Here is a 53915-nt window from a genome sequence, read left to right as displayed (position 1 = left end):
GCGCCGCAGAACCGGCCGGTAGAGCGTCTTCAGGAAATACGGTCCGTAGCGTCCGGTCTCGATCCCCACTTCATCGACCAGAATCGCATCCTCGATGCGCTCGGCGAGACTGTCCCCCTTGCTCATGGATCAGTCTCCGCGCCCCGCAGGGCAGGCCCGAGCGGCGACAATCTTCGGATCGAAGCAGCGAAACACCGACACCTTCCCTGTTGTTCTATCTATTGAATATTCGACAATGTCCCCGAAACTGCCACGAGAAGGATTGATCGCGCGTTAACAGGCCCATGAAGGCGGTGCCAGCCTTGCGATTCCCCGCGCAATACGCCAATAAGGCCCCTGTGCTCGCCGTGCCGAGAAAACGAAAATTCCCATAGGAGCGATCCTGCCATGGCCTTCCTTGCCGATGCCCTTTCACGTGTGAAACCTTCCGCCACCATCGCCGTGACCCAGAAGGCGCGCGAGCTGAAGGAGCAGGGCCGCGACGTCATCGGCCTGGGCGCGGGCGAACCCGATTTCGACACGCCGGAGAACATCAAGAAAGCAGCGATCGACGCCATCAATCGCGGGGAGACCAAGTATCCGCCTGTCTCCGGCATCCAGCCCCTGCGCGAGGCGGTCGCCGCCAAGTTCAAGCGAGAGAACAATCTCGACTACGACTGGAAACAGGCGATCGTCGGCACCGGGGGCAAGCAGATCCTCTTCAACGCCTTCATGGCCACGCTCAACCCCGGCGACGAGGTGGTCATCCCTACCCCTTACTGGGTCAGCTACCCGGAGATGGTGGCGATCTGCGGCGGCGAGACAGTTCTTGCCGAAACCCGACTGGAGGACGGCTTCAAGCTGCGGCCGGAAGCGCTGGAGAAGGCGATCACGCCCAGAACCAAATGGCTCATCATGAACTCGCCGTCCAATCCCTCGGGCGCGGCTTATACGGGCGGGGAATTGAAGGCGCTGGCGGAGGTGCTCCTGCGGCATCCCCATGTCTGGGTGCTGACCGACGATATGTACGAGCACCTGACCTACGGCGATTTCACCTTCCGCACCATCGCCGAGGTGGAGCCGCGCCTTTATGAGCGCACGCTGACGATGAACGGCGTTTCCAAGGCCTACGCCATGACCGGCTGGCGGATCGGCTATGCGGCGGGTCCCATCGAGCTCATCAAGGCGATGGATACCATCCAGGGCCAGCAGACCTCGGGTGCCGCGACCATCAGCCAATGGGCCGCGCTGGAAGCGCTCACCGGACCGCAGGACTTCATCCCGCGCAACCAGAAAATCTTCCAGGGTCGCCGCGATCTCGTGGTCTCGATGCTCAACCAGGCGAACGGTATCGACTGCCCGGTGCCCGAGGGCGCCTTCTACGTCTATCCCTCCTGTGCCGGCACGATCGGCAGGAAGGCGCCGTCCGGCAAGGTGATCGAGAGCGACGCCGATTTCGTAACCGAGCTCCTGGAGGCGGAGGGCGTGGCCGTGGTGCATGGCTCGGCCTTTGGCCTGGGGCCGAACTTCCGCATCTCCTACGCGACGTCCGAGGCGCAGCTGGAAGAAGCCTGCAAACGCATCCAGCGCTTCACCGCCGAATTAAAGTAGCCGCTGACCGCAGACGGATGCATCAGGCGCGCCCGCCTTCGCGCGTCATCCCGGCCAAGGGAGCGCAAGCGACCGCGAGCCGGGATCCATTCCGGAACGGTTTGCGCCGGGCCAAAGCATCACGGAATGAACCCCGGATAGCCCCGCTGACGCGCTGGCCTACGGAACGACAGGCGGTGGGCCGGATCCGGCGTTCGATCCGGCCGTCGGCCGAGATGCCTTGCGCTGGTGTATGGTCGCACCGTCGCTGGTGCATTCTTAAGTCGCTGCCGGGTTTTTGGGTGCGGCGCAGCATTCGTTCACCTGACTTAAAGGATTGCCCGTTTCTTCTTATCCGGGGTTCATAGGGATATTGGGGCGGTGGCGATGAAGATTCTTTCCACGATAAGAAGCCACGGGGGTCCGGTCTACGCCGCGATCCAGGGGCTCTTGCTGACGGCAGCCGGTGCGGCTTCTCTGTCGACGGCCCTTGCGTGGCAGGACATCGCAGCGCCGTGGCTGATGCCGGCCGCCGCGGCCGCATCGGCCGCAGGGAGCGGCCTGCTCGCCTATCTGCGCCGAGCAATCACCCACCGCCTAGACCAAGCGGAAACGGCCGAAGCGAAGATGCAGAAGCTCATCGATACGGACCTGATGACCGGGACCATGATGCGCCACGTGTTTCTCGAGGCGCTCAATGAAAGTGTCGGGACGCTGACGCGCCACCGCAAGGTCACCCTGCTTCTCGTCGATCTCGATCATTTCAAGCGACTGAACGACAGCTTCGGCCACCATTTCGGAGACAAGGCGCTGACGCATTTCGCCGAATGCATGCGCGCCAGCTTCCCGGATTGCGATGTCGGCCGTCTCGGCGGCGACGAGTTCGGCATCATCATGCCCGGCAACGAGTTGAAACGGGCCGAAAGGCGCGCGCGACACCTGATCGAGAAGCTGGGCGCCGGCGTCGTTCACGAAGGGTCGGTGATCCCGCTGAGCGCATCGATCGGCATCGCCGCGGCCCCCCAGCACGCCACCACCGCCAAGGAATTGATGATCCTCGCCGACCTGGCCCTTTACGAAAGCAAGAGCGGCGGCCGCAGCAAGGCCACGCCCTTCGACGGAGAAATGCTCTCGGAGAAGCGCCACCGGCGCTACGTCGAACGTGAATTGCGGGCGGCGATCTATTTGAACGAGCTCGAGCTGCACTACCAGCCCGTAACCGACGCCGCCCGCTCCGCCATGGCGGTGGAGGGGCTGGTGCGCTGGCGCCATCCCTTGCGCGGCATGATCTCGCCGGCCGACTTCATTCCGATCGCCGAGCGATCGAGCCTCATCGACCAACTTGGCGAATGGGTCTTCCGCCGCGCTTGCAAGGATGCGCCGAGCATGCCGGACCGGCGCATCAGCATCAATGTCTCCGGCGAGCAGCTCAAGCGCGACGAGGTCGTCTCCATGATGCGTCGCGTCCTTCATGAAACGGGATGCAGCGCTGAGCGCTTCGTGCTTGAAATCACCGAAACCGTGGCGACGGCGGCCAGTCCGGAGATCATCGGCCGCATCGAGGCGTTGCGCGAAATGGGGTTCAGGATCGCTCTCGACGACTTCGGCACGGGCCATTGCGGCTTCAACTATATCAAGGCGCTGCCGATCGACTGCATCAAGATCGACCGCAGCTATATCCGCAATCTCGGCAGCGACGGCATCGCCCAGGTCTTCGTTTCCGCGCTCGCCCAGATCGCCCGCATCCAGGGCCTGACCATCGTGGCCGAGGGGATCGAGACCGAAGCGGAGTTCGAGTTCGCGCGAGCGGCCGGATGCACACGCTTCCAGGGCTTTCTGTTCGGAAGGCCCGAACGCTTCATCTTGTCCGGCGATGAGAAAGAGGCGCTTCTGGTCGCTTGACCCACGCACCGGGTCCGGCGGCTTTTCCCTCGGCCCTACGCCTTCCCCCTTGCCCGGCAGCCAAACCCGTGTGACGATACCGTGACGGCGGACGACCGGAGGTCTTCGCCGGCGCGACGGCCGCCCCAGGCCGGCCGCCGCTCGTGGGAGGACGCGTGAGAGGAGGTCGGCAAATGGGAGCACGCGCAGGAGAAAGGCACACCGGGCCGAAGTGCATCGCCATCCTCGGCCCCTTGGAAAGCGGCAAGACCACACTTTTCAATGCGATCCTGGCCCGGGCGACCGAAACGGATCCAGCCGCCGGCCATGGCTCCGCCCGGACGGCCGCCATGAGTGTGGAGGCCACCTTCGCCACCACGACCTTCATGGGCGAAAGCATCACCTTCGTCGACTGTCCGGGCTCGGTCGAATTCGTCGCCGAAGCCGAGCCGGTGCTCGCCGCGGCCGATGCGGCGATCGTGGTAGTCGAGGCCGACGACAAGAAGCTTTCCGCCCTGCAGATCATCCTGCGCCGGCTGGACGCGATCGGGCTGCCGCGCGTTCTCTTCCTCAACAAGATCGACAAGAGCAGCGCCGGGGTGCGCGAGACGCTAAAGTCGCTGCAGCCCGTCAGCCAGGCGCCACTGCTCCTGCGCCAGATTCCGTTGCGCAAGGACAGCATCGTGGTCGGCTCCATCGATCTGGCGCTGGAGCGCGCCTATGTCTACCGCGAGCACGCGCCAAGCGAGATCGCGCCCATACCGGACGACGAGAAGGCGCGCGAGGTCGAAGCCCGTTTCTCCATGCTGGAGACCCTGGCCGATCACGACGACGCGCTGATGGAACAGCTTCTTGAGGAAATCGAGCCGCCGCGCGATGCCGTTTTCGACGACCTGACTGCGGATCTGCGCGCGGGCGCCGTCACGCCCGTCCTGATCGGCGCCGCCGAGAAGGGCAACGGCGTGCTGCGCCTGTTGAAGACCATTCGCCATGACGTGCCGGGCGTCGCCACCACGCGCGAGCGCCTGGGACTCGAGAGCACCGGCGACACCGTCCTCCAGGTGATGAAGACGATCCATGCCGGCCACGGGGGCAAGCTCTCCATCGTACGGGTCCTTACGGGCGGTATATCGGACGGCATGGAGATCCCGGGGGCGGGCCGCGTTTCCGGCCTTTACGCGCTGACGGAACGCGAGCAGGCGAAGCGCGCATCCGCCGCCGAGGGGGAGACGGTGGCGCTCGGAAAGCTCGACGGCGCCAATACGGGCGATACGCTGACGGCCGGCAAAACGGCGGCGCACCAGCTTGCCGTGCTTTCCGCTCCCTATCCGGTGTTCGCCATGGCACTCGCCCCGCGCGAGCGCAAGGACGAGGTCAAGCTCACCACGGCATTGCAGAAGCTCATTCAGGAGGATCCCGCGCTCGTTCTGCGGCAGAACCAGGACACGGGCGAAACGGTGCTGTGCGGACAGGGGGAGATGCATCTGCGCCTGGCCAAGGAACGCCTGGAAGGCAAGTATCAGCTTTCGGTCGAAGCGCGTGCTCCCACGATTCCCTATCGGGAAACGATCAGGAAGCCCGTTACCCAGCGCGGCCGCCACAAGAAGCAGTCGGGCGGCCATGGCCAGTTCGGCGATGTCGTCCTGGAGATCCGCCCCCTGCCCCGCGGCAGCGGCTTTGAATTCACTGAAACCATTACCGGGGGAGTGGTGCCCAAGCAGTATATCCCGTCGGTGGAAACGGGCGTGCGCGAGGCGCTGAAAAAGGGGCCGCTCGGCTTTCCGGTCGTGGACATCGCCGTGAACCTGGCGGACGGCTCCTACCACTCCGTCGACTCCTCCGACATGGCCTTCCAGATGGCCGCACGCCTTGCCATGCGCGAGGGGCTGACGGGGGCAAGCCCGGTGCTTCTGGAACCTTTCCTCAAGGTGGAGGTCGACACGCCCTCGGACGCGACGGCGCGCGTCACCGCGATCCTGTCGCAAAGGCGCGGCCAGATCCTGGGTTTCGACACGCGCACCGATTGCCCCGGATGGGACCGGGTGGAAGCCATGATGCCCGAAGCCGAGATCGGCAGCCTGATCATCGAATTGCGCTCGGCCACAGTCGGTGCCGCGACCTACCGCGCCGCCTTCGACCACATGGCGGAACTGACGGGGCGTCTGGCGGAGGATGTCCTGAACGGCAAAGGCACGGGCAAGGCCGCCTGAGGCAATAGACAAGGCCCCAATAAAAAAGAGCCGGATCGAAAGATCCGGCTCAAGTATTGGAAGTGCCTGTTAAGGCGAAACCTCCAGAGGGGAACACTCACGGAAGCTAATGGGAGGAGAACGCCTCCGAGAGTGACCATGATATGAGCATCCATTGCTCAAATAACAACCAGGGCTTTTTGCATTCCAGCCATGCATTTTTGCATGAAGCTTGCGGGATTCAGTCGTCCGGGTGATCCGGCCAGTTCACCAGACCGGCCCGCGGCTGCGGTCTTAATCGCCCTTTTCAGAACGACCAGGTGCGCGATTTCGAGATGAGGAAATCCCTGAAAACCTGGAGTTTTGCCTGGTTCTTCATCGTGTCCGGATAACAGAAATAGGTGTCGAAGGACGGCACCGCCGTTTCCGGCAGAAGCTGCACCAGGCCGCTTTCGCCGCCGACCACGTAGTCGGGCAGCATGGCGATGCCCGCCGCCCGCTGCACGGCAAGCTTGATGGACAGGATGTTGTTGATCTGCAGCGGCACCTGCCGTTTCACGCCATCCGGCCGGCCAGCCGTTTCCAGCCAGTTCATGTCGCTCAGATGCGGCGGCACCGCCTCCCCGAAGGTGACGATCCGATGGCGATCGAGATCATCGATCGAGCTCGGCTTGCCATAGCGGTTGATATAGGCCGGCGAGGCGTAGAGGTGGAAATGCACCGTAAACAGCTTGCGCTGGATAAGGTCAGGTTGCTGCGGCTGGCGCATGCGTATGGCGCAGTCGGCCTGGCGCATGGTCAGATCCAGCTCCTCGTTGTCGAGGATGAGCTGAAGCTGGATATCGGGATAAAGCTCGCCGAACTCGGGCAGCCGTTCCGTGAGCCAGCCGGTGCCCAGCCCCACCGTGGTGGAAACCCTGAGAACGCCCGAAGGCCGGTCCTTCGTCTCCGACAGCCGCACCTTGACGCTCTCGAGCTTCATAAGCACGTCGTGCGCGGTGCGATAGAGGATTTCACCCTGCTCGGTCAGCACCAGGCCGCGCGCGTGCCGGTGGAAAAGCGGCACGCCGACTTCCTGCTCCAGCGCGCTCACCTGGCGTGAAATCGCTGACTGCGAAAGATGCAGCGTTTCCGCCGCATGAGTGAACGACCCCGCCGCCGCGGCGGCGTGAAACACACGTAGCTTGTCCCAGTCCAACGCCGAATTCCCCTCTTGATTTTTGGGGCGTTAAACGAAAAATCCGCCTTTATTCCGCCGCCTCGCGGCGCGTTTCCATTTCCGCCAGGTATTTCTCCGCCTCGAGCGCCGCCATGCAGCCGAGCCCCGCGGCCGTCACGGCCTGGCGATAGATATCGTCGGTGACGTCGCCGGCGGCGAAGACACCTGGCATGTCGGTGCGGGTGGAGTTCGGTTCGGTCCACAGATACCCGTTCGGCTTCTGCTTCAACTGCCCTTCGAACAATTCCACCGCCGGCGCATGGCCGATCGCCACGAACACCCCGTCGATGGACATTTCCCGGGTCTCGCCCGTCTTCACGTTCTGCACCCGAATTCCTGTGACGGAGGGCGGCAAGGGCGGCTTGGGCGTCTCGCCGGTGATCTCGTCCAGCACCGTGTCCCACATCACCTCGACATTGTCCTTCTGGAACAGGCGCTCCTGCAGGATGCGCTCGGCACGGAACTCGCCGCGCCGGTGGATGACGGTGACCTTGCGTGCCAGATTGGCCAGATAGAGCGCCTCCTCCACGGCGGTGTTGCCGCCGCCGATGACCACGACATCCTTGCCGCGATAGAAGAAGCCGTCGCAGGTGGCGCAGGCCGACACGCCGAAGCCCATGAAGGTCTGCTCGGAGGGCAGGCCGAGCCACTTGGCCTTGGCGCCGGTGGCGATGATCAGCGCGTCTGAGGTGTAGACCGTGCCCGAATCGCCGGTGAGCCGGAAGGGACGCTGCTTTAGATCGGCTTCGACGATCAGATCGCTGACGATCTCCGATCCGACGTTCTCCGCCTGCGCGCGCATCTGTTCCATCAGCCACGGACCCTGGATTGGATCGGCGAAGCCGGGATAGTTCTCGACGTCCGTCGTGATCATCAACTGCCCGCCCTGCTCCAGCCCGGCCACGAGCATCGGCTTCAGCATGGCGCGCGCGGCATAGATCGCGGCCGTGTATCCGGCCGGTCCCGAACCGACGATGAGAACCGGCGCATGGCGGGTGGTCATGGCTGCAAGTCCTTTCCAAAAGCCTCGAAGCCCGCCCGGAATGCCGCGCGAGCGTTACCGATCTAATTATTCCACACCCTCTGGCGCAAGGCGAAGAACGGTTTTCCAACAGCTATAGATTGTCGCGCGACATTCGTTCCCCAACGGCCCTATCGATAAAATCCCCGCACAAACCGGCAAGATGCTTGGCTATACGGGTCGCATAGCATAGGTTTTATTTCACGAACGCGACAGATTCATGCGCAAACGGAACGGGATCGCCTGATGCCGCTGAAGGCAGACTTGGACGCCATCGACTGGAAAATCCTCCGCGAACTGCAGGATGAAGGCCGCATCACCAATGTCGAACTGTCGCAGCGGGTGGGCATCTCCGCCCCGCCCTGCCTCCGGCGCGTCAAGCGGCTGGAGGAAAACGGCATCATCAAGGGCTACCGCGCGATCCTGAACAGCCCGGCGCTCGGCTATGACGTCGTCGCCTTCTGCCTGATCGGCCTGCACCACCAATCGGAGGTGGAACTCAAGACCTTCGCCGAGCGCACGCGCAACTGGCCGATCGTGCGGCGCGCCTGGATGGTCTCCGGCGATTCCGACTTTCTGCTCCATTGCGTGGCCACCGACCTTGCCACCTTCCAGAACTTCGTCATCGAGGAGGTCACCTCCGCACCCAATGTCGACACCGTGCGCACGGCGCTGACGATCCGCCAGGTGAAGGACGAAGGGTTGGTGGCGATCGACAGATGAGGCTCGCACGTGCTGTTCTTTCGGCAACACTCCCTCTCCTGTCGGATACGTGTATGATCCATATTTCCGCCCACCCGCCTGACGGATAGCCGCGATGAAAGCCTACGTCATCAATCTCGATCGCGATCGTGATCGCATGGCGCATGTCATCCGCCAGGGCGAACAACTCGGGATACCTTGGGTGCGCGTTGCGGCGGTGGACAAGTTGGATCAGCGCATCGCCGACAGAGCCGCCAAGGGGCGCCCCGGCCTGCTCGGCTTCACCATCTCGGCCGGCGCCATCGCCTGCTTCGAGAGCCACCGCAAGGCCTGGCGGCTGATCGTCGAATCCGAAGAACCGTACGGCGCGGTGTTCGAGGACGACGTTGTGTGTTCGCCCGATCTGCCGCGCTTCTTGTCTTCCGGCGACTGGATCCCGGCCGACGGCGACATCGTCAAGCTGGAAACCTTTCTCGCTCGCGCCACCGTTACCGCACGGCCGGCGGCATCCATCGCGGAACGAAAGATCGTCCGCCTGTATGGCCGGCATCTGGGTGCATGCGCCTACGTCATTTCACGAAAGGCTGCTGAACGGCTCTTGGCGGCCTCGGAGGCCTTTGCCGATCCGGTGGACGAATTCCTGTTCAACGTCCAGTCTCTGCAATTTCCGCGCCTCGTCCTCTATCAGGTTGATCCGGCGCCCTGCATCCAGGGAATGCTTCTCGGGCTCGACGGAGAGGAGGCGCATCTTAAAAGCAGCAACGACAGAAATCCCGAGCCGGAAAAGCGCCGGGTTGGCGGGGGCATGAGACGGTACCTTGCGCGCAAGGGTACACGGCTCTGGGAGAAAGGCTTGCTCCTTGTCGGGGGCAGGGAGCGGCGGGCGATCGCGTTCAGGTGAAGGTGACGAACACCCATTTCCTGTCGCTCACGGCGGCGCTCAATGGCCGCCAGAAAAGGCCGCCGAGCTGGACGAACGGGCGTTTCACCTCCCGCCAGGCCTTTGCCGTCCCGCGCGGCTTGTCCTCCACGCGTTCGCCGTGTAGGTCGCTGCCGAGCCCGAGTGCGACCTCCGGCTCCCTGACGACGAAATCCTGCACGCAGACGGCCGGCAAGAGCTGGTAGATCACGAGTGACGCCGCCGAGGGAAGCGCCGGGTCGAAGATGAACTGATCGACCGGGCTGTCGAAGCGCGCGCTCATGCGCAACAGCTTCTCCGCCCCCTTGCGCGTCACGATGTAGCCGCCCGCTCCCGCGTGCCTGCTTCGCAACCGGTGGAGTCGGCGGTCGCCGACGGCGCCTGCCGGCGCCTTATCGACGCGCGCACGCTGGAGCTTGGTCTCGATCTTCACGACATCGGCATCCTCCGGCACCCAGTCGCCATCCGCCAGAAGGGCTGACGCGCCGGCCCCCACGTGCAGATCGTCCTCGAAGACGGCGGCGTGGGGAAGTCCTTCCTCCAAGATCCGCCGCCAGCATTCCCGATGGCTGAGAAAGCATGCCGTCTCGCCCGCCCGCAGCGCGCGCGCACCCCGCCAGCGCTCGATCTCCGCCTGAGAAAGACGTGTGCCATCCACCGCGGGAACGCGCGTGAACGAAAGACCGAGTTCCTCGAAGAGGCTCGTCATGCGCCGCAGGCGTTCGGGCTGGCGGTCGAGATTGATGAGGAAGAGCTTCATCCGTCGTTCTGCCCGGGCCGCCCACTTTTCTGCTGCGGTATGGGGCAGGGACACGCCCTGCCCCACGTGCCGGTCGATCTCAGATCGGCTTCCAGTCCGGATCGATCTTGGAGGCCTCTGCCTTCCAGAGATCGCCATAGTCGACGTCCTGCCAGTCCTTGAACCACGGCCCGCCATTGGTGAAATGAATGGCGCTCGGCGTGCCGGTGGCCGGTTTTTCGCTCCAGCCTTCCAGCCAATTCCAGGTTTCCGGAATGCCGCCGATCTCCTCGTCCTTGGCCCACTGCATGCGGTGCAGATACGCGCCCGACTCGCGGTTGATGACGTCCGGGGTGAGCGTCCTGGTCGACGGGTGCTCGCAATTGAAGAGCATGAAGGACGACCAGTTCTTGCGCGGATAGGCGGTCTGAACCTTGCCGTCCATCTTGGTGGTCGCCTTCGGCGTATAGTCGTGCTTGACGCACAGGACCGCCTTGGAGGGGTCCCGGTATTCCAGGAGCTTGGCGACGTCGTCCAGGAACAGGAAATCGCAGTCGCAGAAAAGCGCCCAGCCCTTGTAGTCGGCAAGCCACGGCGTGAAGAAGCGCGAATAGGTGAATTCAGTGGAGGCGAGCGGATCGATCTCCCGCGTATAGGCTCCCTTGTCCACGAGGTCGGCAAGCTTGATGGCATGCACCTCGACCGGGATGCTGGCCCGCTCGATCAGGGTCTGTCGTGCGACGTCATAGGCAATCGGCTCGCGCGAATCCCAGCCGATGTAGATGTCGAGCTTATTTTCCATGGACAAGTCCTTCCGTTTCGTTTTCTCGCTTCCCGCCTTCATCCTCCGTCAGCCAGATGCGCATGTTGCGCTCCCTGGCCTTCTTCTCGACCCATGCGCGCTCGTCGGCCCATGTATGGCGGTGCCAGCCCTGCCAGCCGAACCCGGCGATCTCCACCTCCCACCGGTCGGCCGGAAGCCGCTCGAGCGCATAGCGGATACCCATATAACCGGTGCTCGGGAATGTGCGCCTTTCCAGCATGGTCGCGGCATCGGCCCCCAGTTCGAGGCAACTCTCCTCGTAGAAGGCGGGCGGGAGAACGGTGACCATCTTGCCCGCCGCGCCGTACATCATCAAGGATGCCCAGGTCCATTCCGCCCGCCGTCCCTTGAGCCGGGAAAAGAATTTCGGCTGAAGGCCGTATTTTTCGACGGCGATCGGATGCATCACCAGGAAGACCATTTCGGCCGCCTGGACGATCGGCGAGGTTGGATAGTCGCGATTCTTGAGCCGCCGCTGCATCGGCTTGCCGGTGTTGCACACGAAGAGCCAGTTCGTCTTCGTGCCGCTCATGCCGATCGACGCCTTCGGTTCGTTGAACCGGACCACATGATCGCTCGCATCGACACGTTCCGACATGTCATGGGGCAATGGGCCGTTGCCGACGATGAACAATCGCTTTTTCGCCATAGACTCAGTTCTCGCGGCTGGCCGTTGCTTCCGGGGGGCTGTTTAGAACATTGTACAGCCTCACCGCAAACCGATAGCGCGCGCGGTGAAGTTCGCGCGCAAGAATCTCGGGGATGGGCTTTGATTTCCCCTGCACCGTCGTCCCTCCAAGCTCGCCCGCCACTTCGCGGATGGCGACCGGCATCGCCGTCAGGACGGGCAGGCCGTGCAGCCACTGCATCTGGATGCTCGTGTCGACCGGACGGTCGAAACGCTCGGTGAAGGCCAGAAGCGCGCGCGCGGCATCACGGCCGACCAGTTGCGCCTGCATGCCGAGCCGAGGCGGGCGCGGCGCGACAATGCACGCGGCGGCCGCGCGCGCGACCAGCTTTCCACGCTCCCCCCGCGCCTTCTTCGGGAAGCGCACGATTTCGCCCCGGTCGAGGCGCGACAGGGCCAGGTCGAGCACCGCCGAAAACCCGTTGCCAAGCTCCACGTCGTCCTCGACGATCAGTCCCGCATCGAGTTCACGGACGACGATCTCCTGCCACGCCTTTCGGTGCGAGAGGAAACAGGCGATTTCGGAAAGGCGCAACGCGAACGGATAGCGCGGCCTATGGAGCCCCGGACGGTAGACTTGGGCAATCTGCGCTTCCGACAGCGCCTGCCCGTCGACAGCATCGACCACCGTCGCCGGCATGGGCAATGTCGCCTTCAGCCGCGCCACCTGCGGGGCACGGCCGTGCGCGCGTTTGAGATGGATGATGAAAGCGTCGGTCTTCATGGGCTGGTGGCCGTCCACAAGTCTTCGTAGACCGCGCGCAGCGTATCCGCCTCCCGGGCCAGCGCGAACGCCTTGCAGACATGCGCCCGCGCCTCCTTCCCCTGGGCGGCGGTCGTTCGGGGGTCGGCCAGATACGCCTCGATCGCCCCGGTGAGTGCTGCCTGATCGCCGGCCGGCACCACCTGTCCCGTCCTGCCCGGCTCGATCATCTCCGCGTAGGCGCCGGCATCGCTCGCCACGACGGCCGTCTGCGAGGCCATCGCCTCGAGCGGCGTCAGCCCGAACCCCTCGTTGCGCGAGGGCGCGACGTAGAGGGACAGGCGACGGTACCACGGCCGCACATCCGGCACCTCGCCGAGAAACAGGATGCGCTCGGCAAGACCCGCCTCCTCTATGCGGCGGCGCAAATCCTCCGCAAAGCCGCGATGCTCGGCCGTCACCCGACCGAGGATGACAGCCGTCCATTCCGGATGGCGCGGCAGGAGGTCGATCATGGCGCCAACGAAGAGGTCGGTGCCCTTCTGGTGTCGGACGCGCCCGAAACAACCGATGCCGTAACGTCCCGGCAGTTCGGCCGCTTCCCACCGGTCCTCGGCGGTGCGCGGCGGATGAAAGCGCTCCGTATCCACACCGTGCATGACCACCCGGTGCGGCACCTCGAGGAACGAACCGGAGCGCGCGCTGGTGGCGACCACCGCATCCATGCGCCGGATCAGCCATTTCGTATAGGCCCTGTGGCGGCGCTGCGCGGCGGAGGTGAAAACGAGCTTCAAGGGCGCGCGCAGAATGTGCTTCAGCACCACGCCGGCCAGCATCTCCGTGTTGCGCCGGGCATGCCAGATGCGAAAGGGTTTTCCCTCCGGCCTGAAGAAGAGGGCAGGAAGCTGCCACCAGCGCATTTTCGGCAGCTTCCGCGGCAGGCCCGGCCCCAGCGTGGCGATGCCGAGTGCGTTGGCCTGCTGGGGGATCAGCTGCACCACTGTGCTGGTGACTCCGGACAGGCGGCGCTTGAAATTGGGCGCCACCACCTCCACCCGGCGCATGTCGAGCGGCCCTGCCGCGCGCGGCATGCTCAGCCGTACTGGACGCGCAGGACTTCGTAGCCGCGCGCGCCGCCCGGCGCGTTGACCTCGACCGAATCGCCCACGCCCTTGCCAATCAGCGCGCGCGCGATCGGCGAGGAGATGGAGATGCGGCCGGACTTCACGTCCGCCTCCTGATCGCCGACGATCTGGTAGGTCTTCTCCTCGTCGGTATCCTCGTCCACGAGGACAACCGTGGCGCCGAATTTCACGGTGTCGCCGGACAGCTTCTTGACGTCGATCACCTCGGCGCGCGCAATGAGGTCTTCCAACTCGCTGATGCGGCCCTCGTTCAGGCTCTGAGCCTCCTTGGCCGCATGGTATTCGGCGTTCTCGGAAAGGTCCCCGTGGGCGCGCGCCTCGGCGATCGCCTCGATGATGCGCGGACGTTCTTCCTGCTGGCGCCAGCGCAGCTCTTCCTTAAGCGAATCATACCCGCCCAGGGTCATCGGGACCTTGTTCATGTCGTATCACCTTCCTGACTTTCATGCACCGCGCCGGGGCCTCGCCCGGCCGCAACGGCACACAAAAAGAAAACGGTCCGAAAGCCTCCGCCAACGGAACCGCTCGTTCGACTCCGCCGAAATATAGCAATCTTTGCGGCATTTTCACGCTAAAATTCGCGTTTTCGTCGGAAATCGCAACCTTGCCGGCAAAACGGTTCGACCGCCATGGCCGGGGGCGGCGGGCCGCAGGATGCATGGCTTGGCCGCTCCAGATTGTCGTCCTATGATCGAAGCGGATAGCGCAGACGAAGGGGGCACGGATGACGCGACTCGTACTGGCTGCACTGCTGGCGGCTGCCGCACCATTGGCGGCGAAGGCGCAGATCTTCCAGGCCAGCGGCCTCACACTGCGCGCTGAGACGCTCGCCGACGGGCTCGATCATCCCTGGGGAATCGATTTCCTCCCTGACGGCGCCGCCATCCTGACCGAAAGGAGCGGCACACTGCGTCTTTTCGCCGACGGCGCCCTTTCCGCCCCTATAGCCGGCGTTCCCGAAGTGGCCGTCGTCGGCCAGGGCGGCCTGCTGGATGTCGTCAGCGCGCCCGACTTCGAGACCTCTGGGACGATCTTCCTTTCCTATGCCGAACCCGGACGGGGTGGTGCAGGCACGGCGATCGCCCGCGCGCGCCTTGTACGCGAGGACGGGCAGGCGCTTTTGGAAAACGTCGAGACCATCTTTTCGATGAGCCGCAAGACGTCGGCGGGCCGGCATTTCGGTTCGCGGATTGTCCCCGCCCCGGACGGCACGCTCTTCTTCACCATCGGCGACCGCGGCGCAATGCAGCGCGCCCAGGATCCGGCGGATCACGCCGGCTCTGTCCTGCGCATCAACCCTGACGGCAGCCTGCCGGAAGACAATCCCTTCGTCGGGCGGGAGGATGCCGCACCGGAGATCTGGTCGACCGGCCATCGCAATCCCCAGGGCGCCGTCTTCGACCCGGCGACGAACTCGCTGTGGACGGTGGAGCACGGGGCCCGCGGCGGTGACGAGATCAACCAGCCGGAAGCCGGCAAGAATTATGGCTGGCCCGCCATCTCTTACGGCCGCCACTATTCCGGACGGGCAATCGGACGGGGCACCGAGGCCCCCGGCTACGAGCAGCCGGAATATTACTGGGATCCCTCGATCGCGCCGTCGGGCATGGATGTCTACAGCGGAAGCATGTTTCCCGAATGGCAGGGCGATTTTCTGGTGGCCGCGCTGAGCTTCCAGCTTCTCGCGCGGCTCGAGCGCGGCGGCACCGGCAAGATCACGGGGGAGGAGCGCCTGTTCGAAGGCGCCTTCGGGCGCCTGCGGGATGTCGAAGTCGCGCCGGACGGATCCGTGTGGCTCCTCACCGATTCGTCGAACGGACGCATCATCCGCATCTCGCGCGGCAAATGAGCCGGGTCGTCACACTGGCCCACTCACTGCAGGCCGCCTGACGGGTTGCGCGGGCCGGAAAAACCGCTATGAGCGCGGGCGGTTCAATCTTCGCGTGCGCTCCATGACCCGTTTCCAGGCCAATCTGCTTCTGCTTACCGCCGGTGCCATGTGGGGCATGGGGTTCGTCGCCCAGTCGACGGCGATGGACGCGATCGGACCGTTCCTCTTCATCGGACTGCGCTTTGCGATCGCCACCCTTGCCATCCTGCCCTTCGCCCTGCGCGAAAGCGCGCGTGCACCGGCACCGCTCAACGCGCAGCACTGGCGTGCCTTCACTCTGGTCGGCCTGCTTCTGTTCGCCGGCATGGCCTCCCAGCAGGTGGGGCTCTTGACCACGACGGTCACCAATGCCGGCTTTCTGACCGGGCTCTATGTGGTGATGGTGCCGTTCTTCGGCGTCCTTCTCTTCCGGCAATGGCCGCACCGGGTTCTGTGGCCCGCCACATTGTGCGCGCTGGCGGGGATATGGCTGCTGTCGGGCGGCGGGGCGGTGGCTTTCGTGGCCGGCGACTGGCTCAACATCCTGTGCGCCGCCTTCTGGGCGCTCCAGGTGATCTATATCGCCCGCAGCGCCGGGCGCTCGGGGCGTCCCGTCACGCTGGCGGTGACGCAGTTCGCCGTCACGGCGTTCGTTGCCTTGGCGATCGCCGTTCTCATCGAACCGATCGATATTGCGGCCATTCGCGCCGCCCTGCCGGAAATCCTCTACGCCGGCATCTTCTCCGGCGGCATTGCCTTTACTCTCCAAGTCGTCGGCCAGCGCTACACGACCGCCCCGCAGGCAGCCATTTTCCTTTCCACGGAGGCGGTCTTCGCCGCGCTGTTCGGCGCCGTGTTCCTCGGCGAGCGGCTGCCGCCAACCGGCCTTGCCGGCTGCGGGCTCATCCTTTCCGCGATCCTGCTGGTCGAGGTCGTGCCCGCCTTGCGTGCCCGGCGCCTGACCTCCTGACCTTTTGACCCGATAAAGCCTTGCACAATTCAGCCGCAAGATAAGGTATGATCCCGCCGGACAAGGGAGCGCGGATGAAAAGATCGGTCGAGCGGCAATGGGAACTGAGCCTGGATGCCGACACCGTGCGGATGCTGGCAGCCAAGGCGCGCACCTTCTCCGCAGCCCTCAACAGCGACTATGACGGCGGCCATGAACACGAGGTCGAGTTCGGCCGCGAGGGCGACCAGCACCACCATGACGGTCTGGCCGAGGAGGAAGAGGAGGATCTTACGGAAGAAGAGTTCCGGGAACTTGTCGCCGACCTGAACGTCGACGAGGCTGCCGAACTTCTCGCCATCGCCTGGATCGGACGCGGCGACTACGAAGCGGCGGAGTGGTCGGATGCGGTGACCGATGCGCGTCAGCGGGTGAACGGACGTCTGGCGGCTTATCTTCTCAGCATGCCCATGCTGGGAGACTGGCTGGAGGAAGGATTGGCGGCTATTGGCGCTTAACCACCCGTTATAGGTTGCATTTTATTTTTAATGCAATCTTTAATAGAAATTGTTCCCATGCGACTCACTGCTACGTCCTCCGTTCTCCATGTCGTCCGCCTTTCCGTTGCATCCATGGCCCTCATGGCCTTCGATGTCGAACTGCCGGACCAGGCTCCCATTCCCGCATGGCGTGAGGAAGCGCTGCACAGCGAAAGCAACGGGCCTATCCCCTCGCCGGAGAAGGCATGCCGTAAGAACCTCCGGGACCTTGGTGTCGCGTTCACGGCGGTCCCACCACTAACGGGCACGAACGGCTGCGCGGTACCATTTCCCTTGAAGGTGACCACGCTCGCCCCGGACATAGACCTGCAGCCGCCGGCCGTCATCAACTGCCGCACCGCGCGCGCGGCTGCCCGGCTATTTCAGAAGGCGGGCATGGCGGCAGCAAAAAAACACTTCGACGCGCGCATATCGGCCGTCAACCAGGCCTCCGGCTACGTCTGTCGCCGGATCAACGGTTCGAAGAACGTCTCGCAGCATGCTTTCGGCAATGCGCTCGATGTCGCCGCGATTGTCCTCACCGAGGGCCGAACGGTGCACATACGGAAACATGATGCCGGCAGCGCGGAAGCGAAGTTTCAAAAGGAGATCCGCAACGCTGCCTGCGGCATCGTCACGACCGTTCTCGGCCCCGGCACCAATGCCGACCACGGTGACCATTTTCATTTCGATATGAAGCGGCGGCGCTCCCCCTATTGCCGGTGAGCGCCCCATTTCGGCCACAGGCCTGAACGCGGACGCTGATCTTTCCTTTACCCTTCGGCATTACGCTCGCCCGTCGTGACGGAAGCTGGCGCCGACCGCCGGCAAAGGTGGGCAGCAGTGATTTTGAACCTCGTCAAGCATAGGAGCCCGTGTCGGTGGTTCGCCCCTGCGTTGCGTACCGGCCTGACGGTCTTTGTGATGGCAGCCGTTTCGGCCTGCTCCGTGGACACGGTTCTGCGTCCGGAGGTGGATGTGGGAACCCGGACGGCCGCGATCAGCGGCGGCGGGCTGCAGAACCTGGTCCCCTCCAACCCGATGATGACGAGCTATCCGCGCTTCACCATGCCGCGCGCGCCCACCGCCGTGATGCCGCCCGGGGAAACGGCCTGCCGAAGAGAGCTCAAACGGCTCGGCGTCGACTATCGCGATCTCGCTCCGATCGATGACGGCGGTGCGTGCCGGATCGACCATCCGGTCGAGGTGAGCGGACTTTCCGGCGGCATCAAAATGAAACCGGCCGCCACGCTAAACTGCCCGATGGCCGTCGCCTTCGCCCGCTGGACGAAGAGCGAACTCGCGCCTGCCGCACGCATGCGCTATCTCTCCGGCATCGACACCATCCGCCAGGGCTCCAGCTATTCGTGCCGGCGCATCCGCGGCACGGGTGTCGCCTCCGAGCATGCAAAGGGCAACGCGCTGGACGTGATGAGCATCACGCTCGAAAACGGCAGGGAAATCGACGTGCGCCGCCCCGGCTTCTTCGCGTTCCGGCAAAGGGGCCTGCTCAACAAGGTCCGCGCCGACGGCTGCCGCTACTTCACGACCGTTCTCGGTCCCGGCTACGATGCCGATCACGCCGATCACTTCCACTTCGATATCAAGGACCGGCGGAACGGTTACCGTGCCTGCCGGTAGCTGGCAGCGGCAGAGACCCTACATGAATGCAACCATGTTCTCGCCACCCGCGCCTGCAAGTGGTATGGGGCCCTTATGCTCGTCCTTGAAATCATCATTCTTTTCGCCCTGATTCTTTTCAACGGTTTCATGGCCATGTCGGAGCTTGCCGTCGTCTCCGCCCGCCGGGCCCGGCTGCAGGCGCGCAGCAATAAGGGCGAACACGGCGCGAGGCGGGCCCTGGAACTTTCGGCCGACCCCGGCCGGTTCCTGTCGACCGTACAAATCGGCATCACGCTGGTCGGCGTCACGTCCGGCGCTATTTCCGGCGCGACCATCGGCGTGCGCCTTTCAGACTGGCTGATGAGCCTCGGCGTCTCCGCTTCGCTCGCCAATCCGGCCGGCGTGGGGGTGGTCGTGGCGCTGATCACCTACGTTTCCCTCGTCATCGGCGAGCTCGTCCCGAAGCAGCTCGCGCTCCGGCATGCCGAGACGATCGCCGTCCGCGTGGCGCCCTTCATGCTGATGATGTCCCGCATCACCCTGCCTTTCGTCTGGCTCCTCGACGCGTCCGGGAACGCCGTCCTCGCCCTGCTTCGCCAGAACACCGAGACCTCGCGCCGCGTGACGGATGAAGAGATCCGCACGCTGATAGCCGAGGCGGAACATACGGGCACGATCGAGACGGCCGAACGGCGCATGATCGGCGGCGTCATGCGGCTGGCCGACCGCAAGGCCCGTGCCCTGATGACGCCGCGCGGCGATGTCGACTGGCTGGATATCACCGCAGGCGCCGATCAGATATCCGAAGCGCTGCGCAACACAAACCACACCAGGGTGCCGGTCGGCGAAGGGTCCATGGACCACCTGATCGGCGTCGTCAACACGCGCGAGCTGCTGGCGTCGGAACTGTCCGGCGAAGCGCTCGATCCGCGCCGATACGTTCACCAGGTGCCCATCGTGCACGATTTAGCCGGCGCGCTGGATGTGCTGACCATGCTGCGCGAAGCCGAGTTGCCGATGGCGCTCGTGCATGACGAATACGGCAGCTTCGAAGGCATCATCACCCCGGCCGACATATTGGAGGCGATCGCCGGCGTTTTCCGCGCGGATCTGGAGGAAGGCGAAACCGATGCCGTGCATCGCCCGGACGGATCGTGGCTTCTGCCCGGCCTGATGCCCGCCGACGAGATGGCCGACCACTTGCGCATAGATCTGCCCGAAGAGCGCAGCTACACCACGCTGGCCGGTTTCCTTCTTTCCTATACGCAGGAATTGCCCAAGACCGGTGCAGTCGTCGAGGTGATGGGCTGGTCCTTCGAAATCGTCGACCTCGACGGACGACGCATCGACCGTGTGCTGGCCACGAAGATAGAAGGCCCTGGGGAGGGCAAGGCGGAAGGGTGACTGGCTCGCGAGCGGGCGCGATCTCTGCTCCACCCGCGTGGTTTGCCTGTATTTACACGGCCTCCGGCTCCATGGCCGTCTTGTCCGGTTGGTAACGGCTGGATACCGACGCTATATTGGAAACCGTAGACCCCGCACAAGGAGGCACTTTTTTGAAACCCGGTGACATAGAGGCGCCTGCCCGTGCCGAAAACAGCTCGATCGGTATCGGGCATCAGAACGAGGCTTGCCGGCCGGTTCACGAAATCCTCAGCCTCGTCGGCGACAAATGGTCGGTTCTGGTCGTGGGGCTTCTCGGCGAAGGCACCATGCGCTTCAACGAAATTCGGCGCGCCGTCGACGGCATCTCGCAGAAGATGCTGACCACGACCCTGCGCAATCTCGAGCGCGAGGGCTTCGTCACGCGGACGATCTACCCGACCATTCCACCGCGCGTCGAGTACGAACTGACCGATCTGGGACGCGAGCTCCTGGTGCCCGTGAAAGCCCTGGCCGAATGGGTGACTGCCAATCGCGAACGGATCGAAGCGGCACGGGCGCGCTTCGACCGGCAGCAACAGGCCTGATCACTCCTCGGGCGGCACCGGCGTCGGCCTGCCCGTTGCGTCGAGCGCGACCATCACGAACTCGGCACTGGTCACCATCTCCATCACGTCCGACAGGTAGCGCTGCGCCCATGCCTCCACCCGCAAGGTCATCGACGAACGGCCGACCCGCACCACATCGGTGTAGACACACAGCGTGTCGCCGATCTTCACCGGCTTGCGGAAGGCCATCTCCTTGACCGCCGCCGTCACCACCCGCCCGCGCGCACGATCAGCGGCGCGCACGCCGCTTGCCGAATCCATCTGGGCCATGACCCAGCCGCCGAAAATATCGCCCGCAGCGTTGGCGTCCCGCGGCATTGCCGGGGTGCGCAAGGTCAGTTCACCGCGTGGTTTGGGCCCGATTTCAATCACGGCAGCCTCCGGCAATTTCCGATTCGGGATCAATATGCTGGCAGCATATCCGGAATCAATTTGAGAACTCCACCATCAACGTTTTTGCGTCAGCGCCGAAGCGCTCGGCCAATCGCTCGGGCTTGCTCCGTCACGAACGTGACAACAGCTGTTCGATCGTCTTCTCCAGAAGCTGTTCCCCGCCCGGTTGCCAGCCGAGCGCACGCAGCCTGTCGGTGTGCATGGCGTTGACGGCCTGCTTGTCCGCCGCTGGCGGAAGTGGAAAAGGGCTGCCGCTGATCCGTTTGACGGCCGCCAGAATGTCACGCCGGTCGACGAGCAGATCGGACACGTTGTATGTGGTGCCGGTTCCGAGACTCAGAACCAGCCGCACCGCGGCGGCAACGTCGCGTCCATGTACTTCCGTGCCGGCGCGCGGCGTGATGGCGCGTCCGGCGAGATAGTCCGCGAAGAGGCCCGACCATTTGTGGGGGCGGCCGGAGCCGGAAGGTCCATAGACACCCGTCACACGCAGGCTGATGCCCTGGAAGCCCTCACTGCCAAGGGCCGCCAGCGCCTCCTCCGCCTCCAGCTTCACCCGGCCGTAGAGCGTGTCGGGCCGTGCCTCATCTACCTCGTCCAGCCATGTACCGGGCGGGCGCAGGCCGTAGACGGCACGGCTCGACAGGAAGACCGCACGCCGGACGCCCGCCGCCCTCGCCGCTTCGAACAAGGCGATGCTGCCGTCGAGATTGCGCCGGCGGAAACCATCCGGATCGTCCCCCTCCCCGCCGCGATACTTCCCCGCCACATGATCGAAGGCCGCGTGCACGAGGAAGTCGGCGCCGGCGAACGGCACATCGGCAGCGCCTTCCGCTCCGAGCGTGAGCGGGTGGAAATCGACCGGCGCGGAAAAGAAGCCCGTCGGCGGCGGCCGGCGCCCCGTCACCGTCACCGCGTGACCGGCCGAAAGCAGGTCTTCGACGATGAAGCGGCCCACATAGCCGCTGCCGCCGGTAACGATGGTCCTTGTCTTGCTCATGCCGAACTCGGCGGGTTCTCCAGTCTGGTCGGATCGGGAACGCCCTCGCCCGTATAATAGGCTTGCCAGAGATCGATCAGCGGTCTCAGCCTTTGTGCCTTGGCATGCCCCTCCTGCCAGGGCTTTTCATATTGATAGTGTACGACATGCACCGAGGACCAGTCCCAGAGTTCGGGCAGGTTGAACCAGACATATTGTAGCGTATTGAAAAAGATTGGCAGGCCGTGCCAGTCTGGGAAAAAGGCTTGGAGAAAGGTCTGGTCCGTACGCCGCCAGAAGGCATCCGGCCGGTCGAGACGCTCCAGCATCGCCGCGAAGGTTTGCTCCGCGGGCCGGGCGACGAAGACGCCGGAATTCAGCCGGTGGAAATCGGCAAGGCTTTCATAGACGTTGGGCGCGGCGGAAAATTCCGGATAGGAAAACAGCCGGTCGATATTGCGGATGACGATGGCGTCGGCATCGATGAAGACCACGCGCTCGTAATCGGTGAGCTGCCACAGCCGCAGCTTGGCGAAATTGTCGAGCGGGGTATGAAAGGCCGGCTTCTCGCCCTTGGTGAAGGGATTGCGCCCGTGGATCTCCTCGCGAGCATGCCGTGCGTTGAAGGCATCGGAGGTCGGCAGCAGCTCGATCTGCCTCAGAGTCGCACCCAGCGCCGCGATCGGCGCAAGGTCCGCTTCACCGACGCCGCCCGTATGCATGACGACAATGTCCGCCCGCGTGCCGCTCAGCTTCAGCGAGCGCACCAGCGCGGTCGCCCCCTTGGCGAAATCCGCGTTGGTGACGAGGGTGACATAAGCGCGGCGCGCATTGGTCATCGGCAGCACCTGTCGCATGGAGCCGAGGGGCGCCTACACAGCAGCATTGCCCCTTATACCCCTACCCCACGCTCTTCAGCCGCTTGCCCTCCGGGTCGCGTTCGAGGGTGGGCGCGATGTCCTTGGTCCAGGCCGAGACCGATGGAATGCGGCTGCGGTCAACGCGGTAAGCGTATTTCTTCGCCACGTCCACCACTTCGGCCAGAAGCCCTTCCTGAAGCGTGGTGGGATTGAGTCCGAGTTCCAGGAACTGCTCGTTGCGGACCACCAGATCGTTCTCCGCCGCCTCCTTGCGCGGGTTCGGGAGATAGGCGACCTTGGCGCCGGTCATCCCGGCGACGAGTTCGGCAAGGTCGCGCACGCGGTGCGTCTCCGTCATCTGGTTGAAGATCTTCACGCGGTCGCCGCGCTTGGGTGCGCTCTTCAGCGCCAGCTCGACGCAGCGCACCGAATCCTGGATGTGGATGAAGGCGCGCGTCTGCCCGCCCGTGCCGTGGACGGTGAGCGGATAACCGATCGCCGCCTGGATGAGGAAGCGGTTCAGGACCGTGCCGTAATCGCCGTCATAGTCGAAGCGGTTGATGAGCTGTGTGTGCAGCCGCGTTTCTTCCGTGTGCGTGCCCCAGACGATGCCCTGGTGCAGGTCGGTGATCCTGAGCCCGTCATTCTTGGCGTAGAACTGGAACAGGAGCTGATCCAGACACTTGGTCATGTGGTAGACGGAACCCGGATTGGCGGGATAGAGGATCTCCTGCGTGGCGGTCTCGCCGGAAAGCGTCTCCACGCCGACCGGCAGGTAGCCCTCGGGAATGGCCGCCCCCACCGAGGAGTAGCCGTAGACGCCCATGGTGCCCAGATGCACCAGATGCGCGTCGAGATCGATCTCCACCAGCGCGTTCAAGAGGTTGTGCGTCGCGTTGACGTTGTTGTTGACCGTGTAGTTCTTGTGCCGGTCGCTCTTCATGGAATAGGGCGCGGCGCGCTGCTCGGCGAAATGAACGATGGCGTCGGGCCGCTCGGCGGCGAGCCACGCCTTCAACACCTCGTATTCGCTGGCGAGGTTGATCAGGTGAAAATGGACGCGCCGCCCGGTCTCCTGGTGCCAGATGCGGGTTCGCTCCTGGATGGAGTCCATCGGAGTCAGGGATTGAACGCCGAGCTCCGTGTCGATCCACCGGCGCGAGAGATTGTCGACGATGTGGACGTCGTGGCCCCTTGCGGACAGGTGAAGGGAGGTCGGCCAGCCGACGAAACCGTCGCCGCCCAGAACAGCAATTTTCATCGAATCAGATCCCTCATTTTCAACCGGGAGCAACGCTTATCCGGCATTTGTGACAACAATTCTATTCCGGATGGAAGCGCAAGGGAAAGTGAGAGCGACGGCACTCGTTCCCCGCCGCGCATGTTCGCCAAAGCGGCCCATTCTTTTTCCGATGGATAACGGGCAGCGTACAGCACTTTTCTCTTGACGGCGTCAAAAGCGAATCAAAATAGCTTCACGCGCCCGCCACATTCGTGCATCATGCTACCATGATGACCGCTCCCGAGAAGCGGCCGACAAGGTGAGGCGCACCGCCTGCTGCCGGCGATAGACCGGCCCGGAGAAGGGACAGGCGTTCGACAGCGCATAGGTTGAAGGAGACCGGGCATGCAAACGTCCGGAATGGCCAATGTGGGTGTCTATGACTCCAAGGATCTGGCCGAAATCCGCAGTGCGGTTGAAGCCGTCTGTGCGGAGCTTGGTATCGACCGTGCCGATCAGGTCAACCGCGAGAGGGTGGCCAGCCGTGTGATGCGCTCCTGGTCGCTCGGCCGGCGCACGCCGCTCGGCCTCGTGCAGGCCGGGCTCGAAGACGCCGGATAGGAGAGGCCCGGCAGCGATCCCGACGATTTTCCCGCGCTGCATCGCCGGCGGCGCGGAACCATGCGCGTTTCCGGCAGTTTTGCCGGACGAGGCAACCGGGGTTGTCTAAGCCGTGGCACAGGTCGAAAGGACCCGCTTTCCCGATTCCACCGCCGTGCGCGCCATCCGCTACTTCGCCGGCCGGCAGGCACTCGAGGTCACCTTTGCCAGCGGCGGCGTCTATGTCTACCACGGCGTACCGCGGGAGGTCTTCGCCCGCTTCAAATCCGCCGAATCCGCCGGCCGCTTCCTGCACCGGGAAATCCTCGACCGCTATCGCCACACGCGAGTCGGCTGAACCTTGAACCCGATGTTCCGCCGCCCGCGGCCCGTCTGGACCAACGGGCGACAGCGTGCGATTATCATCCCGCGCCCCGCCCGCCGGCAGCGGAGAGGGTTTTCCGATGAGCGACACCACCACCAAACCGCGCGTGAAAGCCAGGTCCAAGGTCGAGCGCCCGCGCCTGCACAAGGTCATCCTGCTCAACGACAACTTCACTCCGCGTGAGTTCGTCGTGAAGGTGCTGAAGGTGGAATTCCACCTTTCCGAAGACCAGGCCTACCGCGTCATGATCACCGCCCACCGCCGCGGCGCCTGCGTGGTGGCGGTGTTTCCGAAGGACGTGGCCGAGACGAAGGCGACCCGCGCGACGGATGCGGGAAAAGCGCAGGGATATCCATTGCGGTTCGAGACGGAACCGGAAGAGTAGAGGCGGCCACACCGCTCCGGCATCGCCGAGCTTTCGTAGGGCTGCACACAGCAGTCCGCCAGTCGCGGATATCAGACTCTTTCTTCACCGGGCGGTGCGCTCGGTCGAATCCCGATTCTCTTCTAGGTTGCTATCGAGACAGTATCTCTCGCAGCTGGCGGGGGCGCTCGTCACTCTGTTCGAGGTTCAACTGATGCTCGATATGGTTCAGATGGTGGTCCATGGCGCGCTTGGCGGCCTCGGCGTCGCCACGGCCGATCATGGCGACGATCTCCTCATGTTCGTCGGGTCCGCAGTCCTGTTCGCTCTGGGGCTGATACATGGCTGTAATGAGCGAGGTCCGGGAGACGAGGTCCCGCAACACCTCGAACAGGTATGGCGAGCCGGCAAGTTCTGCGATCAGCAGGTGGAAGCCGCCTGAAAGCCGGATTGCGGCGGCCCTGTCGCGGCGCTCCGCAGCGGCCCGCTCCTCGGCGACATAGGCCTTGAGGCGGTCGATTGCTTCGGTGCCCGCATTCGCACACAGTCGCTCGACGAGCCGTCCCTCGATGGTGGAGCGCGCAAAGAAGACGTCCCGAGCCTCTTCGATCGTCGGCTCGGCGACGAAAGCTCCCCGGTTGGGAACCAGTTTGACAAGACCGTCACGTTCAAGGGCGGCAAGTGCGGACCGGACCCGCGCCCGGCTCACGGCGAAGATCTCCGCCAATTGCTCTTCCTTGAGACGTGTGCCTGGGCGCAGGTTGCGCTCGGCGATGGCGCTCCAGATCCGTTCGTAAATTGCCTCGGTGGGTGACGACGCGTTCAATTTCGACGTCAGCATGAAATTCTCTCAGGAGACGGTGTTTTGAACAGCGATAGCGGCAATGCTTGGAGTTGTCCACTATGCGCTCAAAGATTGTTGACAATATCGAAAAGTAAAGTCAACAATATTGTTGACGGTCGCCTGAACGGCAGGCGATCTCTCCGCGGGAGTGCCATGGCTGGAAGGAGGAGCATGCCAGCCCGGTCGAAATCGCCCGGCGGGGCATTAGGGAGGAAATCGAATGGCAAATGCTCAGGATCTTGCGGCGCCGCCTGAAATCGGCGTGCAGAGCAAGAATATTGGAGAGGAATCGCTTGCCCCGCAGCAGACCCGGATCATGGGGCGCACATCCTACCTGCTCGCCTGGATGGGCGGCTGCGTCTCGATCGGCACTTTCACCATGGGCTCGTCGATCGTCGGCACGCTCAACCTGCTGCAGGCGACCCTTGCGATCGCCATCGGCTGCCTGGTCATCGGCGTCGCCCTGACCATCAATGGCGCAGCCGGTTACAAGTACGGCATTCCGTTCATGGTCCAGGCGCGCAGCGCTTTCGGCTTCACGGGCACCCGCTTCCCCGGGATCGTGCGCGCGCTGCCGGCCATCGTCTGGTACGGCTTTCAGAGCTGGATCGGGGCGGGAGCGCTCAACGCGGTGACCGCCACCATGTTCGGCTTCGACAACCTCGTGGCCTGGTTCATCATCTTTCAATTGCTGCAGATCGGCCTTTCGGTGCTCGGCTTTCAGGGCATCAAGTGGCTCGAGAACATCGGCGCGGTCTTCATCCTCTGCTCGCTGATCTACATGTTCGTCAGCGTCATCAACCGCTTCGGCGCCGAGATCACCGCCAATCTCGTCAACGTTGAGGGCACCTGGGGCCTGCCCTTCTGGGGCGCGACGATGCTGTTCCTCGGCATCTACTCGACGATGATCCTGAACGTCAGCGACTATTCGCGCGAGCACATGCACGGCTCCCCGCCGAGCCTGCTCGTCACCATCTACTCCATGTCGATCCTGCCGGTAACGCTGTTCATGGGCCTGATCGGTCTGATGGTTTCCGGCGCGACCGGCGTCACCGACCCGATCCAGGTCTTCGCCAACGCGGTCGACAACAAGCCGCTCCTGATCGTGACGCTGCTCTTCATCGCCTTCGCGCAGGTCACCACCAACGTCCTGAACAACGTCATCCCGCCCACCTACGTGCTGATGGACATCTTCAAGCTGCCCTTCAAGCTCTCGACCGTGATCGTCGGGTTCCTCGCCTTCGCCACCTTCCCCTGGGAACTGGTCAAGGACGAGAGTGCGGCCGGCCTGCAGATCTTCGTGCAGACCTATTCGGCCTTCCTCGGTCCGATCTTCGCGGTGATGGTGGTCGACTACTACCTGGTGCGCAAGCGCACCTTGGACGTCACCAAGTTCTACGACGAGGCCGGCCCCTACCGCGGCGTCAACTGGGCGGCGATCATCGCTTCGCTGATCGGCGCGGTCGTCGCGCTGACCTTCTCGGCGGTATCCTGGTATGCGAGCCTCATTCCCGCCGGGCTGATTTATTGGCTTCTGATGCAATACTGGGGCCCGGCGCAGCGTTTCCGCGCCTGACGAGAAGACGCGCTCCGGCGGGTTTCGTCCGCCGGGGCGCCATCCTTGGAACCAATATCCGGAGAACGCGCGCATGCGCATCAAGGTGATCAATCCCAACACCACCGCCAGCATGACGGCCAAGATCGGCGCCGCCGCCCGTGCCGTGGCCGGGCCGGGCACCGAGATCATCGCGGTGAACCCGGAATGCGGTCCGGTTTCGATCGAAGGACATTACGACGAGGCGATCGCCGCCGCCGCGCTTCTCGAGGAAATCCGCAAGGGCGAGGCGGACGGTGTGGACGGCTATGTCATCGCCTGCTTCGGCGATCCGGGGCTGCTCGCCGCCCGTGAGGTGGCGTCCGGACCGGTGCTCGGCATCGCAGAGGCGGCGATGCACGCGGCGAGCTTCCTCGCCACCGGGTTCTCGGTGGTGACGACACTCGGGCGCACCAAGATCATCGCCCACCATCTCGCCAAGTCCTACGGCATGGCGCCGTTCTGCCGCAACATCCGTGCCTGCGAACTCGAAGTGCTGGCGCTGGAGGACGAGCGTTCCGATGCCCGCCGCATCATCACAGAAGAGTGCCGCCGCGCCCGCGACGAAGACGAAGCGGGCGCCATCGTTCTCGGCTGCGCCGGCATGGCCGACCTTGCCAAGGCGATCGAGCGCGAGATCGGGGTCCCGGTGATCGACGGCGTCACCGTGGCGGTGAAATTCGTCGAAGCCCTCGTCGCCTGCGGCCTCGCCACCAGCAAACACGGCGACCTCGCCTATCCGATCGCCAAGACTTTTACGGGGCTCAACGGGATGTCGGTTGCAAGGAGCTAAAGGGGAAACCCGGTCACGTTACATATTTCGTGGAGTAGGGGCCCCTCCCCTCTATCGGTTGCCTACATCTCCACCACCATCTCAAATCCTCCAAAGATCATCCGCTTTCCGTCGAACACGTCCTTCCATTCGTCGCCCTGCAGGCGCGGGTCGGCCATCACCTTGGCGTTGATCTTGTCGCGGGCGGCGCGGTTCTCATAGGTGATCCAGGCGAAGATGACGATCTCGTCATCCTTAGCCTGGACGGCGCGCGGGAAGGAGGTGAGTTCGCCGTAGGGCACGTCGTCGGCCACCGTCTCGACGTAAGACAGCGCGCCATACTCCATCCAGACCTCGCCGGCCTTGCGGGATATTTCCTTGTAGGTCTCGAGATTGGCCTTCGGCACGGCGACCAGGAAACCATCGACGTAGGACATGGGAACTTCCTTCCGGTTGGTTGACGATCCGAGGACGCAGGAGGCGCCCTGCATCCGACAAGGGTGTGATGAGAATCTTCATGTCGGTGCAGCATTGCCGGCGGTGCGCGATCTTCCGTCGAACGGCGTTCTGCCCGTGCTGCGCCGCCATTGCGAGCCCGAAGACCGGCAATGCCCGCCGCGGCAGCCAGGCACCTTGGCAGTGGGCCTATATCAGCCGCGCTTTTGAACTCCGCGCGAGGCGGCTACCGACCGGGGCGGCCCGTCTTCTTCGGGCGCCGGCGGCGCTCGCGTTCCTCCACCGGGTCTTCATAGGAGCCGGCGCCGGGCTTGTGCCGGCGGACGGAGACGTCACCCTCGTCCTTCGAGACGGTGTTTTGCGCCTCCTCAGGGAGAGGATGGGTCGGCTTCGCCTTTCCCCTCGGCTTCTCCGTGCGGCCGACGGTCATCTCGTCGAGCGTGTTCTTGCGGAAGAGGCTCCGGCCGGTGGGCTCAGCGTGGGCGCCGGCGGTGCCCATTTCGTCGAGGTCCGGCTTGTGGAAGAGGGAGCTTTCTGAAGCGCCGGCGGACGGCCGGTTCTTCTCGGGCATGGGTCCTCGGGTCGAGCCCGAGGATGACGAAGTGGAGGGGGCGACGCCCTCTCCTCCCGGCTGTGGGGGCCGGCCGCCGGGCTTGCCCTTCTTCGCCTTCTCGCGCCGGCTCTTCTGCGTGTTCTCCACGCCGGCATCGCGGGCGAGCGGGTCGTCCATGACCGCGAGCTCGGTCTCGCGCAGGCGCTTGATCTCGTCGCGCAGGCGGGCGGCCTCCTCGAAGTCGAGATCGGCGGCGGCATCGCGCATGGCTTTCTCGAGATGCTCGAGATGGGCCTGGAGGTTGTTGCCGACCAGATTGTTGAGGTCCTCGCCCGCAGCACCCTTGAGATCGGCGCGCACATGGTCGCGCTCGTAGACGGAGCCGAGAATGTCGCCGATGTTCTTCCTGATCGATTCCGGCGTGATGCCGTTGGCCGCGTTATAGGCGAGCTGCTTCTCGCGGCGGCGGGAGGTCTCGCCGATGGCGCGCTCCATGGAGCCGGTGACGTTGTCGGCATAAAGGATGACGCGGCCGTCGACATTGCGCGCGGCGCGGCCGATGGTCTGGATAAGCGAGGTCTCGGAGCGCAGGAACCCTTCCTTGTCGGCGTCTAAGATGGCGACCATGCCGCATTCGGGGATGTCGAGGCCCTCGCGCAAAAGGTTGATGCCGACCAGCACGTCGAAGGTGCCCAGCCGCAGGTCGCGGATGATCTCGATGCGCTCCAGCGTGTCGATGTCGGAATGCATGTAGCGCACGCGGATGCCCTGCTCGTGCAGGTATTCGGTGAGGTCCTCGGCCATGCGCTTGGTGAGCACCGTGACGAGCGTGCGGTAGCCGGCCTTCGTGGTCTCGCGGATTTCACCCAGAACGTCGTCGACCTGGCTCTTGGCCGGGCGGATGTCGACGGGAGGATCGATGAGGCCGGTGGGGCGGATGACCTGCTCGGCGAAGACGCCGCCGGACTGCTCCATCTCCCAGTTCCCCGGCGTGGCGGAAACGGCGATGGTGCTCGGCCGCATGGCGTCCCACTCCTCGAAGCGGAGCGGCCGGTTGTCCATGCACGAGGGCAGGCGGAAGCCGTATTCGGCGAGCGTCGCCTTGCGGCGGAAGTCGCCGCGGTACATGGCGCCGATCTGCGGCACGGTAACGTGGGATTCGTCGACGAAGACCAGCGCGTTGTCCGGCACGTACTCGAAGAGCGTCGGCGGCGGCTCGCCGGGGGCGCGGCCGGTCAGATAGCGCGAATAGTTTTCGATGCCGGCGCAGGAGCCGGTGGCCTCCAGCATCTCGAGATCGAAGCGGGTGCGCTGTTCGAGGCGCTGGGCTTCGAGCAGGCGGCCGGCCCTTTCAAGCTCGACGAGGCGTTCCTTCATCTCCGCCTTGATCGAGCGGATCGCCTGGTTGAGCGTCGGGCGCGGGGTGACGTAGTGCGAGTTGGCGTAGATCTTGACCGATTTCAGGTCGTCGGTCTTCTTGCCCGTCAGCGGGTCGAACTCGGTGATCTGCTCGATCTCGTCCCCGAACAGCGAAATGCGCCAGGCGCGGTCTTCCAGGTGGGCGGGGAAGATCTCGATCGTGTCGCCGCGCACGCGAAAGGAGCCGCGCTGGAAGTCGGCGTCGCGGCGCTTGTACTGCTGCTCAACGAGGTCGGCGAGGAGCTGGCGCTGGTCGAGCCGGTCGCCCACCGCCATCTGGAAGGTCATGGCCGTGTAGGTCTCGACCGAGCCGATACCGTAGATGCAGGAGACGGAGGCGACGATGATGACGTCGTCGCGCTCGAGCAGCGCCCGCGTGGCCGAGTGGCGCATGCGGTCGATCTGCTCGTTGATGGACGATTCCTTCTCGATATAGGTGTCCGAGCGCGGGACGTAGGCCTCCGGCTGGTAGTAGTCGTAGTAGGAGACGAAATACTCGACCGCGTTGTCCGGGAAGAAGGATTTGAACTCGCCATACAGCTGTGCGGCGAGCGTCTTGTTGGGGGCGAGGATGAGCGCGGGGCGCTGCGTCTCCTCTATCACCTTGGCCATGGTGAAGGTCTTGCCGGAGCCCGTGACGCCGAGGAGCACCTGGGTGCGCTCGTTCTCGTTGGCCCCTTCGACGAGGTCGCGGATGGCCGTCGGCTGGTCGCCGGCCGGCTGATACTCCGAGGCCATGCGAAAGGGAATGCCGCCTTCGGTCTTTTCCGGGCGCGGCGGACGATGGGGTACCCAGCTGGATCTCAGGTTGGGATCGCCGCCCTCGATCAGCCTGGAAAGCGCGGCCACGGTGGCCGTCACGCCGCCCGCCGTCAGCCCTTCCGCCTCCTCCAGCGAAACGTCGAGGCCGGCGACGGGGTTGAGGCCGGCGGCGGTGCGCTCCTTGGCCGAGGCCGCACCGCCCATGGAGGTGCCGCGCGCCGTCTTCCCCGGCGCGGTGGAACGCTCGGGAATCTTCTTCTTCGGCTTCACCGGCTTTTCCGCCTCCCGCGTGATCTCCTCGGCCCAATCCGAGATGGTGCCGGGCAGCGGGGCGCCCGAAAGCGAGGGCTGCGGCGACTCGGCGAAGCCGCCATGCTTCTTGTCGGAGGAGTTGGCCATGTGGCCGAATATGGAGAATTGCGCGCGCGAATGAAAGGGGGGCGATAGTCACGAATGCGCAGCCACCAGGGCAGCCCGCACGGCTGCTGACACGAGGCTGTCAGGAGAGGCGGGCGGCGGTTTTTCCTCGCCCCTGTCGGATCGCCGCGGCTTCGGACGTCCTGGTGCAGGATCAACACGCAAGAGAAGAGAAAAGCTATGAGAAAGATCGTTACCGGAGCGTTCGTGAGCCTCGACGGCGTGATGCAGGCACCCGGGGGGCCGGAGGAAGATCCGACGGGCGGATTCCGCTACGGCGGCTGGGTGGCCCCGCTTTTCGACGAAGCGCTGGGAGATGCCGTGATGAACGACATGTTCGGCGAGCCCTTCGATCTCCTGCTTGGCCGCAGGACCTACGACATCTTCGCCGCGCACTGGCCCTATGTGGAGCCCGGCGACCCGATCGGTGCGCTCTTCGACAAGATCAACAAGTACGTCGCCACGCGCAATCCCGACCTGAAGCTCGCCTGGCGGAACAGCCAAACGCTCGGCCCGGACGCGGTTGCCGCCGTGCGCATGCTCAAGAGCGAAGACGGGCCGAACCTGCTCACACAGGGATCCACCGACTTCCTGCAGACCCTGTTGAAGAACGATCTGGTCGACGAGCTCTTCGTCTCGATCTTCCCCCTCGTCCTGGGGAAGGGAAAGAGGCTCTTCGGCAACGGCGTCGTGCCCGCCGGCTTCAAGCTCGCCAGTTCCAAGACGTCCGGCACCGGAGTCATCATGTGCAGGTATGTCCGCGACGGCACGGTCAAGACCGGTTCCTTCGCAATGCAAGAGCCGTCCGAGGCGGAGCTGGAGCGCCGCAGGAACCTGACATAGGGCATGACAGGCCGGCCGAGGGCAATCCGGTTGCCCTGGCCGGCGCTCAGGCGAGCTCCTTCGGACGCAAGAATGCCGTCAGCCGCGCGGAACGGGTTTCAAGGGCCGACCATGGCTGCGCGAAGGTGAAATGTGCGAGCGCGGCGGTGGGAAACTTCGCTTCCATGCGCGCCAGGGCTGCGGGATCGGAGTCCGGAGCCGCCAGACGAAGGGCCAGATCGCCGATGCCCGGATTGTGCCCGACGACGAGCAACCGCCGCGTATCCGCCGGGACACCGTTGATGAGTTTCAGGATGCGCGCGGCGGAGGCCATGTAGAGGTCTTTGTCGTGTTCGGCCTGCGGCACCCCCTCTCCCAGCGCCGGCGCGACCCGCCGCCAAGTCTGGCGGGTGCGCAGCGCGGCCGAGACCAGCACACGGTCGGGCACCCAGCCGCGCGTGGCCATGGTCCTGCCCATCAGCGGTGCCGCCTTGCGCCCGCGCGGTGCCAGCGGGCGGTCGAAATCGTCCAGGGACGGATCGTCCCAGCTCGACTTCGCATGGCGCAGGAGAAGGAGTTCCTTCATGCGATCCTCCGTCGCTCAACCGCCTCCGCGTAGCACAGGAAAGCGCGGCGCGGAATCGATTTTTACCCGGGCAATATTGCCGCCATATTTCACCCGGGTATAATAGGGGAAACAAAAGGAGACGGAGATGCCATCCAGCGACCGGGAAACGACCTGCACCGCATTCGCGGGCGAACGGCGCGTCGCCGCCGGTACGCGGCTCGACGTTGCGCTGACCTTGAAACGGGATGGGAGGGAAGAGAACATTCTTGTCTTCGACGACACCACCGGCCGTCAGGTCGACTTCAACCTGTCGGGAAGCGCCGAGGACGTCGCGGCGGGCCTCGCCGGGTCCGCCCTGCCGCGCAGCCCGGGCCGGCCGAAGCTCGGCGTGGTGGCACGGGAGGTGACGTTGCTGCCGCGCCATTGGGAATGGCTGGGGCAGCAGCCGGGCGGCGCCTCAGCCGCGCTGCGCAGGCTGGTGGACGCGGCGCGCAAGACGGACGCCGCAGGCGAGAGGAAGCGGCAGGCGCAGGCGGCAGCGGATCGCTTCATGATGGCCATGCTCGGCGACCAGCCGGGCTATGAAGAAGCCGCACGGGCCCTCTACGCCGGCGACCGGGCGCGGTTTCGGGCGTTGATCGCCTCCTGGCCGGCCGATCCGAAGGCCTATCTGGAACGGCTTGCCGCACCCGCTTTCGAAAGCGACTGAGCGACGGTCCGGGCCACACGGGGCCGCGCTTACGGCCTGGAACGGGGAACGGGCAAGGTGACCTCGTCCTTGACCGTTTCCATGACCACGTAGGTCTGGGTCTGCTGCACGCCGGGCAGCCTCGAGATCACGTCTCCGAGCACCTTGCGGTAGGCCTCGATGTTCCGCGTCCTGACCTTCAGAAGATAATCATAGCCGCCGGCGATCATGTGACATGACTGGATCTCCGGGATGCGGGCGACGGCCCGGTTGAAGGCGTCCAGATCGTCGGCCGTCGTGCCCCTGAGCTGCACCTGAACCATGACGATGTGGGCCGCCTCCATGACGACCGGGTCGAGCCGGGCGAAATAGCCGGATATCACCCCGGAGCGCTCGAGCCGGCGCAGCCGTTCCGCGCAGGGCGTCTTCGTCAGGCTGACGCGGCGCGAAAGCTCGACCACCGATATCCTCCCCTCCTTCTGCACTTCTTCGAGGATGCGCAAATCCGTGAGATCCAGGCTGCTTGCAGACATGTCGATATTCCCCCAAATGTCAAATTTCATAGGAAAATTGCCTGATTTATAGGCGAATTTGGGGCCATAAACTACTATTGTCCTGCTACTCTCCAGGAGAAAGAAAAAGCTTCAAAATTGTCATGCGGCATTTTCTTTCCACGCGATCAAAAAAAATGGGAGAGTTCGATGTCTTCAACCGACAGGGCCCTGCCCGGGCTTCCACTGGCCCTCACCCCTGTGCTCCTGACCCTCCTCGTCCTGGGGGTGCAGCTTTTCTACTTCGGCGATTTCACGCCCCACGTGCCCCTGGCCATCGGTCTGGCGATCACCGGCCTTGTCGGCCTCAAGCTGGGCTTCACCTGGAATGATATCGAGAAGGGAGTCTTTCACGTCATTCATGTGTCGCTGCCCTCCGTCTCGGTGCTGATCACCGTCGGCATGATCATCGGCGTGTGGATCGCCAGCGGCACCGTGCCGACGCTGATCTATTACGGGCTGACGATCCTTTCGCCGCAGATCTTCCTGGCCGCGGCCATGATCCTGTGCGCGATCGTCTCCCTGTCGCTCGGCACCTCCTGGGGCACCGTCGGCACGGTCGGGCTCGCCCTGATGGGTATCGGCGCCGGCTTCGACATTCCCATGTACTGGACCGCCGGTGCGGTGGTTTCGGGTGCCTTCTTCGGCGACAAGGTCTCGCCGCTCTCCGATACCACCAATCTCGCCCCGGCGGTGACGGGCACGGACGTGTTCTCGCACATCAAGAACATGATGCCGACGACGGTCCCGGCCATGCTGATCGCCCTTGCGATCTACCTCTTCGCGGGCTTCGCCGTCATCGAGGGCGGCGATGTCTCCTTCGACCGGATCAACGCCATCACCGCCTCGCTCCAGCAAAACTTCCTGATCTCGCCGTGGCTGCTCCTGCCCGCGCTTCTGGTGATTGTCCTTGCGGTGAAGCGAATGCCGCCCATTCCGTCCCTCTTCGCCGGCGCGGTGGCCGGCGGCATTACCGCCATGCTCGCCCAGGGCGAGGGACTGCACGCCATCTTCACCTATGCCAACAGCGGCTATTCCATCGAGACCGGCGTCGAGGCGATGGACTCCCTCCTCAACCGCGGCGGCATCCAGTCGATGATGTGGACGATCTCGCTAGTGCTCATCGCACTCGGCTTCGGCGGCGCGCTGGAGCGGACGGGCTGCCTGGAAACCATCATCAAGGTCATCATGACCAAGATTCGCAGCTTCGCCGGCATTCAGACCGCGGCGATCGGCACCTCCATGGCAACCAATCTGGTGGCCGGCGACCCCTATCTTTCGATCGCCCTGCCCGGCCGCATGTATGCGCCGGTCTACCGCGGCATGGGATACTCCACCCTCAACCTGTCACGCGCGGTCGAGGAAGGAGGAACGCTGATCTCCCCGCTCGTTCCGTGGAACGCCGGCGGTGCGTTCGTCATCAGCGCGCTGGCGCTCGGAGTCTCCAGCGGAAATCTGGAAAACCTGCTCTACATCCCGCTTGCCTTCGCGTGCTGGCTGTCTCCGGTTCTGGGCATCATCTATGCCTTTACCGGACTCTTCTCCCCGCGCGCCAGCGCAGCCGAAATCGAAGGCTGGAAGGAGAGCGGAGAGGCGGTTGCCGATCTGACGGACCAGGGCTGGCAGGAGGAGGAAGAGGAAAGCCCGAGCCCCGTCGCGACCACCTGAGGGGACGCCCCTCATTTCATCGCAAGCCCCTGCCCACCGGCAGGGGCTTCTCTTGTGTGGTGGCGCAAGGATCTCCGGTGTGCCCGTGCGAGCCCGCTTGGAAACGGGAGGCGCCTTTTCGGCCGGCGCGGTGTCTTGCTTTCGTCATCGTTTCGTGTCAATGCTTGCGGGCGCTCGGGTGGTTGCAGACCCGGAGACTGGACGTGTTTTTGGACGACCCCTTTCCCCGAAATCGTAAGCTCTCGACGACCGCGAAACTGCGCGCGTTGCGCAGACGCACCTAACCAACGGGAAAAGGAGTTTCCCATGGCCCAGACCGGCACCGTAAAGTTCTTTAACGCCACCAAAGGCTTCGGCTTCATCACGCCGGATGATGGGGCAAAGGACGTTTTCGTTCACATCTCCGCAGTCGAGGCATCGGGCATGCGCTCGCTCGTCGACGGCCAGAAGGTTTCCTTCGACGTCGAGCCCGACCGCATGGGCAAGGGCCCGAAGGCGGTGAACCTCTCGGCGGCGTAAGCCCCGCGCCGCACAGGCGGCGATCAAAGGAGATCGGGCGCGGCGGGCGATCGCCGCGCTTTTTCTTTGCCGCCGGCATCCTGCACCGGCGGGAACCCCTCGCGCCGAGGAACGTTGCGGCGGAGGGCAGGATGAGTCATTCGCATTCGAATGCCGCAGGCAGGTCCAGTTCCGCCCGCGGCCGGCGCCTTCTCATCGCTCTTGCACTCAATCTCGCCATCACCCTCGCCGAGTTCGTCGGCCGGCTGGTTTCCGGCTCGCTCGCGCTCATGGCGGGCGCGGCCCACAACCTGTCCGATGCCGGTTCAGTGCTCGTCTCCTACATCGCCTGGCGTATCTCGCTGCGCCGGGCCGATCGCCTGCGCACCTTCGGCTATGCCCGCGCCGAGACCGTCGGCGCGCTCATCAACCTGTCCGTCCTCATCGTCATCGGCCTTTATCTCCTCTACGAGGCCGCGTACCGGCTTTTCGATCCGGGTGCGGTGGCCGGCGGGGTGATGCTCGCCGTCGACGTGATCGCCCTTGTGGAGGATGCCGCAGCAGCCTAGGTGCTGCGCACCGAGACCGGCAGCCTCAACGTACGCAGCACCTTCCTTCACATGGTCGCCGATGCGCTCGCCACCCTTGGTGTCATCGGCGGCGCGCTCGCCATCATGGCCTGCGGGCCTGCGGCGCATTGGGTGGACCCGGCCGTCACGGCGCTGATTTCCGGCTACATTTTCTTCCACGGCTCACGTGAGATCCGCAAGGCTATCGCCGTTTTGATGGAGAGCGCGCCGAAGGACTTCGACTACGCCGCGCTCTTGCGCGAACTGAAGGCGGCGCCCGGGTGGCGCAGGTGCACCACCTCCATGTCTGGGAGGCGATACCGGGGCAGACGGCGATCGAGGTCCATCTCGCCTTCAGCGAGCACGACCTGGGCGTGGTGACGCGCACAAAGGAGCGTTTGAAGACCATCCTCCACGAGCGCCATGACATCGCCCACGCGACCATTGAGGTGGAACTGGCGGACCGGACATGACGGGAAACTGATCCGGAACGAATAGCCGGCTTTCGACACAAAACTTTCGCTTGCCCGTTCTTTGAAAATAAGGGACACTTTGTCCCGTTCGGGCATTTGCCGGCCCGGAGACTGGAATAGCATGCCCCGGCATACGACACGACAAAGGCACCCGGGAAGTCGCGCAGAGCAAAATCCGCAGGATTGCGCGCGAAGCTGACTGTTTCTTCTCCCCCAGTAAAGGACCGATACACCCAGACCATGGCCAAGATCCGACTGTGGTCCAACTACGATGATCGAAGGGAGAAAGGACTCTTCCCATGTCGCAGAGCGGTATCGTTAAATTCTTCAACCATGCCAAAGGCTTCGGTTTCATCACGCCGGATGACGGCCAGAAGGACGTGTTCGTGCATATCTCGGCCGTGCAGGCTTCCGGCTTGCCGGGCCTCGAGGACGGCCAGAAGGTGACCTTCGACACAGAGCCGGACAAGCGTGGCAAGGGTCCCAAAGCCGTCAATCTGGCCATCGGCTAAGCACGCCGGGCCCCCGGCCGCAAGCCACCAACGATCGATACCGTGCCGGCCTGCGGGCCGGCATTTCTTGTTTCCGCCCATGCGGAAGGCGTGAAGGCCGTTCTTTTCGAGCCGGCCGGCGGGCTTTGCCCCCAGATTGCCGCGTTTACCATTCAGAAACCGTTCAGCTACGGGGTCGTAGCGTCCCGGCATTACCGCGCGAGCGGACAGCGCGCGTTACATGGAGACAGAACGATGAGACGGTTTCTCAAAGGTGCCATTCTCGGACTTGCGGTGGCGGCGACGACCATCTCGACCATCCCGGCCCACGCGGACCATTGGCGGCGGCATCACCGCGACAACGACAATGCGCTGGCGGCAGGTATTGCCGGCCTGGCAATCGGCGCGATCGTCGGCGGTGCGCTGTCACAGCCGCGCTACTACAACGACAGGGTCTACATCGATCCGCCGCGACGCTATTACCGCCCCGCCCCGGTCTATCGCGAGTATTATCGTCCCGCTCCGGTTTATCGCGGCAGGGCAACCTATCACTACGCGCCCGAACCCTGGAGCCGCGAATGGTACCGCGCCTGCGACGCCCGCTACCGCAGCTTCGATCCGAGCTCCGGCACCTTCATGGGCTATGACGGCCAGCGGCATTTCTGCGTGATCAGGTGAAGAGAGGAAGGCCGTAGGGCACTGGGGGAGCAGCGACAGCGTACTGTCCTACTCCTTCACCCCTATTCGCCCACCGGCCCTGTCAAAAACGGGTTGTTGCGCCGTTCGTCGCCGAAGCGGCCGCCGGGGCCGTGCCCGCACAGGAAACCGACGTCGTCGCCCAACGGCAGCAGCTTGTCCTTGATCGAGCGGATCAGGGTGGCGTGATCGCCGCCCGGCAGGTCCGTGCGGCCGACCGAGCCATTGAACAGAACATCGCCCACATGCGCGAACTTCGCGTTGTCGTTGTAGAAGACGACGTGACCGGGTGCATGGCCGGGACAGTGCAGCACCTGGAAGACGTGATCGCCGAAGGAGACGGTTTCGCCTTCAACGAGGAAGCGGTCGGGCGTGACCGCCCGCAGGGGCGCGGCAAGCTGAAACATGCGCGCCTGGGCCTCGAGGTTCTGCAACAGCATGCGGTCGGCCTCGTGGGGCCCGACGAGGTCGACCCCGAGCGCGCCCTTCAACTCCATCGCCGCGCCCACATGATCGATATGGCCGTGGGTGAGCCAGATGGCTTCGATCCGCGCACCCGCCTTGTCGATCGCCTCGAGGATACGGTCGGCCTCGCCGCCGGGATCGACCACCACGCCGCACTTGTCCTCCTCGTCGAAGAGGATGGCGCAGTTCTCCTGAAACGGTGTCACCGTCACGATGCCGGCCCTGAGTGTGCCCATGCCTGCCTCTTTTCCCCTCTTGTTGCGCGCCGTGAAGAAGGTGGCGCAAATGGAACGGGCGGCCCGGCCGCCCGTTCGCACTTGTCCCCAAACGTCAGCTTTTCTTGGTGGTTCCCATCACCGCGCCGACCACGCCGGACAGCACGCCGCCCCCGACGAGGCCACCGACGGCATCGCCGAGAAGGCCGCTCAGCATCCCGGCGTCACCACCGACGCCGGCAAGCAGTGCGCCACCGCCGATACCGCCGACGGCACCGCTGATGATCCGGGCAACCTGCCCCATGGCCGCCTTCTTGAACGCGGCACCGACGGCCTCTCCACCGATGATGCCGGCTACGGCCTGAACGATGATTGGAAGAAGCGCTTCCATATCAACCCCTCCAAGTAGCGCCGACGCCAATCGCCGGCCCCCGCATGAGAGGGCCGAATCGGCTGAGAGTCAAACCGGAGGTTGCGGGGCGGCGCCGGAGCGGTTGCTACTCCGCGGCCATACGCTGGCCGGGCCGCACCTCGTCCGCGTAGTCGTTCATCAGCAGGCGCGTGATCTCGCCGACCTGGAAATTGTAGGGGCCGATCTCGGAAACCGGGGTGACCTCCGCGGCGGTGCCGCTCAGGAAACACTGCTCGAAATCAGCCATTTCCTCCGGCTGGATGGCGCGCTCGATCACCTCGATGCCGCGCCGGCGGGCCAGATCGATGACGGTGCGGCGCGTGATCCCGTCGAGAAAGCAGTCTGGCGTCGGCGTATGCAGGACGCCGCCCTTGACGAAGAAGACATTGGCACCCGTGGCCTCGGCCACCCGGCCGCGCCAGTCGAGCATCAGGGCGTCGGAATAGCCTTTCGCCTCGGCCGCATGCTTGGAGAGCGTGCAGATCATGTAAAGGCCGGCCGCCTTCGACTTCGAAGGCGCGGTGCGCGGATCCGGCCGGCGGTATTCGGCCATGTCCAGGCGGATGCCCTTCAGCCGCTGCTGCGGATCGAAATAGCTCGGCCATTCCCATATGGCGATGGCGAGATTGATGCGGTTGTTCTGCGCCGACACACCCATCATCTCGCTGCCGCGCCAGGCGATCGGGCGCACATAGGCGTCCTGCAGCCCCTGCTTGGCGAGAAGCTGGCAGCAGGCTTCATCGATCGCCTGCACCGACCAGGGAATGGTAAAACCCAGAATGCGCGCCGACTCGTGCAACCGCTCGGTATGCTCCGTCAGCTTGAAGATCCGGCCGCCATAGGCCCGCTCGCCCTCGAACACCGCACTGGCATAATGCAGCCCGTGCGTGAGTACGTGAATCTTCGCATCCGCCCATTTGACGAACTCACCATTGAACCAGATATAGCCGTCAAGCTGGTCGAAAGGAACAGATGCCATAATACCCTCTCCTGAGGACATGCGCCCCGATCCTCACAGCGTCAGGGCAAAGCGGACCAAAATTCGATTATGCCGAAACATCCCAAGCCGAAGCAAACGCCTTTTACAGGAAGTTCCGGAAAACCGGCCTCGGCACGTCTTTTTTGTTCGCCATGTGCCGAAAAGCTTGGCAAAAATTATCAATCCGGGCTAATTATGTCAACATAGCTGACATAAATTTAATCCACCGGGAAAGCGACGATGACGAGCCCAATCCAGCCCAGCGAGCCACGTCAGGAAACCGAGGTGGACGATGAGGTCGACTTCACGCTCATCGAGCTGCTCTTTTTCGCTTACCGGGACTTTACCTCCGATCCCGACGCGATCCTCGCCAGCTACGGTTTCGGACGGGCCCACCACCGCGTGCTGCACTTCGTCAACCGCCGGCCGGGACTGACAGTGGCGGAACTCCTGGAGGTGCTGAGCATCACCAAGCAGAGCCTGGCGCGCGTACTCAAGCAACTCGTCGACACCGGCCACATCGTGCAGGTGCAGGGTCCGCGCGACCGGCGCCAGCGCGAGCTCTACCCGACCAAGAAGGGCCGCGCGCTGGCTCTGGCGCTGGCCTTGCCACAGTCCCGCCGCATCCATGCGGCACTTGATGAAGCGGGCATCGAAGATCGAGCCGCGCTCGAGCGGTTCCTGCGAGCGATGGTGAATCCCGAGCTCAGGACGCAGCTCGACAGGCGGTCCTCGAAAGCGACGCGCGAGCAAGGGGAAGAAGAATGATCGGAAGCGATCTTTTGGAAAACGGCGCCAGCGCGCCGCCCGACGATGCGCCGCACCTTCTCGTGGTCGACGACGATACGCGCATACGCACCCTCCTGCATCGCTTTCTGAGCGAGAACGGCTTTCGCGTCACGGTTGCCGGCAACGCGGCCGAGGCGCGCCGCAAGCTCAACGGCCTCGACTTCGATCTCATCGTCCTCGACGTCATGATGCCCGGTGAGGACGGCGTCGCGCTGACCCAGCACCTGCGCGGCGCAAACAGCGTCCCTATTCTCATGCTGACCGCGCTCTCGGAGACCGACAACCGGGTTGCCGGGCTGGAAGCCGGCGCGGACGACTACCTCGCCAAACCCTTCGACCCGCGCGAACTGGTGCTTCGGGTCAACAACATCCTGCGCCGCGGCGGCCCGCAGTCCCCGCCGAAGCTGGAGCAGGTGGTCTTCGGCCCCTACACCTTCCAGATTACCCGCCGCGAACTGAAATGCGCCGGCCAGCCGCTGAAGCTCACCGACCGCGAGCGCGAGATCATGGCGATCTTCGCCGAGCGCGCCGGCGAGACGATCCCCCGCCACGAACTCGTCGGCGAGGACTCGGAGGTGGGCGAGCGCACCATCGACGTGCAGATCAACCGCCTGCGCCGCAAGATCGAACGCGACCCGTCCAACCCCGTCTGGCTGCAGACCGTGCGCGGCGTGGGATATCGGCTGAGCGTGGAGTAGGCCACCGTCCGCGATCTCCGGGGAGCGGACAGGATCGGCCCTGAGACGGCACGGCCGGGAGATCAAACCGACCTTGCGGGATCGTCGGTCATGCAGCGGGTCCCCCTTTGCCGTCATTGGATCCGGCACGAAAAATAGCCCGATTGAGCCCAGCCCCGCCATTTGCGGAAGATCAAATCGGAACCCCCGGTGGGGGCTGGTTGCCTAGGCGTGCCTGCGTAGCGCGGTTTTTGCTTGAGATGCACCGCTCAGCGAGGCTCGTAAGAATGCCCTTGACTTAGAGTGCCCTTTAACCCGTAGCTTCCCCTGCGTCGTGATGAGAAGCAGGTGACATGAAGATCGGAGTACTCGCGAAACGCAGCGGTTTGTCGGCCCATACGCTCAGATATTACGAGCGGATTGGCCTGCTTCCCCGTGCAGATCGCAATAGTTCCGGTCAGCGCGACTACGACGCCTCGATCCTGATCTGGATCGAGTTTCTCGGCCGGCTGAAGACCACCGGCATGCCGCTTCGCGAGATGCTGCGCTATGCGGCATGGCGCGAAGAAGGGCCGGAAACCGGACCGGACCGCCGCGCGCTTCTGGAAGCGCATCGCGAGAAGGTGCGGGCTCACATTGCCGAGCTTCAAGCCTGTCTTCTCGTCCTCGACACCAAGATCGGCGGCTATGCCGAAGAGGAAAAGAGGATCGAAGACTATGACGCAGACCTTTCCCGACGCAGACGAAAGCCGGCTGGAACGCGGGCGGCGAGCACTGGACGCCATTGACGGCGCGGCCGGCCGGAACGTGATTGAAGCGCTGGACGGCATAGCTCCCGACTTTGCCACCTATCTCTTCGAATTCCCGTTCGGCGATATCTACTGCCGGCCCGGCCTTACCCTGCGCGATCGTGAGATCGCAACCATTGCCGCGCTTGCAGCGATGGGCAACGCCGCGCCACAGCTCGAAGTGCATATCCAAGCGGGGTTGAATTGCGGTCTCAGCCGCGAAGAAATCGTGGAGATCCTGATGCAAATGTCGGTCTATGCAGGATTTCCAGCCGCACTCAACGGCCTGTTTGCGGCCAAGCGGGTCTTCGCGGCGGGCGAGGGAACCAGCGCCAACGCGACCGCATGATGAAAACACCTCGACGGCTGCAGCGGGCACCTGAAGCAAAATGCTCCGGCTGCAGCCGCTTCAAGTGCGAAGCAAGCGTTCTTGAATGATCGGGGTCGGCACAAAACGGCTATCCCGCGCTTTCGAGTTGAGCTTCCATTCTCCATTTCGCCCACGCATTACCCTCGCCATCCGTGACCCGGCCGGGAAACGCCGCTAGACTGGCGGACCCTTGGGTTGGCGCTTTACGCCGGCTGCCGAGACGGGTAATGCGCGGCGGCGGATGCCCGGGCTTTACGGGTGGAGCGGCGGCTTCGACCCGGCGCACGGAAGGCGAGATGGCGAAATACGATCTGTCCTGGACGGAAAGAAACGACCTGCCGGCGCGCGCGGTCCGCACCGTTCATGCCGCACGCCGGGTCTGGCGGCGCTTCTGGCGCGTGGTGTCGCGCTTCATGCCGAAGCGGCTTTACGCACGCTCGCTCATCATCGTCATCGCGCCCATGATCCTTTTGCAGTCGGTGATCGCCTTCGTCTTCATGGAGCGGCACTGGCAGACGGTGACGCAGCGGCTCTCGCAGGCCGTCACCCGCGACATCGCCGCCGTCATCGACATCATCGAGACCTACCCGCAGGAGAACGACTACGCCGAGATCATTCGCATCGCCCAGGAGCGGCTGGCGCTGCAGATCAGCATCGAGCCGCCCGAACCCCTGCCGCCGCCTGCGCCGAAACCCTTCTTCTCCATTCTCGACCGGACGCTCGGCGAGGAGATCACGCAGCAGATCGGCCGGCCCTTCTGGCTCGACACGGTGGGCAACTCCAACATCATCGAGATCCGCATCCAGCTCGACGACAAGGTGCTGCGCATCTTCGCCCGGCGCAGCCAGGCCTACGCCTCCAACACGCACATCTTCCTGTTGTGGATGGTGGGAACCTCTCTCGTGCTCCTGACCATCGCCGTCGCCTTCCTGCGCAACCAGATCCGCCCGATCTCGCAACTCGCCGAGGCGGCCGAAAGCTTCGGCAAGGGACGGCCCACGCCGAGCGACTTCCGCCCGCGCGGTGCAGAGGAGGTGCGCCGCGCCGGCACCGCCTTCCTGCAGATGCGCCAGCGCATCGAGCGCCAGATGGAGCAGCGCACGGCCATGCTGACGGGGGTCTCCCACGACCTGCGTACGATCCTGACACGCTTCAAGCTGCAACTCGCCATCGCCTCGAGCAAGGCGGACATCAAGGCGCTGGATCAGGACATCGAGGATATGCGCTCCATGCTCGAAGGCTATCTGGCTTTCGCCCGCAACGAGGCTTCCGAGGATCCCGGCAAGTTCGATCTGGCGGCCTTTCTCGAGAAGATGGAAGAGGAGGCGAAGCTGCGGGGCGCCCGTCTCAAGACCGCGCTTTCGGGCGAGCGCGAGGTGCTGGTGCGCCCCAACGCTTTCACCCGACTTCTGACCAACGTGATCGGCAACGCGTTCCGCTATGCTCCGTTCACGGCGGTGGAAGCCAGGCACGGCGGGGGTATGCTGGTGATCACGGTCGACGACGACGGGCCGGGCATCCCACCGGAGAAGCGCGAGGACGTCTTCAAGCCGTTCGTCAGGCTCGACACGGCACGCAACCAGGACGAAAGCGGCACCGGGCTCGGGCTTTCCATCGCCCGCGACATCGCCCGCACCCACGGCGGCGACGTCATCCTCGACGATAGCCCGCTGGGCGGACTTCGGGTGATCATCAGGGTGCCGGCCTGAAAAGGCCCGACCGATGGTTCGGCCGGGCCGCGAGGAACATATGGTGCTCCCTCAGGCGACCTTTTCCCGCTCGTTTTCCCCGTCCTGGCGGATCGTCATCAGGGCCGCGGCCCACTTGTGCAACTCGTCGAGCATTCCCCGCGCGCCGTCGAGCATCTGCTCGTTGGGGTGGAAACCGCCCTCATCGCCGATGAACTGCGGGAAGAAGGGAACCGGCACCACCTGGGGAAGGGCATGGACGTTCACGTTGCCGAGCAGTTGGCGCAATTCCTGCGCGGAGCGAAGGCCGCCGGAGACACCGCCGTAGCTCAGGATGCCGGCGGGCTTGTAGGACCATTCAAGCACAAGGGCCTGCACCGCGTTGACGAGGCTCGCGGGCGGGAAAGAATCGTATTCGGGCGTGACGAAGACGAAGGCGTCGGCGGACGCCACGCTCTTCGCCCAGCGGCGGGTGTGCGCGTGTTCGTATTCCTGCTGTAGCGGATGGGCCGCCTCGTCCAGGAGGGGCAGGTTGAAATCCGCGAGATCGACCAGTTCGACGTCGAACGCGCCGTGACTGGTTGCAAACTCCTCCAGCCACCGGGCGATGACGGGCCCGACGCGGCCGGGGCGGGTGCTGCCGATGATGATATTGAGCTTAAGCGGCATTGGGACTCCTCGGAATTGATACCACTCTGGAACGGCTTGGGAGGATCCGTCGGAGCGGTATATGTTTTATACCGAGGCGAAAATAGATACCTTGGATGGGAGTGCAAGAAGGCACCGATTCCACACCAGGTTACCTTCGGGTGACCCCGTGTATGGCGGCCGTCGATGCGGGAAGCGCGTGTGCCCCTCTCTGGCAAATTCTAAGGACTTGGAATTGCCAAGCCCAAGATTTTGCTTTTCCCGCCAAGGGAGAGATAACGCGGACATCGGTCCTTCCCGCCAATCGCCGACGTCGGAGACTGGCAGAGGCGGTTGCGCAACACGCCTATCTCCCCCTTGGCGGGGGAGAAAGCGATTTCAAAATCTTAGCCGAAGGCTAAGTGTTAGAAATCGCAAGAGAGAGTGCTTCCCGTACGTTGCGCATCCGATGAACCCCAACTCATCCTAGTGCAGCCGGCTGCCGTCGGGCACCTTCTTCTCCACCGCGGCCAGCACCACCGCGCCCGCTTCATCGGAAAACCCCAGGGTCAGGACCTCCGATATGAACTTGCCGATCTGGCGCGGGGGGAAGTTCACCACCGCCACGACCTGCCGCCCGACGAGGCTTTCCGGCGTGTAATGCTCGGTGATCTGGGCCGAGGATCTCTTGACCCCGATCTCGGCGCCGAAGTCGATCTTCAGCTTGATCGCCGGCTTGCGCGCCTCCGGATAGGGTTCGGCCTCGACCACCGTGCCGACGCGGATATCGACCTTGAGAAAGTCGTCGAATGCGATCTCCGGCGCCTTTTCCGAACTCATGATTCTCCCCTCAGGCGGTGCCGAAGGTCTCGAACAGCACGCTGTTGAGCGCTTCCTGCGCGCTGGTGCCCGACCAGATAACGTATTGGAACGCCTGATAATAGCATTCGCAGGCTTCCAGCGCACTGTTGAGCATCACCTCGACCTGCTGGCCCGTCGGCTCCACCCCGCCGGCCAGAACGAGCGACTGGCGGAACATGATGACGCTTTCGCGATCCCACAGGTCGAAATGCCCGAACAGCATCTGCTCGTTGATGAGCGACAATAGCCGCATCACTTCGAGTGCGCGCTTTTCCGGCACTTTCAAGTCGAACGCGCAGGCGACATGCAGGGCCTCGAACTCCTCCATCCAGGAAAAGGAGACGTGATAGTCCGTCCAGGTGCCGGCGACAGAGATGGCGATCTCGTCGTCGCCGTTGCGCTCGAAGCTCCAGTCGTTGTTGTGCGCGACATGCTCGATGACGTCCACCGGATGGGCATCACGCGACATGTCGAGTTCAAGAAGGCTCATAAATCTGCTTTCCCATTAGTGGGAGCGCTGATGCGCCCCGCCGTCTGGCACATGCGGTTTGAAGCACACGCGACCCGATACTGTTCAACTGAGCGGGTGTAGGAGACGAGAGACATGAACGGGCCCACCCCAACCCGGCCTACGATCCGTTTCGAATCATGCAGCAAATTCAGTGTATTGATGACAGGACCTGTGACCAGCCCTTTTTTCGGGCCGTCAACCGGCAATGTGGATAGTTTGCCCCCTGCTGCGAATCCGGCCGCCGCCTAACCGACTCTCGCGCCAATATTTTTTGCGCTTGCACACAGGCTGCGGCTCCGGCGAATTATTTTTTGGATTGCGTGCTCGACGTGGATTTTTTCGCGCTTTCACCGCCCGCGAGCTTGGCTTCCAGCGCCTCGATGCGCGAAAGAAGCGCCGCATTCTCCTCCCGTGCCTTGACCGCCATGTCGCGCACCGCTTCGAAGTCCTCGCGCTGGACGAGGTCCATGGAGTGGAGCATGCGCTCGGCCTGGGAGCGGAACAATGTCTCGAACTCGCGCCGGACGCCTTGGGCGGCGCCTGCCGCGTCGGTCATCACCTTGGCGAATTCGTCGAGGATGCGATTCGTGCCATTCGTCATATCGATAACCTCTCCCTGATCCGGAATCAGGTAGGGCCGCGCGAGCGCGAATGCAAGCACGCCCGGAGCACGTTCCCCAGGCTTGACCGCGCCGCATTGCCCGCGCATACCCTGCGCCGCCGCCGGATACCGGCGGACCGAAACAGGAGGCACGTTTGAGCGAGTATTTTCTCCTGCCGCTGGCCGCCCTGCCCTTTCCGCAGATCGATCCGGTCATCTTCCAGATCGGGCCCTTCGCCGTCCACTGGTACGGGATCGGCTACATCGTCGGCATTCTCTTCGCCTGGTGGTATGCCAAGCGCCTCGTCTCGAACCGGCATCTGTGGGCGCACGACACGCCTCCCATGAAGCCGACGGACCTCGACGACTTCGTCATCTGGGCGGCCGTCGGCGTGGTCGCCGGCGGCAGGCTGGGCTATGTGCTGTTTTACGACCTGCCGCGCTACCTCGCCAATCCGCTGGACATTCTCGCCCTCTGGCAGGGCGGCATGTCCTTCCACGGCGGCATGCTGGGCACGATCCTCGCCATGGTGCTGTTCGCCCGCTCGCGCGGCATCAACGCGTGGAGCATGCTCGACACAATAGCGGCCACCGCCCCGGTGGGCCTCGGCCTGGTAAGGGTCGCGAACTTCATCAATTCGGAGCTGTGGGGCAGGCCGACGGACATGCCATGGGGCGTCGTCTTTCCGAACGGCGGGCCCCTGCCGCGCCACCCGAGTCAGCTCTACGAGGCGGCGCTGGAGGGGCTCGTCCTCTTTCTCGTGTTGCGCCTCCTCACCCACCGCCGTCTGCGCCTCAAGACGCCGCGCTTCATCGGCGGTGCCTTCATCTGCGGTTACGGCTTGTCGCGCATTTTCGCCGAGTTCTTCCGCGAGCCGGATGCGCATATCGGCTATCTGGCGGGGGGATGGCTGACCATGGGCATGGTGCTGTCGCTGCCGATGGTGCTTGCCGGGCTGTGGGCGATGACGACGGCACGGGAACCCGCCGAAGCACGCCGGGAGCCATGACCCCGCTGACCCGGAAAATACGCCGCCTGATCGAAGCTGCCGGGCCGATGAGCGTGGCCGATTACATGGCGCTTTGCCTGTTCGATCCCGAAGACGGCTACTACACTACCCGGGAGCCGTTCGGGCGTGCAGGCGACTTCACCACCGCCCCGGAGATCAGCCAGATGTTCGGCGAGCTGGTCGCGGTCTGGCTTTACAGCGCCTGGCAGGCCTGCGGTGCACCGGAGGGCGCCGTCGTCGCCGAGATCGGCCCGGGCCGCGGCACGCTGATGCAGGACATGCTGCGCACTTTCGCACGCCTTGACCGGCGCTTCGCCCCGCGCGTCGCCATGGTCGAGGCAAGCCCGCGCCTGGCGGCGCTCCAGAAGGAGACGCTCGCACACGCACCTGTCCGGGCGGACTGGTACGAACGGCCGGAGGACCTGCCGGACGGCCCGCTCTTCATCGTCGGCAACGAGTTGTTCGACGCCCTGCCCATCCGTCAATATGTGAAGACCGCCGCCGGCTGGCGCGAACGAGCGGTGGGCATCGGCGCGGACGGCGCGCTTTGCCTCATGGCCGGCGCGGGCGCTCCCGATCCCGCACTCCTGCCGCCCGGTGCCCGCGATGCGCCCAACGGCGCCGTCTTCGAGCACGCCCCGGCGCGCGAGGCCCTGATGGACGTGCTTTGCGAACGGCTCGCCCGGGAGAAGGGCGCGGGCCTCTTCGTCGATTACGGCTATGAGGGGCCGGCACTCGGCGACACGCTTCAGGCCGTGCGCCGCCATGGCTATGACGACGTGCTGTCTCATCCCGGCGAGGCGGACCTGACCGCACACGTGGATTTCGCCGCGCTCGCCGCCACCGCCCGCGCGCATCGGCTGTCGGCACCGCTGACGACGCAGGGGAAATTCCTCCTCGAACTGGGCCTTCTGGAGCGCGCCGGACGGCTTGGCGCGGGCCGGAGCGCAAAGGAACAGGAGCGCATCCGCGGAGAAGTCGAGCGGCTGGCCGGGCCTGAAGCGATGGGCGAATTGTTCAAGGTTCTGGCGGTGCTGCCGACGGGTATATCGGTGCCCCCCTTTCGATCGGCGGATTGACTTGGAATACCCCCTGCCCCACGATCCGCCGCCAAAGCAAACAGATCACAGGCGGCGCATGCTGGACATGACCAGACCGGAGCCGCTCCGGTCTCCTCTCCTCGATGCAGCACATGCAGAGGGCGTGCGGCACGGCTTTTTCACACGTATCGGCGGCATTTCCGAGGGCATCTATAGCAACCTCAATGTCGGTCTCGGCTCCGGCGATTCGGGGGACTCCGTGCGGGAAAACCGTCGCCGCGTGGCACATTGGATGGTTGTACCGGCCGAAAAGCTGTGCACATTGCACCAGTGTCACTCGGCGGATGTCGTTGTGATCGAGGAGCCCCTGGGCGAAACGCGCCCGAAGGCCGATGCCATGGTGACCCAGCAACCCGGCCTGGCGATCGGCGTGCTGACGGCCGATTGCGGACCGGTGCTCTTCGCCGATGCGCAGGCCCGCGTCGTCGGCGCCGCCCATGCCGGCTGGAAAGGGGCACTGACCGGAGTTCTGGAAAACACGATCGTCGCGATGGAACGCCTCGGCGCCGAACGCGCCCGGATCGTTGCCGTTCTCGGACCGGCGATCAGCCAGGACAATTACGAGGTGGGCCCGGAGTTCCAGGAACGCTTCCTCGCAGCCGACACCGGGAACGCGCGCTTCTTTCGGGCCTCCACGCGTCCCGGCCACTCCTGTTTCGACCTCGGCGGCTATACAATGGAACGGCTTGCCCGCGCCGGGGTCGGCGCCGAGATGCTCGGCCACTGCACCTATGCGGATGCGGACCGCTTTTACTCCTACCGCCGCGCCACACATCGCGGCGAAACGGATTACGGACGCCAGATTTCGGCGATTTGCCTGGAGGACCTTTGATGGCGCTTCACTTCGACCGAGCCGAGTTCGACGCCCGCCGCGACCGGCTACTCATCGAGATGTCGGAGCGCAAGCTCGACGCCCTGCTCATCTTCGCTCAGGAAAGCATGTATTGGCTGACGGGCTACGACACGTTCGGCTTCTGCTTTTTCCAGTGCCTCGTTGTGAAGGCGGATGGCGAGATGGTGCTTTTGACGCGCTCGGCCGACCTGCGCCAGGCGCGGCATACTTCCATTATCGGAGACATCGTGGTCTGGAACGATCGGCAGGGCGCGAATCCAGCCGTCGAGCTGCGCGAGTTGTTGAACAATCTCGACCTTCTGGGCATGCGCATCGGGGTGGAGTACGACACCCACGGCCTGACTGCCATGAACGGGCGGCTTCTCGACGAGCAGCTGCGGACCTTTGCCAAGGTCGAGGACGCCTCCGACCTTGTGGCGCGGCTGAGGCTGTTGAAGAGCCCGGCGGAAGTCGAGAAGGTCAAGCGCGCCGCCACCCTGGCGGATGATGCCTTCGACGCTGGTCTTGCCCTCGTCAAGCAGGGCGCCGATGAAGCGGCGATCCTGGCTGCCATGCAGAGCGCCGTTCTCGCCGGCGGCGGTGACTATGCAGCGAACGAGTTCGTGATCGGTTCCGGCGCCGACGCGCTTCTATGCCGCTACAAGGCAGGCCGCAGGAAGCTCACCAAGAACGACCAACTCACGCTCGAATGGGCCGGCGTCTATCACCGCTACCATGCGGCGATGATGCAGACGGTGCTGACGGGCAAAGCCTCCAAGCGGCATCAGGAGCTGTTCGAGGCGGCGCGTAGCGCGCTCCTGGCCGGTGAGAAGGCCATGACGCCCGGCAACACCTTCGGGGACGTCTTCGATGCCCATGCCCGCGTGATGGAGATCCACGGCCTGACGAAGCATCGGCTGAACGCCTGCGGCTATTCGCTCGGGGCCCGCTTCGCCCCGTCCTGGATGGACCCGCAAATGTTCTACAACGGCAATCCCGAGCCGATCGCGCCGAACATGACGCTCTTCGCGCACATGATCATCATGGATTCCGAATCGGGCTGCGCCATGTGTCTCGGCCGCACATACCTCACCACCGAGGCCGAACCGACGCCCCTTTCCCGCCACGGGCCGGAGTTAATCGTAAAATAAGCATTTGGGGTCATGCCGGGTGAAACCGGGATCTCGATCGCGGGGAGAAGGATAAGATGAGGCGCTTCATCGTAATCATCGCCTTGGCGATTCTGGGACCGCTCGTCTCCGCCTGCCAGGGAACGGGCGCGCTAGACCTCACGCCGCGGGCGGAAGCCGGCGCAAGCGACGCGAACGCCACGCCACCGGCGAATCCAAGCGCCAGCGCAGCGCAATCCGGTGGCCAGGCGAACGCATTGCCTGTCGCCGCAGGCGATGCACGGATCCAATTCGCCCCCGTGATCGGCGCCACGGAAGAGGCGGTAACCCCGCTCTCCCGCAGACTCTCCGCGCGCGCCGGCGAGCGCGGCCTGACCCTTGTCACGGAGAGCACCGCCGCGACGCTCCTGGTAAAGGGCTACTTTTCGACCATCGCCGATGACGGCCGGACGACGGTCATCTATGTCTGGGACGTGCTCGCCCCCACCGGCAACCGCCTGCACCGGATCCAGGGACAGCAGGCCGTGACCGGCGGCCAGGGCACCGGCTGGCCGTCGGTAACCGACGAGACCATGCAGGCGATCGCCGACAGGACCATAGACGAGCTGGCGACGTGGCTGTCCAGAAGCACCGGATGATAACCCTTTCTGGGTAAAGGCGCGGACTTTTTCCCAGAGATGCTTGCATTAGCCGGCCACACCGCTAAAAGCCGGCACAGAAGTCGAGGCGTTGGCCGGGAACGTTCCATGAAGCTCTTTGCGGGCAATTCAAACCGGGTGCTGGCGGAGGCCGTCGCCCGCTATCTCAATATCTCCCTTGGAAAAGCCACGGTCCGGCGCTTCGCCGACCAGGAGATTTTCGTCGAGATCCAGGAGAACGTGCGCGGCGAGGATGTCTTCATTCTCCAGTCCACGGCCTACCCGGCGAACGATCACCTGATGGAGATGCTCATCATGATCGACGCCTTCCGCCGCTCCTCCGCGCGGCGGATCACGGCCGTGCTCCCCTATTTCGGCTATGCCAGGCAAGATCGCCGCACCTCCGGCCGCACGCCGATCTCGGCCAAGCTGGTGGCCAACCTGATCACCCGTGCCGGCGCCGACCGCGTGCTGACGCTGGATCTCCACGCCGGACAGATCCAGGGCTTTTTCGACATTCCGACGGACAATCTCTTCGCCGTGCCGGTCATGGCGCGCGATGTGAAGGCGCATTACAAACTGAAAAACGTAATGGTGGTCTCGCCGGATGTCGGCGGCGTCGTGCGCGCCCGCGCGCTCGCCAAGCGCATCGACGCGCCGCTCGCCATCGTCGACAAGCGCCGCGACCGGCCCGGCGAATCCGAAGTCATGAACGTCATCGGCGACGTGCGCGGCAAGGACTGCCTGCTGATCGACGACATCATCGATTCCGGCGGCACCCTGTGCAACGCCGCCGAGGCGCTGCTCGCCAACGGTGCCAACAACGTGACGGCCTACATCACACACGGCGTCCTGTCGGGCGGCGCCGTGGCGCGCATCTCCGGCTCCAAGCTCACCGAGCTCGTCATAACCGATTCCATCCAGCCGACATCGGCCGTGGAGGCCGCGCACAACGTGCGTGTCGTCACGATTGCCGACCTGATCGGCGAAGCGATCTCGCGCACGGCG

At 64.4% G+C, this 53915-nt stretch carries 59 protein-coding genes and 1 pseudogene (2 of these 60 cut by a window edge); 35 read left to right on the top strand and 25 right to left on the bottom strand.

Annotation, left to right across the window (positions count from 1 at the left end; translation table 11 throughout):
• Nucleotides 1-126 carry the 5' portion of an EAL domain-containing protein gene (locus tag SIN08_RS12420; RefSeq protein WP_322451887.1) on the bottom strand. Its footprint begins 747 nt before the window's first position, so 126 of the gene's 873 nt are visible here — the first part of the coding sequence; the start codon lies at nt 124-126; its stop codon lies off the left edge, out of view.
• Nucleotides 127-387: 261 nt separating this feature from the next.
• Here SIN08_RS12420 and SIN08_RS12415 point away from each other — a divergent pair, with 261 nt between their 5' ends.
• The 3 genes from SIN08_RS12415 to SIN08_RS12405 all read left to right on the top strand — a co-directional run bounded on the left by SIN08_RS12415 (nt 388) and on the right by SIN08_RS12405 (nt 5660).
• On the top strand, nt 388-1590 hold the full coding sequence (locus SIN08_RS12415; RefSeq protein WP_322451886.1) for a pyridoxal phosphate-dependent aminotransferase: 1203 nt from the start codon (nt 388-390) through the stop codon (nt 1588-1590).
• A gap of 366 nt (nt 1591-1956) precedes the next feature.
• Nucleotides 1957-3471, top strand: coding sequence for a putative bifunctional diguanylate cyclase/phosphodiesterase (locus SIN08_RS12410; protein WP_322451885.1), 1515 nt, complete (start codon nt 1957-1959; stop codon nt 3469-3471).
• 173 nt (nt 3472-3644) lie between these two features.
• Nucleotides 3645-5660 (top strand): elongation factor G, encoded by a 2016-nt coding sequence (locus SIN08_RS12405; RefSeq protein ID WP_322451884.1) that lies wholly within the window; start codon nt 3645-3647, stop codon nt 5658-5660.
• Nucleotides 5661-5946: 286 nt separating this feature from the next.
• Here the strand turns inward: SIN08_RS12405 and SIN08_RS12400 are convergent, their stop codons facing one another.
• The gene (locus tag SIN08_RS12400; protein WP_322451883.1) at nt 5947-6837 is read right to left on the bottom strand and encodes a LysR family transcriptional regulator; all 891 of its coding nucleotides are present in this window, start codon (nt 6835-6837) and stop codon (nt 5947-5949) included.
• Nucleotides 6838-6886: 49 nt separating this feature from the next.
• On the bottom strand, nt 6887-7861 hold the full coding sequence (trxB, locus tag SIN08_RS12395) for a thioredoxin-disulfide reductase (RefSeq protein ID WP_322451881.1): 975 nt from the start codon (nt 7859-7861) through the stop codon (nt 6887-6889).
• Nucleotides 7862-8125: 264 nt separating this feature from the next.
• On the opposite strand from trxB, the gene SIN08_RS12390 reads away from it, so the two are divergent.
• A complete protein-coding gene (locus SIN08_RS12390; RefSeq protein WP_322451880.1) occupies nt 8126-8602 on the top strand; it encodes an Lrp/AsnC family transcriptional regulator in 477 nt (158 codons plus the stop codon).
• Between the two features lie 94 nt (nt 8603-8696).
• A complete protein-coding gene (locus SIN08_RS12385) occupies nt 8697-9482 on the top strand; it encodes a glycosyltransferase family 25 protein (RefSeq protein ID WP_322451879.1) in 786 nt (261 codons plus the stop codon).
• On the opposite strand, the gene SIN08_RS12380 is transcribed toward SIN08_RS12385, so the two are convergent.
• The 6 genes from SIN08_RS12380 to greA form a co-directional block, all read right to left on the bottom strand.
• Complete coding sequence (locus SIN08_RS12380; RefSeq protein ID WP_322451878.1) at nt 9475-10260, bottom strand: glycosyltransferase family 25 protein; 786 nt, start codon at nt 10258-10260, stop codon at nt 9475-9477. The genes SIN08_RS12385 and SIN08_RS12380 overlap by 8 nt on opposite strands.
• A gap of 79 nt (nt 10261-10339) precedes the next feature.
• Complete coding sequence (locus SIN08_RS12375; RefSeq protein ID WP_322451877.1) at nt 10340-11041, bottom strand: glycosyltransferase; 702 nt, start codon at nt 11039-11041, stop codon at nt 10340-10342.
• Nucleotides 11031-11711 carry a hypothetical protein gene (locus tag SIN08_RS12370; protein ID WP_322451876.1) on the bottom strand — a complete coding sequence of 227 codons (681 nt, stop codon included), beginning with the start codon at nt 11709-11711 and terminating at the stop codon, nt 11031-11033. The genes SIN08_RS12375 and SIN08_RS12370 overlap by 11 nt, the downstream gene beginning before the upstream one ends.
• A 4-nt stretch (nt 11712-11715) precedes the next feature.
• A complete protein-coding gene (locus SIN08_RS12365; RefSeq protein WP_322451875.1) occupies nt 11716-12474 on the bottom strand; it encodes a glycosyltransferase family 25 protein in 759 nt (252 codons plus the stop codon).
• The gene (locus tag SIN08_RS12360; RefSeq protein WP_322452157.1) at nt 12471-13517 is read right to left on the bottom strand and encodes a glycosyltransferase family 4 protein; all 1047 of its coding nucleotides are present in this window, start codon (nt 13515-13517) and stop codon (nt 12471-12473) included. The genes SIN08_RS12365 and SIN08_RS12360 overlap by 4 nt, the downstream gene beginning before the upstream one ends.
• 29 nt (nt 13518-13546) lie before the next feature.
• Nucleotides 13547-14020, bottom strand: a complete 474-nt coding sequence (gene greA, locus SIN08_RS12355; protein WP_416208058.1) for a transcription elongation factor GreA — start codon at nt 14018-14020, stop codon at nt 13547-13549.
• Between the two features lie 302 nt (nt 14021-14322).
• Here greA and SIN08_RS12350 point away from each other — a divergent pair, with 302 nt between their 5' ends.
• The 7 genes from SIN08_RS12350 to SIN08_RS12320 all read left to right on the top strand — a co-directional run bounded on the left by SIN08_RS12350 (nt 14323) and on the right by SIN08_RS12320 (nt 20549).
• The gene (locus SIN08_RS12350) at nt 14323-15447 is read left to right on the top strand and encodes a PQQ-dependent sugar dehydrogenase (protein ID WP_322451874.1); all 1125 of its coding nucleotides are present in this window, start codon (nt 14323-14325) and stop codon (nt 15445-15447) included.
• Nucleotides 15448-15550: 103 nt separating this feature from the next.
• On the top strand, nt 15551-16438 hold the full coding sequence (locus SIN08_RS12345; protein ID WP_322451873.1) for a DMT family transporter: 888 nt from the start codon (nt 15551-15553) through the stop codon (nt 16436-16438).
• 74 nt (nt 16439-16512) lie between these two features.
• Nucleotides 16513-16935: a DUF3775 domain-containing protein gene (locus tag SIN08_RS12340; protein ID WP_322451872.1), complete on the top strand. Its 423-nt coding sequence runs from the start codon at nt 16513-16515 to the stop codon at nt 16933-16935.
• Nucleotides 16936-16992: 57 nt separating this feature from the next.
• Entirely contained in the window at nt 16993-17682 is a 690-nt protein-coding gene (locus tag SIN08_RS12335) for an extensin family protein (protein ID WP_322451871.1), read from the top strand.
• A 198-nt stretch (nt 17683-17880) separates the two neighbouring features.
• A complete protein-coding gene (locus SIN08_RS12330; RefSeq protein WP_322451870.1) occupies nt 17881-18597 on the top strand; it encodes an extensin family protein in 717 nt (238 codons plus the stop codon).
• A 75-nt stretch (nt 18598-18672) separates the two neighbouring features.
• Entirely contained in the window at nt 18673-19983 is a 1311-nt protein-coding gene (locus SIN08_RS12325; protein ID WP_322451869.1) for a hemolysin family protein, read from the top strand.
• Nucleotides 19984-20135: 152 nt separating this feature from the next.
• Complete coding sequence (locus SIN08_RS12320; RefSeq protein ID WP_416208057.1) at nt 20136-20549, top strand: winged helix-turn-helix transcriptional regulator; 414 nt, start codon at nt 20136-20138, stop codon at nt 20547-20549.
• Here SIN08_RS12320 and SIN08_RS12315 read toward each other — a convergent pair whose 3' ends face one another.
• The 4 genes from SIN08_RS12315 to SIN08_RS12300 form a co-directional block, all read right to left on the bottom strand.
• Nucleotides 20550-20888 carry an acyl-CoA thioesterase gene (locus tag SIN08_RS12315; protein WP_322452155.1) on the bottom strand — a complete coding sequence of 113 codons (339 nt, stop codon included), beginning with the start codon at nt 20886-20888 and terminating at the stop codon, nt 20550-20552.
• Between the two features lie 184 nt (nt 20889-21072).
• Nucleotides 21073-21963, bottom strand: a complete 891-nt coding sequence (locus SIN08_RS12310; RefSeq protein WP_322451868.1) for an NAD(P)-dependent oxidoreductase — start codon at nt 21961-21963, stop codon at nt 21073-21075.
• Nucleotides 21960-22781, bottom strand: a complete 822-nt coding sequence (locus SIN08_RS12305; protein WP_322451867.1) for a glycosyltransferase — start codon at nt 22779-22781, stop codon at nt 21960-21962. The genes SIN08_RS12310 and SIN08_RS12305 overlap by 4 nt, the downstream gene beginning before the upstream one ends.
• Nucleotides 22782-22842: 61 nt before the next feature.
• Nucleotides 22843-24063, bottom strand: coding sequence for an NAD-dependent epimerase/dehydratase family protein (locus SIN08_RS12300; protein WP_322451866.1), 1221 nt, complete (start codon nt 24061-24063; stop codon nt 22843-22845).
• 366 nt (nt 24064-24429) lie between these two features.
• Between SIN08_RS12300 and SIN08_RS12295 the strand changes: the two genes are divergently transcribed.
• From SIN08_RS12295 to clpS, 3 genes are all read left to right on the top strand, one after another.
• The gene (locus tag SIN08_RS12295) at nt 24430-24645 is read left to right on the top strand and encodes a hypothetical protein (RefSeq protein ID WP_322451865.1); all 216 of its coding nucleotides are present in this window, start codon (nt 24430-24432) and stop codon (nt 24643-24645) included.
• Between the two features lie 112 nt (nt 24646-24757).
• Nucleotides 24758-24982 carry a KTSC domain-containing protein gene (locus tag SIN08_RS12290; protein ID WP_322451864.1) on the top strand — a complete coding sequence of 75 codons (225 nt, stop codon included), beginning with the start codon at nt 24758-24760 and terminating at the stop codon, nt 24980-24982.
• Nucleotides 24983-25088: 106 nt separating this feature from the next.
• Nucleotides 25089-25394: an ATP-dependent Clp protease adapter ClpS gene (gene clpS, locus SIN08_RS12285; RefSeq protein WP_322451863.1), complete on the top strand. Its 306-nt coding sequence runs from the start codon at nt 25089-25091 to the stop codon at nt 25392-25394.
• A gap of 130 nt (nt 25395-25524) precedes the next feature.
• Here the strand turns inward: clpS and SIN08_RS12280 are convergent, their stop codons facing one another.
• Nucleotides 25525-26214, bottom strand: coding sequence for a GntR family transcriptional regulator (locus tag SIN08_RS12280; protein WP_322451862.1), 690 nt, complete (start codon nt 26212-26214; stop codon nt 25525-25527).
• Nucleotides 26215-26437: 223 nt separating this feature from the next.
• Between SIN08_RS12280 and SIN08_RS12275 the strand changes: the two genes are divergently transcribed.
• Entirely contained in the window at nt 26438-27793 is a 1356-nt protein-coding gene (locus SIN08_RS12275) for an NCS1 family transporter (protein WP_322451861.1), read from the top strand.
• Nucleotides 27794-27866: 73 nt separating this feature from the next.
• Complete coding sequence (locus tag SIN08_RS12270) at nt 27867-28604, top strand: aspartate/glutamate racemase family protein (protein ID WP_322451860.1); 738 nt, start codon at nt 27867-27869, stop codon at nt 28602-28604.
• A 62-nt stretch (nt 28605-28666) separates the two neighbouring features.
• Here the strand turns inward: SIN08_RS12270 and SIN08_RS12265 are convergent, their stop codons facing one another.
• Together SIN08_RS12265 and uvrB are read right to left on the bottom strand one after the other, a co-directional pair.
• Nucleotides 28667-29020 carry a DUF1428 domain-containing protein gene (locus SIN08_RS12265; protein WP_322451859.1) on the bottom strand — a complete coding sequence of 118 codons (354 nt, stop codon included), beginning with the start codon at nt 29018-29020 and terminating at the stop codon, nt 28667-28669.
• A 245-nt stretch (nt 29021-29265) separates the two neighbouring features.
• The gene (gene uvrB, locus SIN08_RS12260; RefSeq protein ID WP_322451858.1) at nt 29266-32172 is read right to left on the bottom strand and encodes an excinuclease ABC subunit UvrB; all 2907 of its coding nucleotides are present in this window, start codon (nt 32170-32172) and stop codon (nt 29266-29268) included.
• A gap of 198 nt (nt 32173-32370) precedes the next feature.
• Here uvrB and SIN08_RS12255 point away from each other — a divergent pair, with 198 nt between their 5' ends.
• On the top strand, nt 32371-33033 hold the full coding sequence (locus SIN08_RS12255; RefSeq protein ID WP_322451857.1) for a dihydrofolate reductase family protein: 663 nt from the start codon (nt 32371-32373) through the stop codon (nt 33031-33033).
• Between the two features lie 46 nt (nt 33034-33079).
• Here the strand turns inward: SIN08_RS12255 and SIN08_RS12250 are convergent, their stop codons facing one another.
• Nucleotides 33080-33598 carry a histidine phosphatase family protein gene (locus SIN08_RS12250; protein ID WP_322451856.1) on the bottom strand — a complete coding sequence of 173 codons (519 nt, stop codon included), beginning with the start codon at nt 33596-33598 and terminating at the stop codon, nt 33080-33082.
• Nucleotides 33599-33725: 127 nt separating this feature from the next.
• Here SIN08_RS12250 and SIN08_RS12245 point away from each other — a divergent pair, with 127 nt between their 5' ends.
• A complete protein-coding gene (locus SIN08_RS12245; RefSeq protein ID WP_322451855.1) occupies nt 33726-34289 on the top strand; it encodes a DUF2239 family protein in 564 nt (187 codons plus the stop codon).
• A gap of 29 nt (nt 34290-34318) precedes the next feature.
• On the opposite strand, the gene SIN08_RS12240 is transcribed toward SIN08_RS12245, so the two are convergent.
• On the bottom strand, nt 34319-34831 hold the full coding sequence (locus SIN08_RS12240) for an Lrp/AsnC ligand binding domain-containing protein (protein WP_416208056.1): 513 nt from the start codon (nt 34829-34831) through the stop codon (nt 34319-34321).
• Between the two features lie 138 nt (nt 34832-34969).
• Between SIN08_RS12240 and nhaC the strand changes: the two genes are divergently transcribed.
• The 5 genes and pseudogenes from nhaC to SIN08_RS12215 all read left to right on the top strand — a co-directional run bounded on the left by nhaC (nt 34970) and on the right by SIN08_RS12215 (nt 39196).
• The gene (gene nhaC, locus SIN08_RS12235; RefSeq protein WP_322451853.1) at nt 34970-36487 is read left to right on the top strand and encodes a Na+/H+ antiporter NhaC; all 1518 of its coding nucleotides are present in this window, start codon (nt 34970-34972) and stop codon (nt 36485-36487) included.
• A gap of 306 nt (nt 36488-36793) precedes the next feature.
• Nucleotides 36794-37006 (top strand): cold-shock protein, encoded by a 213-nt coding sequence (locus SIN08_RS12230; protein ID WP_322451852.1) that lies wholly within the window; start codon nt 36794-36796, stop codon nt 37004-37006.
• A gap of 131 nt (nt 37007-37137) precedes the next feature.
• Nucleotides 37138-37935, top strand: a pseudogene (locus tag SIN08_RS12225) (cation diffusion facilitator family transporter).
• A 391-nt stretch (nt 37936-38326) separates the two neighbouring features.
• Entirely contained in the window at nt 38327-38539 is a 213-nt protein-coding gene (locus tag SIN08_RS12220; protein WP_322451851.1) for a cold-shock protein, read from the top strand.
• Between the two features lie 234 nt (nt 38540-38773).
• Nucleotides 38774-39196, top strand: a complete 423-nt coding sequence (locus SIN08_RS12215; RefSeq protein ID WP_322451850.1) for a BA14K family protein — start codon at nt 38774-38776, stop codon at nt 39194-39196.
• 62 nt (nt 39197-39258) lie between these two features.
• On the opposite strand, the gene SIN08_RS12210 is transcribed toward SIN08_RS12215, so the two are convergent.
• From SIN08_RS12210 to SIN08_RS12200, 3 genes are all read right to left on the bottom strand, one after another.
• Nucleotides 39259-39915 carry an MBL fold metallo-hydrolase gene (locus tag SIN08_RS12210; RefSeq protein ID WP_322451849.1) on the bottom strand — a complete coding sequence of 219 codons (657 nt, stop codon included), beginning with the start codon at nt 39913-39915 and terminating at the stop codon, nt 39259-39261.
• 94 nt (nt 39916-40009) lie between these two features.
• Nucleotides 40010-40285, bottom strand: a complete 276-nt coding sequence (locus SIN08_RS12205; protein WP_322451848.1) for a hypothetical protein — start codon at nt 40283-40285, stop codon at nt 40010-40012.
• A gap of 106 nt (nt 40286-40391) precedes the next feature.
• A complete protein-coding gene (locus tag SIN08_RS12200; protein ID WP_322451847.1) occupies nt 40392-41285 on the bottom strand; it encodes a branched-chain amino acid aminotransferase in 894 nt (297 codons plus the stop codon).
• A gap of 240 nt (nt 41286-41525) precedes the next feature.
• Between SIN08_RS12200 and SIN08_RS12195 the strand changes: the two genes are divergently transcribed.
• The 5 genes from SIN08_RS12195 (at nt 41526) to SIN08_RS12175 (ending at nt 45618) form a co-directional block, all read left to right on the top strand.
• Entirely contained in the window at nt 41526-42053 is a 528-nt protein-coding gene (locus SIN08_RS12195) for a MarR family winged helix-turn-helix transcriptional regulator (protein ID WP_322451846.1), read from the top strand.
• On the top strand, nt 42050-42772 hold the full coding sequence (locus SIN08_RS12190; RefSeq protein ID WP_322451845.1) for a response regulator transcription factor: 723 nt from the start codon (nt 42050-42052) through the stop codon (nt 42770-42772). The genes SIN08_RS12195 and SIN08_RS12190 overlap by 4 nt, the downstream gene beginning before the upstream one ends.
• A 332-nt stretch (nt 42773-43104) precedes the next feature.
• Nucleotides 43105-43539: a MerR family transcriptional regulator gene (locus tag SIN08_RS12185; protein WP_322451844.1), complete on the top strand. Its 435-nt coding sequence runs from the start codon at nt 43105-43107 to the stop codon at nt 43537-43539.
• Nucleotides 43469-43888 carry a carboxymuconolactone decarboxylase family protein gene (locus SIN08_RS12180; protein WP_322451843.1) on the top strand — a complete coding sequence of 140 codons (420 nt, stop codon included), beginning with the start codon at nt 43469-43471 and terminating at the stop codon, nt 43886-43888. Before SIN08_RS12185 ends, SIN08_RS12180 begins: the two co-directional genes overlap by 71 nt.
• A 317-nt stretch (nt 43889-44205) precedes the next feature.
• Entirely contained in the window at nt 44206-45618 is a 1413-nt protein-coding gene (locus SIN08_RS12175) for an ATP-binding protein (protein WP_322451842.1), read from the top strand.
• 51 nt (nt 45619-45669) lie between these two features.
• On the opposite strand, the gene SIN08_RS12170 is transcribed toward SIN08_RS12175, so the two are convergent.
• From SIN08_RS12170 to SIN08_RS12155, 4 genes are all read right to left on the bottom strand, one after another.
• Complete coding sequence (locus SIN08_RS12170; protein ID WP_322451841.1) at nt 45670-46266, bottom strand: NADPH-dependent FMN reductase; 597 nt, start codon at nt 46264-46266, stop codon at nt 45670-45672.
• Between the two features lie 444 nt (nt 46267-46710).
• Complete coding sequence (locus SIN08_RS12165; protein ID WP_322451840.1) at nt 46711-47064, bottom strand: tRNA-binding protein; 354 nt, start codon at nt 47062-47064, stop codon at nt 46711-46713.
• A 10-nt stretch (nt 47065-47074) separates the two neighbouring features.
• Nucleotides 47075-47575 carry a YbjN domain-containing protein gene (locus SIN08_RS12160; RefSeq protein ID WP_322451839.1) on the bottom strand — a complete coding sequence of 167 codons (501 nt, stop codon included), beginning with the start codon at nt 47573-47575 and terminating at the stop codon, nt 47075-47077.
• A 325-nt stretch (nt 47576-47900) separates the two neighbouring features.
• Nucleotides 47901-48197 carry an accessory factor UbiK family protein gene (locus tag SIN08_RS12155; RefSeq protein ID WP_322451838.1) on the bottom strand — a complete coding sequence of 99 codons (297 nt, stop codon included), beginning with the start codon at nt 48195-48197 and terminating at the stop codon, nt 47901-47903.
• Between the two features lie 155 nt (nt 48198-48352).
• Here SIN08_RS12155 and lgt point away from each other — a divergent pair, with 155 nt between their 5' ends.
• The 6 genes from lgt to SIN08_RS12125 all read left to right on the top strand — a co-directional run.
• Entirely contained in the window at nt 48353-49207 is an 855-nt protein-coding gene (lgt, locus tag SIN08_RS12150; protein WP_322451837.1) for a prolipoprotein diacylglyceryl transferase, read from the top strand.
• Nucleotides 49204-50286 carry a class I SAM-dependent methyltransferase gene (locus SIN08_RS12145; protein ID WP_322451836.1) on the top strand — a complete coding sequence of 361 codons (1083 nt, stop codon included), beginning with the start codon at nt 49204-49206 and terminating at the stop codon, nt 50284-50286. The genes lgt and SIN08_RS12145 overlap by 4 nt, the downstream gene beginning before the upstream one ends.
• A gap of 58 nt (nt 50287-50344) precedes the next feature.
• Complete coding sequence (pgeF, locus tag SIN08_RS12140) at nt 50345-51139, top strand: peptidoglycan editing factor PgeF (protein ID WP_322451835.1); 795 nt, start codon at nt 50345-50347, stop codon at nt 51137-51139.
• Complete coding sequence (locus SIN08_RS12135; protein WP_322451834.1) at nt 51139-52290, top strand: Xaa-Pro peptidase family protein; 1152 nt, start codon at nt 51139-51141, stop codon at nt 52288-52290. The genes pgeF and SIN08_RS12135 overlap by 1 nt, the downstream gene beginning before the upstream one ends.
• 56 nt (nt 52291-52346) lie before the next feature.
• Entirely contained in the window at nt 52347-52907 is a 561-nt protein-coding gene (locus SIN08_RS12130) for a hypothetical protein (RefSeq protein WP_322451833.1), read from the top strand.
• 108 nt (nt 52908-53015) lie between these two features.
• Nucleotides 53016-53915, top strand: partial view of a ribose-phosphate pyrophosphokinase gene (locus SIN08_RS12125; RefSeq protein WP_322451832.1) — the 5' portion only. It continues 33 nt past the right edge of the window; 900 of the gene's 933 nt are visible here — the first part of the coding sequence; the start codon lies at nt 53016-53018; its stop codon lies off the right edge, out of view.

This window comes from Chelativorans sp. M5D2P16 (assembly GCF_034427935.1).
Lineage (GTDB): Bacteria > Pseudomonadota > Alphaproteobacteria > Rhizobiales > Rhizobiaceae > Chelativorans.
The sequence above is the reverse complement of the archived record's forward strand: the minus strand, read 5'-3'. Positions and strand labels throughout refer to the sequence as shown.

Bases quoted from the DNA above. Each gene is read 5' to 3' on its own strand.
- SIN08_RS12415 (WP_322451886.1), top strand. From the start codon at position 388: ATGGCCTTCCTTGCCGATGCCCTTTCACGTGTGAAACCTTCCGCCACC.
- SIN08_RS12410 (WP_322451885.1), top strand. From the start codon at position 1,957: ATGAAGATTCTTTCCACGATAAGAAGCCACGGGGGTCCGGTCTACGCC.
- SIN08_RS12405 (WP_322451884.1), top strand. From the start codon at position 3,645: ATGGGAGCACGCGCAGGAGAAAGGCACACCGGGCCGAAGTGCATCGCC.
- trxB (WP_322451881.1), bottom strand. From the start codon at position 7,861: ATGACCACCCGCCATGCGCCGGTTCTCATCGTCGGTTCGGGACCGGCC.
- SIN08_RS12390 (WP_322451880.1), top strand. From the start codon at position 8,126: ATGCCGCTGAAGGCAGACTTGGACGCCATCGACTGGAAAATCCTCCGC.
- SIN08_RS12385 (WP_322451879.1), top strand. From the start codon at position 8,697: ATGAAAGCCTACGTCATCAATCTCGATCGCGATCGTGATCGCATGGCG.
- SIN08_RS12380 (WP_322451878.1), bottom strand. From the start codon at position 10,260: ATGAAGCTCTTCCTCATCAATCTCGACCGCCAGCCCGAACGCCTGCGG.
- SIN08_RS12375 (WP_322451877.1), bottom strand. From the start codon at position 11,041: ATGGAAAATAAGCTCGACATCTACATCGGCTGGGATTCGCGCGAGCCG.
- SIN08_RS12370 (WP_322451876.1), bottom strand. From the start codon at position 11,711: ATGGCGAAAAAGCGATTGTTCATCGTCGGCAACGGCCCATTGCCCCAT.
- SIN08_RS12365 (WP_322451875.1), bottom strand. From the start codon at position 12,474: ATGAAGACCGACGCTTTCATCATCCATCTCAAACGCGCGCACGGCCGT.
- SIN08_RS12360 (WP_322452157.1), bottom strand. From the start codon at position 13,517: ATGCGCCGGGTGGAGGTGGTGGCGCCCAATTTCAAGCGCCGCCTGTCC.
- greA (WP_416208058.1), bottom strand. From the start codon at position 14,020: ATGAACAAGGTCCCGATGACCCTGGGCGGGTATGATTCGCTTAAGGAA.
- SIN08_RS12350 (WP_322451874.1), top strand. From the start codon at position 14,323: ATGACGCGACTCGTACTGGCTGCACTGCTGGCGGCTGCCGCACCATTG.
- SIN08_RS12345 (WP_322451873.1), top strand. From the start codon at position 15,551: ATGACCCGTTTCCAGGCCAATCTGCTTCTGCTTACCGCCGGTGCCATG.
- SIN08_RS12340 (WP_322451872.1), top strand. From the start codon at position 16,513: ATGAAAAGATCGGTCGAGCGGCAATGGGAACTGAGCCTGGATGCCGAC.
- SIN08_RS12335 (WP_322451871.1), top strand. From the start codon at position 16,993: ATGCGACTCACTGCTACGTCCTCCGTTCTCCATGTCGTCCGCCTTTCC.
- SIN08_RS12330 (WP_322451870.1), top strand. From the start codon at position 17,881: ATGGCAGCCGTTTCGGCCTGCTCCGTGGACACGGTTCTGCGTCCGGAG.
- SIN08_RS12325 (WP_322451869.1), top strand. From the start codon at position 18,673: ATGCTCGTCCTTGAAATCATCATTCTTTTCGCCCTGATTCTTTTCAAC.
- SIN08_RS12315 (WP_322452155.1), bottom strand. From the start codon at position 20,888: ATGCCGCGGGACGCCAACGCTGCGGGCGATATTTTCGGCGGCTGGGTC.
- SIN08_RS12310 (WP_322451868.1), bottom strand. From the start codon at position 21,963: ATGAGCAAGACAAGGACCATCGTTACCGGCGGCAGCGGCTATGTGGGC.
- SIN08_RS12305 (WP_322451867.1), bottom strand. From the start codon at position 22,781: ATGACCAATGCGCGCCGCGCTTATGTCACCCTCGTCACCAACGCGGAT.
- SIN08_RS12300 (WP_322451866.1), bottom strand. From the start codon at position 24,063: ATGAAAATTGCTGTTCTGGGCGGCGACGGTTTCGTCGGCTGGCCGACC.
- SIN08_RS12295 (WP_322451865.1), top strand. From the start codon at position 24,430: ATGCAAACGTCCGGAATGGCCAATGTGGGTGTCTATGACTCCAAGGAT.
- clpS (WP_322451863.1), top strand. From the start codon at position 25,089: ATGAGCGACACCACCACCAAACCGCGCGTGAAAGCCAGGTCCAAGGTC.
- SIN08_RS12280 (WP_322451862.1), bottom strand. From the start codon at position 26,214: ATGCTGACGTCGAAATTGAACGCGTCGTCACCCACCGAGGCAATTTAC.
- SIN08_RS12275 (WP_322451861.1), top strand. From the start codon at position 26,438: ATGGCAAATGCTCAGGATCTTGCGGCGCCGCCTGAAATCGGCGTGCAG.
- SIN08_RS12270 (WP_322451860.1), top strand. From the start codon at position 27,867: ATGCGCATCAAGGTGATCAATCCCAACACCACCGCCAGCATGACGGCC.
- SIN08_RS12265 (WP_322451859.1), bottom strand. From the start codon at position 29,020: ATGTCCTACGTCGATGGTTTCCTGGTCGCCGTGCCGAAGGCCAATCTC.
- uvrB (WP_322451858.1), bottom strand. From the start codon at position 32,172: ATGGCCAACTCCTCCGACAAGAAGCATGGCGGCTTCGCCGAGTCGCCG.
- SIN08_RS12255 (WP_322451857.1), top strand. From the start codon at position 32,371: ATGAGAAAGATCGTTACCGGAGCGTTCGTGAGCCTCGACGGCGTGATG.
- SIN08_RS12250 (WP_322451856.1), bottom strand. From the start codon at position 33,598: ATGAAGGAACTCCTTCTCCTGCGCCATGCGAAGTCGAGCTGGGACGAT.
- SIN08_RS12245 (WP_322451855.1), top strand. From the start codon at position 33,726: ATGCCATCCAGCGACCGGGAAACGACCTGCACCGCATTCGCGGGCGAA.
- SIN08_RS12240 (WP_416208056.1), bottom strand. From the start codon at position 34,831: ATGAAATTTGACATTTGGGGGAATATCGACATGTCTGCAAGCAGCCTG.
- nhaC (WP_322451853.1), top strand. From the start codon at position 34,970: ATGTCTTCAACCGACAGGGCCCTGCCCGGGCTTCCACTGGCCCTCACC.
- SIN08_RS12230 (WP_322451852.1), top strand. From the start codon at position 36,794: ATGGCCCAGACCGGCACCGTAAAGTTCTTTAACGCCACCAAAGGCTTC.
- SIN08_RS12220 (WP_322451851.1), top strand. From the start codon at position 38,327: ATGTCGCAGAGCGGTATCGTTAAATTCTTCAACCATGCCAAAGGCTTC.
- SIN08_RS12215 (WP_322451850.1), top strand. From the start codon at position 38,774: ATGAGACGGTTTCTCAAAGGTGCCATTCTCGGACTTGCGGTGGCGGCG.
- SIN08_RS12210 (WP_322451849.1), bottom strand. From the start codon at position 39,915: ATGGGCACACTCAGGGCCGGCATCGTGACGGTGACACCGTTTCAGGAG.
- SIN08_RS12205 (WP_322451848.1), bottom strand. From the start codon at position 40,285: ATGGAAGCGCTTCTTCCAATCATCGTTCAGGCCGTAGCCGGCATCATC.
- SIN08_RS12200 (WP_322451847.1), bottom strand. From the start codon at position 41,285: ATGGCATCTGTTCCTTTCGACCAGCTTGACGGCTATATCTGGTTCAAT.
- SIN08_RS12195 (WP_322451846.1), top strand. From the start codon at position 41,526: ATGACGAGCCCAATCCAGCCCAGCGAGCCACGTCAGGAAACCGAGGTG.
- SIN08_RS12190 (WP_322451845.1), top strand. From the start codon at position 42,050: ATGATCGGAAGCGATCTTTTGGAAAACGGCGCCAGCGCGCCGCCCGAC.
- SIN08_RS12185 (WP_322451844.1), top strand. From the start codon at position 43,105: ATGAAGATCGGAGTACTCGCGAAACGCAGCGGTTTGTCGGCCCATACG.
- SIN08_RS12180 (WP_322451843.1), top strand. From the start codon at position 43,469: ATGACGCAGACCTTTCCCGACGCAGACGAAAGCCGGCTGGAACGCGGG.
- SIN08_RS12175 (WP_322451842.1), top strand. From the start codon at position 44,206: ATGGCGAAATACGATCTGTCCTGGACGGAAAGAAACGACCTGCCGGCG.
- SIN08_RS12170 (WP_322451841.1), bottom strand. From the start codon at position 46,266: ATGCCGCTTAAGCTCAATATCATCATCGGCAGCACCCGCCCCGGCCGC.
- SIN08_RS12165 (WP_322451840.1), bottom strand. From the start codon at position 47,064: ATGAGTTCGGAAAAGGCGCCGGAGATCGCATTCGACGACTTTCTCAAG.
- SIN08_RS12160 (WP_322451839.1), bottom strand. From the start codon at position 47,575: ATGAGCCTTCTTGAACTCGACATGTCGCGTGATGCCCATCCGGTGGAC.
- SIN08_RS12155 (WP_322451838.1), bottom strand. From the start codon at position 48,197: ATGACGAATGGCACGAATCGCATCCTCGACGAATTCGCCAAGGTGATG.
- SIN08_RS12145 (WP_322451836.1), top strand. From the start codon at position 49,204: ATGACCCCGCTGACCCGGAAAATACGCCGCCTGATCGAAGCTGCCGGG.
- pgeF (WP_322451835.1), top strand. From the start codon at position 50,345: ATGCTGGACATGACCAGACCGGAGCCGCTCCGGTCTCCTCTCCTCGAT.
- SIN08_RS12135 (WP_322451834.1), top strand. From the start codon at position 51,139: ATGGCGCTTCACTTCGACCGAGCCGAGTTCGACGCCCGCCGCGACCGG.
- SIN08_RS12130 (WP_322451833.1), top strand. From the start codon at position 52,347: ATGAGGCGCTTCATCGTAATCATCGCCTTGGCGATTCTGGGACCGCTC.